This is a genomic window from Streptomyces sp. HSS9-12 (assembly GCF_054963655.1).
Genome location: NZ_JBUEGC010000051.1, coordinates 1 through 45085, shown reverse-complemented (window position 1 = coordinate 45085; position 45085 = coordinate 1). Strand labels below are relative to the sequence as shown.

The 45085-nt window shown below is 69.7% G+C and carries 40 protein-coding genes and 6 pseudogenes; 30 read left to right on the top strand and 16 right to left on the bottom strand.

The window, feature by feature from the left end; all coding sequences use genetic code 11:
* The first annotated feature begins 282 nt into the window (after nt 1-282).
* Nucleotides 283-1296: an RNA polymerase subunit sigma-70 gene (locus tag ACY34J_RS23635; RefSeq protein ID WP_462728616.1), complete on the top strand. Its 1014-nt coding sequence runs from the start codon at nt 283-285 to the stop codon at nt 1294-1296.
* Between the two features lie 53 nt (nt 1297-1349).
* Nucleotides 1350-1511, top strand: a complete 162-nt coding sequence (locus ACY34J_RS23630) for a hypothetical protein (RefSeq protein WP_462728615.1) — start codon at nt 1350-1352, stop codon at nt 1509-1511.
* 124 nt (nt 1512-1635) lie between these two features.
* On the opposite strand, the gene ACY34J_RS23625 is transcribed toward ACY34J_RS23630, so the two are convergent.
* On the bottom strand, nt 1636-1962 hold the full coding sequence (locus tag ACY34J_RS23625; RefSeq protein ID WP_462728614.1) for a hypothetical protein: 327 nt from the start codon (nt 1960-1962) through the stop codon (nt 1636-1638).
* 926 nt (nt 1963-2888) lie between these two features.
* On the opposite strand from ACY34J_RS23625, the gene ACY34J_RS23620 reads away from it, so the two are divergent.
* From ACY34J_RS23620 to ACY34J_RS23585, 8 genes and pseudogenes are all read left to right on the top strand, one after another.
* The gene (locus ACY34J_RS23620) at nt 2889-3704 is read left to right on the top strand and encodes a DUF1266 domain-containing protein (RefSeq protein WP_462728613.1); all 816 of its coding nucleotides are present in this window, start codon (nt 2889-2891) and stop codon (nt 3702-3704) included.
* A 70-nt stretch (nt 3705-3774) separates the two neighbouring features.
* A pseudogene (locus ACY34J_RS23615) lies at nt 3775-3967 on the top strand (pentapeptide repeat-containing protein); the annotation flags it as partial.
* A gap of 441 nt (nt 3968-4408) precedes the next feature.
* The gene (locus tag ACY34J_RS23610) at nt 4409-5161 is read left to right on the top strand and encodes a WXG100-like domain-containing protein (protein WP_462728612.1); all 753 of its coding nucleotides are present in this window, start codon (nt 4409-4411) and stop codon (nt 5159-5161) included.
* A 99-nt stretch (nt 5162-5260) separates the two neighbouring features.
* Nucleotides 5261-5902, top strand: coding sequence for a DUF6531 domain-containing protein (locus ACY34J_RS23605; RefSeq protein WP_462728611.1), 642 nt, complete (start codon nt 5261-5263; stop codon nt 5900-5902).
* A 136-nt stretch (nt 5903-6038) separates the two neighbouring features.
* Nucleotides 6039-9167 carry an RHS repeat-associated core domain-containing protein gene (locus ACY34J_RS23600; RefSeq protein WP_462728610.1) on the top strand — a complete coding sequence of 1043 codons (3129 nt, stop codon included), beginning with the start codon at nt 6039-6041 and terminating at the stop codon, nt 9165-9167.
* Between the two features lie 5 nt (nt 9168-9172).
* Entirely contained in the window at nt 9173-9667 is a 495-nt protein-coding gene (locus tag ACY34J_RS23595; protein WP_462728609.1) for a hypothetical protein, read from the top strand.
* A gap of 825 nt (nt 9668-10492) precedes the next feature.
* Nucleotides 10493-11722 carry an IS110 family RNA-guided transposase gene (locus tag ACY34J_RS23590; protein ID WP_462728620.1) on the top strand — a complete coding sequence of 410 codons (1230 nt, stop codon included), beginning with the start codon at nt 10493-10495 and terminating at the stop codon, nt 11720-11722.
* Nucleotides 11723-11731: 9 nt separating this feature from the next.
* Nucleotides 11732-12121, top strand: a pseudogene (locus tag ACY34J_RS23585) (amidase family protein); the annotation flags it as partial.
* A gap of 105 nt (nt 12122-12226) precedes the next feature.
* Here ACY34J_RS23585 and ACY34J_RS23580 read toward each other — a convergent pair.
* Together ACY34J_RS23580 and argS are read right to left on the bottom strand one after the other, a co-directional pair.
* A pseudogene (locus ACY34J_RS23580) lies at nt 12227-13457 on the bottom strand (UvrD-helicase domain-containing protein); the annotation flags it as partial.
* A 58-nt stretch (nt 13458-13515) separates the two neighbouring features.
* Entirely contained in the window at nt 13516-15030 is a 1515-nt protein-coding gene (argS, locus tag ACY34J_RS23575) for an arginine--tRNA ligase (RefSeq protein ID WP_462728608.1), read from the bottom strand.
* Nucleotides 15031-15660: 630 nt separating this feature from the next.
* On the opposite strand from argS, the gene ACY34J_RS23570 reads away from it, so the two are divergent.
* Complete coding sequence (locus ACY34J_RS23570) at nt 15661-16029, top strand: transposase (RefSeq protein ID WP_462728607.1); 369 nt, start codon at nt 15661-15663, stop codon at nt 16027-16029.
* 105 nt (nt 16030-16134) lie between these two features.
* Here the strand turns inward: ACY34J_RS23570 and ACY34J_RS23565 are convergent, their stop codons facing one another.
* Both ACY34J_RS23565 and ACY34J_RS23560 read right to left on the bottom strand, forming a co-directional pair.
* Complete coding sequence (locus ACY34J_RS23565; RefSeq protein WP_462728606.1) at nt 16135-16767, bottom strand: NUDIX hydrolase; 633 nt, start codon at nt 16765-16767, stop codon at nt 16135-16137.
* 107 nt (nt 16768-16874) lie between these two features.
* On the bottom strand, nt 16875-17744 hold the full coding sequence (locus tag ACY34J_RS23560; protein ID WP_462728605.1) for a TetR family transcriptional regulator C-terminal domain-containing protein: 870 nt from the start codon (nt 17742-17744) through the stop codon (nt 16875-16877).
* A gap of 292 nt (nt 17745-18036) precedes the next feature.
* Here ACY34J_RS23560 and ACY34J_RS23555 point away from each other — a divergent pair, with 292 nt between their 5' ends.
* The 8 genes from ACY34J_RS23555 (at nt 18037) to ACY34J_RS23520 (ending at nt 25861) form a co-directional block, all read left to right on the top strand.
* Nucleotides 18037-18882, top strand: coding sequence for an SDR family NAD(P)-dependent oxidoreductase (locus tag ACY34J_RS23555; RefSeq protein WP_462728604.1), 846 nt, complete (start codon nt 18037-18039; stop codon nt 18880-18882).
* On the top strand, nt 18879-20972 hold the full coding sequence (locus ACY34J_RS23550) for an acetate--CoA ligase family protein (protein WP_462728603.1): 2094 nt from the start codon (nt 18879-18881) through the stop codon (nt 20970-20972). Before ACY34J_RS23555 ends, ACY34J_RS23550 begins: the two co-directional genes overlap by 4 nt.
* A 91-nt stretch (nt 20973-21063) precedes the next feature.
* Nucleotides 21064-22245, top strand: coding sequence for an acyl-CoA dehydrogenase family protein (locus ACY34J_RS23545; protein WP_462728602.1), 1182 nt, complete (start codon nt 21064-21066; stop codon nt 22243-22245).
* Nucleotides 22242-22982, top strand: coding sequence for an enoyl-CoA hydratase/isomerase family protein (locus ACY34J_RS23540; protein ID WP_462728601.1), 741 nt, complete (start codon nt 22242-22244; stop codon nt 22980-22982). The genes ACY34J_RS23545 and ACY34J_RS23540 overlap by 4 nt, the downstream gene beginning before the upstream one ends.
* Nucleotides 22979-24460: a purine-cytosine permease family protein gene (locus ACY34J_RS23535; protein WP_462728600.1), complete on the top strand. Its 1482-nt coding sequence runs from the start codon at nt 22979-22981 to the stop codon at nt 24458-24460. The genes ACY34J_RS23540 and ACY34J_RS23535 overlap by 4 nt, the downstream gene beginning before the upstream one ends.
* Nucleotides 24457-24750, top strand: coding sequence for a CocE/NonD family hydrolase (locus tag ACY34J_RS23530; RefSeq protein ID WP_462728599.1), 294 nt, complete (start codon nt 24457-24459; stop codon nt 24748-24750). Before ACY34J_RS23535 ends, ACY34J_RS23530 begins: the two co-directional genes overlap by 4 nt.
* The gene (locus ACY34J_RS23525) at nt 24632-25357 is read left to right on the top strand and encodes a CocE/NonD family hydrolase (RefSeq protein WP_462728619.1); all 726 of its coding nucleotides are present in this window, start codon (nt 24632-24634) and stop codon (nt 25355-25357) included. The genes ACY34J_RS23530 and ACY34J_RS23525 overlap by 119 nt, the downstream gene beginning before the upstream one ends.
* A 30-nt stretch (nt 25358-25387) precedes the next feature.
* Complete coding sequence (locus ACY34J_RS23520; protein WP_462728598.1) at nt 25388-25861, top strand: hypothetical protein; 474 nt, start codon at nt 25388-25390, stop codon at nt 25859-25861.
* A 192-nt stretch (nt 25862-26053) separates the two neighbouring features.
* Here ACY34J_RS23520 and ACY34J_RS23515 read toward each other — a convergent pair whose 3' ends face one another.
* The 4 genes and pseudogenes from ACY34J_RS23515 to ACY34J_RS23500 all read right to left on the bottom strand — a co-directional run bounded on the left by ACY34J_RS23515 (nt 26054) and on the right by ACY34J_RS23500 (nt 32070).
* Nucleotides 26054-28189 (bottom strand): ATP-binding protein, encoded by a 2136-nt coding sequence (locus ACY34J_RS23515; protein ID WP_462728597.1) that lies wholly within the window; start codon nt 28187-28189, stop codon nt 26054-26056.
* Nucleotides 28190-28342: 153 nt separating this feature from the next.
* A complete protein-coding gene (locus ACY34J_RS23510; RefSeq protein ID WP_462761973.1) occupies nt 28343-28792 on the bottom strand; it encodes a hypothetical protein in 450 nt (149 codons plus the stop codon).
* 225 nt (nt 28793-29017) lie between these two features.
* Nucleotides 29018-29245, bottom strand: a pseudogene (locus tag ACY34J_RS23505) (transposase); the annotation flags it as partial.
* 479 nt (nt 29246-29724) lie between these two features.
* Nucleotides 29725-32070, bottom strand: a complete 2346-nt coding sequence (locus ACY34J_RS23500; RefSeq protein ID WP_462728618.1) for a transketolase-like TK C-terminal-containing protein — start codon at nt 32068-32070, stop codon at nt 29725-29727.
* A gap of 155 nt (nt 32071-32225) precedes the next feature.
* Between ACY34J_RS23500 and ACY34J_RS23495 the strand changes: the two genes are divergently transcribed.
* The 5 genes from ACY34J_RS23495 to ACY34J_RS23475 all read left to right on the top strand — a co-directional run bounded on the left by ACY34J_RS23495 (nt 32226) and on the right by ACY34J_RS23475 (nt 35374).
* The gene (locus ACY34J_RS23495; RefSeq protein ID WP_462728617.1) at nt 32226-32726 is read left to right on the top strand and encodes an Lrp/AsnC family transcriptional regulator; all 501 of its coding nucleotides are present in this window, start codon (nt 32226-32228) and stop codon (nt 32724-32726) included.
* A 91-nt stretch (nt 32727-32817) separates the two neighbouring features.
* Nucleotides 32818-33417 (top strand): ABC transporter permease, encoded by a 600-nt coding sequence (locus ACY34J_RS23490; protein ID WP_462728595.1) that lies wholly within the window; start codon nt 32818-32820, stop codon nt 33415-33417.
* Nucleotides 33405-33677 carry a hypothetical protein gene (locus ACY34J_RS23485; protein ID WP_462728594.1) on the top strand — a complete coding sequence of 91 codons (273 nt, stop codon included), beginning with the start codon at nt 33405-33407 and terminating at the stop codon, nt 33675-33677. Before ACY34J_RS23490 ends, ACY34J_RS23485 begins: the two co-directional genes overlap by 13 nt.
* 21 nt (nt 33678-33698) lie before the next feature.
* On the top strand, nt 33699-34235 hold the full coding sequence (locus tag ACY34J_RS23480) for an ABC transporter permease (protein WP_462728593.1): 537 nt from the start codon (nt 33699-33701) through the stop codon (nt 34233-34235).
* Nucleotides 34232-35374: an ABC transporter ATP-binding protein gene (locus ACY34J_RS23475; protein WP_462728592.1), complete on the top strand. Its 1143-nt coding sequence runs from the start codon at nt 34232-34234 to the stop codon at nt 35372-35374. The genes ACY34J_RS23480 and ACY34J_RS23475 overlap by 4 nt, the downstream gene beginning before the upstream one ends.
* Before the next feature lie 155 nt (nt 35375-35529).
* Here the strand turns inward: ACY34J_RS23475 and ACY34J_RS23470 are convergent, their stop codons facing one another.
* The 7 genes and pseudogenes from ACY34J_RS23470 to ACY34J_RS23440 form a co-directional block, all read right to left on the bottom strand.
* Nucleotides 35530-36591, bottom strand: coding sequence for a type III polyketide synthase (locus ACY34J_RS23470; RefSeq protein ID WP_462728591.1), 1062 nt, complete (start codon nt 36589-36591; stop codon nt 35530-35532).
* A 4-nt stretch (nt 36592-36595) separates the two neighbouring features.
* Nucleotides 36596-37465 carry an SDR family oxidoreductase gene (locus ACY34J_RS23465; protein ID WP_462728590.1) on the bottom strand — a complete coding sequence of 290 codons (870 nt, stop codon included), beginning with the start codon at nt 37463-37465 and terminating at the stop codon, nt 36596-36598.
* Between the two features lie 151 nt (nt 37466-37616).
* Nucleotides 37617-38081, bottom strand: coding sequence for an SRPBCC family protein (locus tag ACY34J_RS23460; protein ID WP_462728589.1), 465 nt, complete (start codon nt 38079-38081; stop codon nt 37617-37619).
* A gap of 143 nt (nt 38082-38224) precedes the next feature.
* Complete coding sequence (locus ACY34J_RS23455; RefSeq protein ID WP_462728588.1) at nt 38225-38398, bottom strand: hypothetical protein; 174 nt, start codon at nt 38396-38398, stop codon at nt 38225-38227.
* 63 nt (nt 38399-38461) lie between these two features.
* A pseudogene (locus ACY34J_RS23450) lies at nt 38462-38663 on the bottom strand (transposase); the annotation flags it as partial.
* The gene (locus ACY34J_RS23445; protein WP_462728587.1) at nt 38630-39022 is read right to left on the bottom strand and encodes a hypothetical protein; all 393 of its coding nucleotides are present in this window, start codon (nt 39020-39022) and stop codon (nt 38630-38632) included. The pseudogene ACY34J_RS23450 and the gene ACY34J_RS23445, both read right to left, overlap by 34 nt.
* A gap of 51 nt (nt 39023-39073) precedes the next feature.
* A complete protein-coding gene (locus tag ACY34J_RS23440) occupies nt 39074-39853 on the bottom strand; it encodes a FadR/GntR family transcriptional regulator (RefSeq protein WP_462728586.1) in 780 nt (259 codons plus the stop codon).
* A gap of 80 nt (nt 39854-39933) precedes the next feature.
* Between ACY34J_RS23440 and ACY34J_RS23435 the strand changes: the two genes are divergently transcribed.
* The 6 genes and pseudogenes from ACY34J_RS23435 to ACY34J_RS23410 all read left to right on the top strand — a co-directional run bounded on the left by ACY34J_RS23435 (nt 39934) and on the right by ACY34J_RS23410 (nt 44558).
* Complete coding sequence (locus tag ACY34J_RS23435; protein ID WP_462728585.1) at nt 39934-40803, top strand: carbon-nitrogen hydrolase family protein; 870 nt, start codon at nt 39934-39936, stop codon at nt 40801-40803.
* 37 nt (nt 40804-40840) lie between these two features.
* Nucleotides 40841-42205 (top strand): APC family permease, encoded by a 1365-nt coding sequence (locus ACY34J_RS23430; protein ID WP_462728584.1) that lies wholly within the window; start codon nt 40841-40843, stop codon nt 42203-42205.
* 143 nt (nt 42206-42348) lie between these two features.
* Nucleotides 42349-42814 (top strand): annotated as a pseudogene (locus tag ACY34J_RS23425) (IS256 family transposase); the annotation flags it as partial.
* Nucleotides 42815-42869: 55 nt separating this feature from the next.
* Nucleotides 42870-43187 (top strand): helix-turn-helix domain-containing protein, encoded by a 318-nt coding sequence (locus ACY34J_RS23420; RefSeq protein ID WP_462728583.1) that lies wholly within the window; start codon nt 42870-42872, stop codon nt 43185-43187.
* Between the two features lie 256 nt (nt 43188-43443).
* On the top strand, nt 43444-44166 hold the full coding sequence (locus tag ACY34J_RS23415; protein WP_462728582.1) for a hypothetical protein: 723 nt from the start codon (nt 43444-43446) through the stop codon (nt 44164-44166).
* A 170-nt stretch (nt 44167-44336) separates the two neighbouring features.
* Entirely contained in the window at nt 44337-44558 is a 222-nt protein-coding gene (locus ACY34J_RS23410) for a hypothetical protein (protein ID WP_462728581.1), read from the top strand.
* The last annotated feature ends 527 nt before the right edge of the window (nt 44559-45085 follow it).

Below are 45085 nucleotides of genomic sequence, written 5' to 3'. Positions count from 1 at the left end.
TGTCGCGAGATCAGTTCGTAGAGGGTCTGCTCCAAAAACTGCGGGGCACCCCAGTCGACCAGGGTGCGGTGCTCCACGACGAACCACGTCGCGAGAACCGACAGCACAGGAGCCTGCTTCGCGGGGTCGATCGTGGCCTCCGCTCGCCGCGCCTCCAGACCCAGGGTGAGTACAACCGGAGCGGCCCGGCGAGGCGTTGAGTGGCAGTTTTACGCAGCCTGGCAGTTTCCGCCAAAGCCTCCTCTTGGGCAGGCCGAGGCCGGTGTCCGGCATGATGGACCGGTGGATTTCGAGCCGTACCGGGGTGAGCTGCTGGCGTTCTGCTACAGGATGCTGGGCTCGTTCCACGACGCCGAGGACGTGGTTCAAGAGACGTTGCTGCGTGCTTGGAAGGCCAGGGAGCGGTACGACCCGGCGCGCGCGTCGGTGCGGACATGGCTGTACCGGATCGCAACCAACGCGTGCCTGGCCGCGCTGGAAGGTCGCGGTCGGCGCCCGCTGCCATCCGGGCTGGGCGCGCCGAGGGATGATCCTGAGGCCCCGCTGGCGCCGGCGCTCGACGTCCCCTGGTTGGAGCCGTTTCCCGACGCGTGGTTCGACGTGCAGGCGCGGGCCGACCTGCGCCTCGCGTGGGTGGCGGCGGTGCAGGCCCTTCCGCCGCGGCAGCGCGCCGTGCTGGTGCTGCGGGAAGTGCTGGAGTTCACCGCGGCCGAGGTCGCCGAGCAGTTGGGGACCACGGTCGCGGCGGTCAACAGCGCGCTGCAACGCGCCCGTGCCGCCCTCGCGGGTGTGGGTGATCTCGATGCGGTGTGCGAGCCGGGCGATCCCGGGGTGCGGGCTGTGGTTCAGCGGTACGTGCGGGCGTTCGAGGCAGCCGACGTGCCCGCGCTGGTGCGGCTGCTGGCCGACGACGCGGTCCTGGAGATGCCGCCGGTTCCGCTGTGGTACCGGGGCAGAAGCGACTACGGCAGACGAGTACCGGCTGCTGACCTTCCCCACCGTCCTCGGCACCGGCGACCGGCTCTTTCCCGCAGGCGGCCCTCACGCGGAGCTGGAGTGCCTGTCGGCACAACAGGTCGGCGCCGCCGTCCTCACCCGCCACCGGAGGGCCGCCGGATGACCGCCCGTGCGGCGGCCAGCAGCGGCAGCGCGGTCAGCCGCACGCCGTCGCCGACGTTGGACACCGCCGACGACCACCACAACCGCCGGAAGTCGGGGCCGAGTCCGCTCATGGGCCGGTCGGCCCGTCGGCCCGCTCCAGCCGACCCCGGACGCTCAGCGGCCGGGAGCCGTTGACGCCGGTCAGGGACCAGCCGAGCGGCAGGTCGCGCCCGTCGAGCCAGATCGAAATGCTGCTCCTCGTCGTTGAGGACGACGTGGTACCGGCGGTCGTCCTCTTCGTCGGTCACGGGGATGCCGGTCCTCCTTCCGTGGCGGACGTCTGCCCGGGCGGCCCCGGGTCGATGTCGGCGATGAGTTTCGACGGGCTGCTCGGCGTGGTGGTGCGGTGAGGCCGTCGATGGGCGTGACACCGGTGCCGGGGACAAAGCGCTGGAGCGGGCGGGGCTTGTCGATTACCTGCAAAGCGGAGGCGGCCCGCACGCCGGCAGGCATGCGGGCCGCCCTTCGTCTGCTTCAGTCGATGCGTTCACCGAGCTTGGCCGACTTCGGTTCGGAGCCCTTGGTGTGCCACCACTCGAACAGGCGGATCCGGAACATCATCGCCGTGTACCGGACCAGGTCGTAAGGCGGGCTGCCGTTGAAGATGTTCTTCTCCGAGCTGTCGCCTTCCAGGCGTACCCGCCACCGCTGGCCGTAGGCGACCAGTTCGACGACGACCGTGAACGTGCGGCCGTGCTCCACGACGTCCAGCCCGGTCAGCTCAAGAACAGCACCGGAATCTTCAAGCCGTCCCATGAGGTGGGGAACGAGCAGGTCACGGACGCCTTCCGCGGATGGCATAGGGTCCTCTCCTAGCAGGCGGACGAGCTGCTTGCCCGGGGCGTCTGCGCGGTTTCCGCACTCGGCCACCCCGATGACCGCACCTGCACTCCTCACGCAGCAGCCCCAGCCCGAAGGCTTCCTCAGCGCGTTCCACGCCGTGAACGCCGGCGATGAGGGCGCGGCGGGCGAGTAGGCGGTCAGCAGCGGGCGCTGGTGGCCGATCACGGAGGCGGCCAGCCAAGCCCGTCAGCAACAGTCACCATCGCCTCCTTCCGTCGTACACCGTATCGAGGAGGCCAGGCGAGCACGCGACGAGAACCCGCACAGTGAACGCCAGTTGCGGCGTGCCCAGAGATTCGCGGACCGTACAAGGCTGGCGGCATCTCCAGGCGGCGTGATGATGTCGGCCCGCCCACGTCGTGAAGCGGAAGGCCTCCCTTCTTGCCGGGGTGCCGGGGGATGCCATGGTCATCCTGTGCGGCAGCTTCGGGGTGGGCATCTACTGTTTGTGTCATGGGGATAGACAACGGGGTGATGTCCGGCTACGCGCCGGGCAGCGGGCACGGCGGATCACTGCCAGCAGTGGCGTGGCAGGCGCCCATGGACGTCGAGCGCCGGTTGTTCGATGCGAAGATGCGTGGTGACTGGCCGGCGTACTTCGACGTCTTGGCCGGTGTGCACCTGTTCCACGCCATGCCCCGCGCCGAGGCGGACGCGAACCTGAACCGGATCAACTTCACCCCGTACTGGAACTCCTTTACCCGCACGGACTGCCTGGCGTTCTTCACCGAAGGCGTCCTTCCCGCGCCCGCGCCCGACCCCATCTACTACTCCATCACTCTCGGCGGCTGGCGACGAAGTGGCCAGGGCTCACGTACGGGCTGGCCATCAACCCCGGCACTCCCTGTGAGGCCTTCTTCCCGGCCACACCCCCACACCGGTCCGTGTGGCGACAGCATGCCAACAACAGTGAGGGCCCGTGCGGCGGCGACGCACTGCGCACCCTGTGGGTCGGGGGCCCGTTGCAGGGCCCCGTGGCGCACGGTCTGGCCTGCGGAGCCCTGCTGAGCGTGCACAGCGGCGCGCTGTGGAACGCCATGGCCTGGCACGGCGTGGGCTACCAGGACGAGCGGGAGCCGCTGCGCGACTGGTGGGACATCACCACCCGCCAGGAGTGGCTCGGCGCCCTCGAGCGCCTGCTGCGGGGTCACCTGGTCAGTTCTGTGTGGGAGTTCGTGCTGGAGGTGCGACAGTCACTGGCCCGCCAGTACGGCGGCCAGGTCGACACCGAACACTGGCGCGAGACCACCGAGAAGGTCATGCGGCACCAAGCGGCCGAAGGGAACGGCCTTGCCGGCGGCACCAGCCGACTGGAGGCGGAGATCCACCGCGTACAGCAGCTGATCGGCCGCATCGCACGCTACGAGGCCCGGTTCCGCGCCGACGGGATCCTCGCCGAAGGCGCGACCGTACGGTCGGTTCTGGCCTGGGACCTCGGCCGGGCGTCCAAGATGGCCTGCTGGGGTCTGGGAGCGCGATTCGGTGACATCACCGAGGCAGAACAAGCCGTCGTCCGTGCCGGCCGGGTCAGCCAGGTCACCTACACCTCGTGGGAGGACTTCGCAGCCGGGTTCATCCTCGGCCGCTGTCTCCACTTCGACGAAGAGAAGTTCGGACCCTGGTACGAGGACATGCTCAACGCCCACCGCATCCTCACCACCACCCCGGACAGCCCCTGGCACACCATCCCCTGGTCGTGAACCCGGCCTTCCCCCGCTGCGGGCGGGGCCGAGAACGGCCAACCGTCGCGCCGGGCGGCGGCGACGGGCGATGGATGCGGATTACGACGAGCTGGAGTTCGCGGAGGTCGACCTGGCAGGCAGAACGGGCGCGGGGCTCGCTTCTTGGAGTGCGCCCTCGCCCGGTGCACGCTGTATGAGACTCGCTACGCAGGGCACGGTTCATCGACTGCGTCCTGACAGGTCTACCGGGGGCTGGCACCGACCTTGCCGAGGCCTCGCTGCTCCTGCCCAATTGCTCGACCCTGCCCCGGCCTTCGCCGCGCAGCTAGACGTACGGGCGGAGGCAGTGTAGTAGCCGGGCGCCGAATGGGGTGAGCAGCGGAAGTGCGGGCGGTGCTCGTGCGGTGGGCACGATGGTGACCTGTCCTATGGGGCCATGGAAGCTGTGGTCTGGCACTTCGTCCCAGCCGTCGGTTGCCGGAGGACCGAGCTGCTCCTGGTAGGTCTCGGCAGTCACTGACACCAGGCCGATACTGACGCCGGTGAGGCTGGCGGGCCGTGCCGGTGCTCGCCTGGCGCGCGCTCGCGATCAGGCCGTCGATGCTCGGCACAGCCCTGACCGAGGTTTCGCGTCGCCTGGTCCAGTCGTCGATGAATGCGTTGATACCCCTGGTACTGTCGTTCGGTTCCTGGACAACTGCACGCTGGTGATGGGGGATTGAGTGGGTGTTGTCCTGCCGGGCTGGGCTGATGAGGTTCTGGATCTCATCGGTGTGAGCTGGCCGAACGTCGACGAGGACGACTACCGCGAGATGGCCACGGCCATGCGGGAGTTCGCCGATGACATCGACGACGGCGCCGCTCAGGCCCACAACGCGGTGCAGAGGCTGGTGTCCGCGAGCGGCGGGAGCCTCGCCACAGAGGCGCTGAACCAGCACTGGAGCAAGGTCAAAGGCACCCACCTGGCCAACCTCGCCGAGGCGGGTCGGCTGGCGGGCACCGCCATGGACGGCGTCGCCGTCCTCATCGAGGGCGCGAAGCTGGCAGCGATCGTCCAGCTGGGCATCCTCGCGGCCGAGGTCGTCGCCGCGCAGGCCGCCGCCCCCTTCACTCTGGGGCTGTCCGAGCTGGGGGCTTTGGGGGCGACGCAGGCTACCCGGATGATCGTGAAGAGGATCTTCAAGGAGGTGTGCGAGCAGGTCGCCTCCCACGTCATTGACGTGGCCATGGGCCCGGTCTACGAGGCGCTGGGGTCGATGACCGGTGACCTGGTGGTCCAGCTTGGTTCCAATGCGCTGGGCGTGCAGGAGGGGGTTGACCTGGGCCATACGGCCAAGGCGGGCAAGGACGCCTTCGGTGGAGGCGTCGCGAAGATGGAGCTGCTCAGCGCCGGTGGCAGCGGCGGTTCCGGTGGTGGGGCCAGCGGGGGTTCCACTTCGACCCGGACGAGTACGACGAGATCGACACGAAGCTGAACAGCGTTGGTGGTGGCATCCTCCGCGATCGGGCCGGCGGGAAGATCTCTCGGGCCAAGGGTCACCACGGGCGCACCCGCGGCAAGGACGCTATTGCTGATGCCGCCAATGCGATGCTCGACAAGGTCATCGACGGTATCGAGAAGCGCCAAGACCTCCGCGAAGCACCTCGACGACAACATGCGGCGCGGCCTGAAGCAGATGGCCAAGAACCACCGCGATAACGACGATAACCTTGCCAAGCACATCAAGGGGATCGGCGAGAATGAGGGCGGAGGCCCCAAGGGCCCCAACACCGCCGGTCTGTCCCTGAACTCCTCTGGCAAGGGCTCCAAGGGTGGTCGGCCGGGTAAGAAGGAACCCTCCCTCGCCGGCGCCGGCAAGGGCGGACAGCCTTCGGGGGGTAACAGGGGCTGCCAGACCGCTGGCGACCCGGTCGATGTGGTGTCAGGTCAGATGATCACGTCGGCCACGGATGTCGAGCTGGCGGGCCTGCTGCCCCTGGTGCTGCGGCGAGCGTATGCCTCCGGATACGTCGGCGGGCGGCTGCACGGTCCCGGCTGGTCGTCGACCATCGACCAGCGTGTGGAGATCGACGCAACGGGAATCCACTATGCCGGGGACGACGCGCAGATCCTGCACTACCCGCGGCCCGCTCGGCCGGGTCAGTCCGTCTATCCCCTGGCAGGGGCGCGCTGGCCGCTGACCTGGGATCAGGAAACAAGACACCATACGAATTGAGGACCCGGACCGGGGTTGGACGCGCCACTTTGCACGCTCAAGGGTCGAGCAGGAGCCGACCCGCGAGATACGCGCCATCACCGCGCTGTCGGACCGCAACGATCACCGCATCACCTTCGTGCACGACGATGCGGGCGTGCCCAACGAGGTGCGGCACAGCGGCGGGTATCGTATCGCGGTCGACACGACCGACACCGCGGCAGGCCTGCTGCGGATCAAGGGTCTGCGGCTGCTGGACGGCGCAGGGGACGGACGGGGCACCGGGGTCGTCGGCTACGAGTACGACTCGGAGGGCCGACTGGCCGGGATCGTCAACTCCTCCGGCCTGCCGTACGAATACGAGTACGACGACGCAGACCGGATCACCGCGTGGACTGACCGCAACGGTCAGAACTACGAGTACGTCTACGACGAGACGGGCCGGGTGACGCGCGGCGTTGGTGAGCAGGGATACCTGTCTTCCGTTTTCCACTACGACATGGCCGGGCGGGTGACGACAGTCACCGACAGCCTGGGGCATGCGACGGAGTACCACTACGACGAGCAGCAGCGCGTCTTCAAAGTTGTCGACCCACTCGGATACACCACGCTCACCGAGTACGACGGTTTCGGACGGGTCGTCTCGCGCACCGACGAGATCAACAGGACCACGCGGTTCGACCTCGACGATCACGGCGGCCCCGTGCGGATCACCGAGCCCGACGGCAGCGTCGTGGAACTGGAATACACCGAGCTGCGTCAACTGGCGTCCGTCAGGCGGGGAGGCATCCTGCTCTCCACGTTCGCCTACGACGCCAACGGCAACCTGCTCACCACCACCGACGCGGCCGGGGCTCAGACGTCGCGGCAGTACGACGCGCAGGGGCGCCTGGTGTCGGTCACTGATCCTCTGGGTCAGGCCCGGCGCATCCAGACCAATCCGGCCGGCCTGATCACCGAGGTGACCGATGGGCTTGGCCACACCGCTCGTGTGACGTACGACGCCTTCGGTCGCGTCGTGGCCTTTACCGACCCGCTGGGCGCGACCACTGGTCTCATCCGGCGGCCGGAAGGGGAGATCACCGAGCGGGTCCACGCCGACGGCAGCCGCGAGACGTGGAGCTACGACCCCGAAGGCAACGTCATAGAGCAGCGTGACCAGGTGGGGGCGGTCACTCGGTTTGAGATCGGCCCCTTCGGTCATCTGACGGGACGCGTCCTTCCGGACGGGGAGGAGCAGCGGTTCGAGTACGACACGGAGCTGAGGCTGCTCTCGGTCACCACCAACGGTGCGACCTGGCGGTACCGCTATGACGAGGCCGGGCACCTGGTCGGTGAGACGGACTTCAACGGCCGCATCCTCACCTACCGGCTCGACGGCGCCGACCAGCTGCTTCAGACCATTGACTCTGCCGGCCGCACCTCCACCTTCACCTACGACGAGCTCGGACAGCTGGTCGAGCGGCGGAACCACGACGGATCGGCGACCACCCTCACATACAGCCAGCTCGGTCAGCTGACCCGGGTCACGGGTCGGGAGAAGGTTCTGGAGTACACCCACGATGCCGTCGGCCGTGTCCTGAGCGAGTCCGTCGACGGGTGGACCACCTCCTACACCTACGACCTGCTCGGCCGCCGCACCAGCCGCACGACCCCGACCGGCATCGTCTCGAGCTGGACCTACGACGCCAACAACCAGCCCACCGGCCTCAGCGGAACCCTCGGCGCCCTGAGCTTCGCCTACGATGCGAGCGGCCGGGAGACCAGCCGCTACCTGGGCAGCGGCGCCGCGCTGACCCAGACCTGGGACGCCTGCAACCGGCTCACTGGTCAAGCGATCTGGCGCTTCGCCGCGACATCCGGCACCAAGGATGCCTACACCAGCGTGCAGGAGCGTACCTACGGCTACCGTGCCGACGGCATGCCGACCGCGGTGACGGACCGGCTGCGGGGTGACCGTGCGTTCGAGCTAACACCGGCCGGCCGGGTCACCCGCGTGACGGCCGAGTCCTGGAGCGAAAGCTACGCCTACGATCCGCTCGGCAACATCACCCATGCCCAGGACACCCGCCTGCCCGACAGCGCAACCGCAGGCGAACGCGCTTATGCCGGATCGCTGCTGCGCGCCGCGGGCCGCACCTCCTACGAGTACGACGACCAGGGCCGCTTGGTCCGCATGCTGGTGCGCACCCTGTCCGGGCAGCGCCGTGAGTGGCGGTACTCCTGGGACGCCGAGGACCAGCTGGTCAGGGTCGATACGCCACAGGCCGGTTCGTGGGTGTACGACTACGACCCGCTCGGCCGCCGCATCGCCAAACACCGCATCGAGCAGCGAGACGGCCAGGCCGCTGCCGTCGAGCAGGTTGTCTTCGCCTGGGACGGCGTGCAGCTGGTGGAGCAGTACAGCATGCTCCCCGACGGCACCCGTCGCGCTGTGGTCTGGGACTGGGAACCGGGCACCTGGAAGCCCCTCGCACAGACCGAGCGCATATGGCAGCCAGACGGCAACCAGGACCAGGTAGCCATTGACCAGCGGTTCTTCACTATCGTCTCCGATCTGGCCGACACACCAAGTGAACTGGTCGCCATGGATGGCCAGGTGGTCTGGTCCGCCGAGGCCGACCTGTGGGGGCGCCGCCTGCGGACCCACCACGGTGATGGGCGGGCCTGCCCGCTGGGGCGACCGGGCCAGTACCACGATGAGGAATCAGGGCTCGCATACAACTTTTTCCGCTACTACGACCCGGCCACCGGCCGCTACCTGAGCAGCGACCCCCTCGGCCTGAGCGCCGGCCCGAACCCGCACGCCTACGTTCCCAACCCGCTGTTCTGGATCGACCCGCTCGGACTGGCCAAGCAGCCCTCGGGAATGGGCGGTTGGTACAGCAAGCTCCAGCCGGCGAACTGGACCGACGGCAGTGACAACACCCGCTACGAGATCAACCACGTCCCGGCAAAAGCCACGTACCTGAAGCTCGGCCTGCCGACCGACCTAAAGGAATCCACCGGCCCTGCGATCCGGATGGAGTACGACGACCATCGCAACTTCGTCAGTACCGGCTCGGGACCTGGGCCTGACGCGTGGCGGGCGAAGCAGCAGAGCCTCATCAAGCAAGGCATGTTCGATGAGGCGATGAAAATGGACATCGACGAGATTCGCCGCGTTCACGGTACGAAGTACGACGCCGCCATCAAGGATATGGTCGACTCCCTACCGCACAACAGGAAGTTCCAGAAGTACCTCGCGGACAACGGCTGGAAGATCCGTACCTGCCTCCTACAATGACCGCCATGGACATCGAACTGGACCCGCCGAACGGCATCACCGGCTTCCCGCTGGGCATGCCAGCCGAAGCCGTAAAAACGGCGGCTGCGGAGCTGGGGCGGATCAAGGTTCAGGATGAGGGATCCGCCGACCAGTTTCACTATATGAAGGTGACCGCGCTGCACCCGCAGTTCGAGATCGTCTTCCACCTCGAGGATGGCAAGACCCTCACCTCCGCAGAGGTGTGGATCCCCCGCCCCGGCCCCGAGGAGATCAACGTCCGCTTCCGCGGCATCGATGTCTTCGGCACCCCCGCGCGGCAGCTGTTGCAGCGGCTGGAGGCAATGGACCTGACCGTCTTGGACGAGAACTACTATGCATACGTGCCCGGGCTCTCCCTCGGCTTCACCCGCGTCGCTGGACACGAGGTCCCGCTCGATACCGACGGCGAGCCGCTGCACTTCCAGGCTGTCCTGACAGGCCCGACGCACTACTACGACTACAAACTCGCAGAGGACTGAGGGTCGCCGACGAGCGTCCGCTGACGCCCCGCAGCGCACGGTTCCCATCAGGAGCAGCGACCGCGAAGCACAGTATCGAGCCCTGCGGTCCATTGGGGCAGTGCCCGCCGGTTAACAACCCGATCGGCACTGAATCCAAGGTTCGCACTCACAGTGGTGACGACCGTGCCGCAGCCCCCGCAGCGCGGTCCGTCAATCAGCGGAAGGCACCGAGGAACCCAAGGGCCTGGGTTCCTGGCCCTTCGTGTCGAAACCGCAGAGGCCGCTGCTGCCCGATCACTGCACATGCTGGATGGGCCAAGTACGGCTACTGTGCGTCGCATTCCCGGTACTTCTGGGGGCTGCGGCTGCACCTAATCCGTTGCTAACAGCCGTACCGGACGCACGACCGCCCGGGCGGGCTGTTCGAGCAGCGGGGCCGTGGCACCTGTCACGATCCGGGTGTGCAAGGCCTTCCCTTAGATCGGTGCGCGGCCCTGGTGCTCGTGGTAGTGGCGGTCGCGTGGGCGCCGGGCGGATGCCTTGGCTTGCACCGGGCTTCGAAGCCTCACACCAGAGCGGCGGTGCCCAGCGCCTTCGTGACCCGCCACTACCGACTGCTGTGCTCGCTCGTTGTGTTCGTGGTGCGAGCCCGCTACGCGGTGACCTCTCGTAGCGCCCGAGCCGTCTGAGCTCCCGTATAGACCGAGGCCCGTGGGGTGAGCTGGTGCCACGAACAGCTACTGAGGTGGCGGACCGGCCCTCGCGCTGAGTCCTGGGATTAGGTCGCTGCGTGGCCCGCATGAGCTCGTGACCAGCGCAAACTGTACCAAGGGGAGGAAGATTTTGATCTACTGCGGTATCGACTGGGCGGAACGCACGCACGACGTCGCCCTGGTCGACGACAACGGCCAGTTACTGGCCAAACGGCACATCACCGACGACGCTGTCGGCTACAAAATCCTGTTGGACCTGCTCGCCGAGTACGGCGACACCGAGGAGAACCCGATCCCGGTGGCGATCGAGACCTCGCGAGGACTGCTGGTGGCGGTGCTGCGGACCGGCAAGCGGCAGGTGTTCGCGATCAATCCGATGGCCGCCGCCCGCTATCGCGACCGGCACAGCGTCTCGCGCAAGAAGTCCGACCCGGGCGACGCCCTGGTCTTGGCGAACATCCTTCGCACCGACATGCACGCCCACCGGCCGCTACCAGCCGACAGCGACCTGGGCCGCGCTATCGCCGTTCTCGCTCGCGCTCAGCAGGACGCGACGTGGAACCGGCAGCAGATTTCCAACCAGCTCCGCTCGCTGCTGCGGGAGTACTACCCGGCCGCCCTGGCAGCGTCCGAGTCCTGGAGGAACGGCCTGTGCCGCCCGGAGGCCCACCAGCTCCTCAAGGCGGCACCGACGCCTGCGCGCGCCGCGCGGCTGACACGCACGCAGCTGCAGGCCGCGCTCAAGCGGGCCGGCCGCAAGCGTGGCATCGAGTCCGAGGCCGAGCGGCTCCGTGAGGTCTTCCGTGCCGACTGGGCCCATCAGCCGCCGCTGGTCGAGGAGGCGCTCGGCAAGCAGATGCTCGCGCTCTTGGTCCAGCTGGAGGCCGCCTGCACCGCCGCTGACGACCTCGCGAAGGCGGTCGAAGAGGCTTTCCCTCAGCACCCGGACGCTGAGATCATCCTCAGCTTCCCCGGCCTCGGCGTCCAGATCGGCGCCCGGGTGCTCGCCGAGGTCGGAGACGACCGCAATCGCTTCGCAGATGCCCGCGGTCTGAAGGCATACGCTGGCGCATCTCCCATCACCAGAGCCTCCGGCAAGAAGTCGAGCATCACCCGCCGGTGGGTGAAGAACGACCGGCTCAACCACGCCGGTTACCTCTGGGCGTTCTCCGCGATCACCGCCTCCCCCGGCGCCAAGGCGCACTACCGGCGGCGCCGTGACGACCACGGGGACTGGCACGCGGCCGCCCAGCGGAACCTCTTCAACCGCATGCTCGGCCAGCTCTATTACTGCCTCCAGCGACGCGAGTTGTTCGACGAACACACGGCCTTCCCAGGGGCACTCGCCGCCGTAGCTTGACGAGTTAGCGGCCTGAGGTGTCTGGTGTGCACGCTCGGCGGCCTGCCGATCCTGTTCGCGCTGACCGGCGCGAAGGCCGACGAGCGCGAGACACTGCGGGACATCTTCGGCCACATTGACGTCCTCATCACGCCTGCGGCGCCGACGGCCGCCGTACCCGACCAGACCAGCCTGCCTCTCCGGGAGCGGTACATCACCGTGGACGGTGAGCGGCGGCCCTACTGGGACCAGACCACCTGGCTCAACCTCGCCAGCCTCGTACACCTGCCAGCGGCCACCATTCCGGCCGGCCGCACCGCCGACGGCCTGCCACTGGGCCTCCAGCTCATCGGGCCCTACCTGTCCGACCTTACCGTCACCCACCTGGCCGACCTGCTGATGCACCATCTGGCCGGGTAAGGGCTGTGATGCAAGGGGAGACGGAGCTCATCGCCTCCCGCCTGTCTGCAGGGGCGGGTCTGCTTCGGCAGGGCGTTTCGCCAGAGAGAGTCGCGAGCTAGCGACTCACAGGGAGTTACCGTCGGGGTGGTGGTGGATCCAGGACAGGCCTCCGAGGTCGAGGCGGGTGCGGTACGGGTGACTGCGACGTAGGCCAGGCGGGCCTCGGCGTCATCGATGGGGCCGGGCAGGGGGTGGCCGTTCTCGTCTTCGTCGTCGCGATCTTTCGGCGGGGTGAAGTCGTCGGCGATTTTCACGTTCGGCCATTCGCGGCCTTGGCCTTGTGGGCGGTTGAGACCGTTACCTCGGCTTGGTCTTCGTGGTGGAGCTGGTCGACTGCGGTGAGGATGACGTCGGCTCCGTGGCGGTCGACCAGGTCGACCAGTGGTATGAGGTCGTGTCCTGCCGGGTCGTGTTCGCCATAGTCCTGCAGGTCGCCCCAGGACTGGAAGAGCACCAGCTCGGTGTGGAAGGTGCGGCGGCCGCCTTTGAGTTCATCGGCCGCGAGAGCGAGCGCGCGCAGGCTCTCCCCTCCCCCGACCAGGGCGACGCGGTGGCCGGTTTCGAGGAGTTTCATGACCTCTGCCATGGCGCCGACGTTGGTGCGGCACAGCACGGCGTCGGGGTGGTCGACCGTGCCGAGTTCGGTGGGAATCGACTCGGTCCCCTCCAGGCGGATCGGGGCGTCGGCGATCGCCAGCCACCGGTTGGCCTCCGCGGCGAGGCGGGGGCCGAAGCGGAAGGATTTCGACAGGGTCAGGGGTTTTCCGTCGAAGCCGGTCATCACGTCGCGAGCACCGCGCCAGTGGTAGATGGCCTGTGCGGAGTCGCCGACCATCACCAGTTGGGCGTGGGCGCGTTGGGCGTTGAAGATCTGTTCGACGACGGGGTTGGTGTCTTGGGCTTCGTCGAGGAGGAGGAAGTCGGCTTCGATCTTCGGTTCGGACAGGGCCCACATCTTCAGGTAGTGGTCGTGGTCGAAGCGGACGACGCCGTGGTCGGTGTGCTGTAGGTCGGCCCACGCTTTGCGGGCGAACGGCAAGATGATTTTGGCGAGTTGGGTGTGCAGGTGCTGGTCTTCGATGCCACGTAGCCGTGGGATGTGGTGGCGGCTGATGACGGGGTCGGCGCAGTGGCAGAAGCGGGTAACGGTGCGCAGGATGGTGTAGGACAGGGCTTTGGGCGAGACGTCGCGGTCGCCGATACGGACGGGTTTGGTGATGCCCAGGGCCTGGCCGGTCTTCCAGCCGGGCTGGCGGGGGCCGTTCAGACGCGTGAGGTAGCGGTGGCCGAGGGCTGTCCCGTAACTGCTGGCAACGGGTGAGATGATCTCGCCGTGCGGTCTGGGGTCGTGCTCACATCCGTTCGGGTGCCGAGACCCCGAGCAGCCGCAGCCCGTTGCGCAGCACCAGCCTGCTGGCCTCCGTCAGCCACAGCCGGGCCCGGGCGCGGGCGTCCGGCTCCTCACCCGCCCGCGGCAGGACGCGGCAGGCGTCGTAGAAACGGTGGTACGTGCCGGCGAGCGCCTCCAGGTAGTGCGCCACCCGGTGCGGCTCGCGCAGCGTGGCGGCAGTGGCCACAACCTGCGGGAACTCGGCCAGCATGATTAGCAGGTCGGCCTCCCGCTCGTGGGTGAGCAGGGAGGGGTCGAAGTCCTCCGGCGCGCCCTTCCCGATCCCGGCTTCCTCCGCCCTGCGCTGCACGGAACACGGCCGCGTGTGCGCGTACTGGACGTAGTACACGGGGTTGTCGTTCGACTGCCGGGTCAGCAGGTCGATGTCGAGGTCGATCACCGCGTCCACGCTGGCCCGAGCGAGTGCGTACCGCGCGGCGTCTACGCCGACCGCCTCGACCAGGTCGTCCAGGGTGAGGACCGTGCCCGCCCGCTTGCTCATCCGGACCGGCTGCCCGTCCTTGACCAGGTTGACCAGCTGGCCGATCAGGATCTCCAGGTGCGTGTCCGGGTCGTCACCGAAGCAGGCCGCCATGGCCCGCATCCGGCCCACATATCCCGCGTGGTCGGCGCCGAGCATGATGACGACCCGTTCGAAGCCCCGGGACCGCTTGTTGAGGTAGTACGCGCAGTCCGCGGTGAAGTACGTCCAGGAACCGTCGCTCTTCACCAGGACCCGGTCCTTGTCGTCGCCGAATTCCGTGGTGCGCAGCCAGACCGCGCCCTCGTCCTCGAAGACGTGACCGCCCTCCCGCAGGCGGCCGACAGCGGCGTCCAGGCCTCCCTGGTCGTGCAGGTCCTTCTCGTTGAAGTAGACATCGAAGCGGGTACCGAACGCGGCGAGCGACGTCTTGATCTCGTCGAACATCAGCGCCGTGCCCTCCGTCCGGAAGGCGGCGAGGGCCTCGGACTGCGGCAGCTCCAGGGCCCCGGGCTGCCCACGCAGCACCGCGGCGGCGATCTCCTCGATGTACGCGCCGCTGTAGCCGTCCTCGGGCACCGGCGAGCCCTGCGCCGCGGCGAGCAGCGAGCGGGCGAACCGGTCGATCTGCACGCTGGCATCATTGAAGTAGTACTCCCGCGACACCTCTGCACCCGCGGCCTCGAGCAGCCGGGCAAGCACGTCGCCCACGACCGCCCACCGGGCCCCGCCGATGTGTACCGGCCCGGTGGGGTTCGCCGAGACGAACTCCACATTGAGCCGAAGGCCGCCGAGCCGGTCCGTGCGGCCATAGGCGTCACCGGCCAGGACGATGTCGCGCGCCAGGGCGCCGATCGCCGCGCTCTCCAGCGTAATGTTCAGGAATCCGGGGCCCGCGACCTCGGCCTTCGCGACTCCGTCGGCAGCGCCCACCAGCGGGGCCAGCACCTCGGCGACGGTGCGGGCGGGCAGGCCCGCGGACCTGGCGAGCTGCATGGCGACTTGGTCGAGTAGTCGCCATGGCTGCGGTGGCGGGGGCGCTCGACGCGGATCTCCTGCGGCGCCTCTCCCGAGATACGTCCGGACTGGATGGCCTGGTGTACGCCGCCGGAAATGACGACCGCGAGATCTGTGGAGTCACGGCGGCGACGGTACCGGGACGGACGCCGCCGGAGACACCGAATATTCGGGCGGTCCGCTATCCCTGCCGGACGAAGCCTGGTGTGTGGAGCTGAGCGAGGTCGTCCCGGTGCCCGGCCGCGTGGGCTGCGATTCCCAGCGCAGCAACGCAGCTGCCTGGAACTGCCTTCCTGGTGGCGGTGATACCCGACGAGGTCCGGACCTGAAGTCGACCGTCCACATCCACAGCCACGACGAGCACGTCATCCCTACGAGACCATGCGCGGGTTCATGGAGGGCGCGCGTGGACGTACGCCCGGCAAGCCGGACCTGGGACTCCTGAGGACACGGGCCTGGGCGCGGATCTTGGTATCGCCCCACGACCCGCTGCACGGGTCAGTGCGCTTCGTTGTATTTCTCGATGACACCCCTGGGGACACGCCCGTAGGGGCTGACCTGTGCCTCCCCTCGTAGCGTGGAGACCCGATCTGGAGAGATGGTTGGGTCGTGGGAGTCAAGAGGCGCAGCTTTGACCCGGAGTTCCGGGCGGGGGCTGTGCGCATCGTGAGGGAGACCGGTAAGCCGGTCGCTGAGGTGGCGCGGGATCTGAGGATCAACGCGTACACGCTGCACAACTGGGCGAAGGTCGACCGGGAGTCCGGCGGCCAGGAGCCGGGTGGTGGGCTTAGCGAGCCGAAGTACGAGGAGAATGGGCCCGAATCCCACGGGCCCATGTGCCGGACGAGGGCACAGGGAATGGATCACACGATGGTGGCCACTAATGAAGCGTTCATGTCAGGGGCAAGCTCAAGTACCCAGAAATATTGCCACTTTGGGATGGCATTGCGCCGATATCTCCCCGATTTCTGCCGTTGAGTGGTACTCAACCTCACCGTCGCAGGATCGGTGTGTGGACTATGAGCCTGTCGAGGCAAGGGCGCCCTGGCTGACGCCGCCCCGGCAGGCACGGCCCTGAGGCGCTCATGTGCGGGTGAAGTCCGGCTGGGCGAGGCCGCCGACCCGGGTGGGACGGCCGAGCAGGGCCACCTCGCGGAACTGCCACAGCAGCGCGCCCGTCGGTGCGTGGATCACCATCCCCCGGCGCAGCGGCATCTGCAGCAGTGACCGGCCGTCGGAGCCGGTGTGCCAGCGGGGCAGGTCCTGCTCCGTGAGCCGGCGCAGCGGGATGGGGTGTAGCGAGTGCACCTCGTGCGGGTCGCGGGCAGGGCGTACGGGCGCCCGGGGGATGACGACCACCGGCGTGATGACAAAGCCGGAGTCGGTGACGAAGTCGTCGAGTTGGCCCGCCACATCCGCCGGACCGGCCGAGATCCCCGTCTCTTCGGCCAGTTCGCGCAGTGCCGCCTGCACCGGAGTCTCCGCGCCGTCCAATCGTCCGCCGGGCAGGGCCCACTGTCCGGCGTTCCGGCCCCGGGCGACCCGTTTGATCAACATGACATGGGGCTCGCCGCGGTGGCTGAACAGGGTGAGGCAGACACCGGCGCGCCGGGCGTCCGGTGGGACCGTGGCCTCGCGTCGTTCGAACGCCGCGAGGTTGGTCCGCACGCGCGTCTTGACCTCGGCGAACTCGCCGTCACCGGCGGCGGGATCCATGATCCCCTGCCCCCGCGGCGCTCTGTCCCCGTCCCCCCGCCCTCCAAAGGGAGCGGGTGGACGGAGGAAAGCGGCCGACTGGGCCGCTGCGTCAGGCGTCGTCAGTGTCATGGGATCCGGCTTTCCGCGAGGAGTTCGCGTTCGATGAAGTCCAGCAGGACGCTGCGCATCCGTTCGGCCGTCACTCCCGGCGCCCCCGTCAGCACCTGGATGGCCAAGCCGTCGGTGAGCGCGGTGAGGCCCAGGGCGAGCTGCTCGGCGTCCGCGTCCGCCCGGAACTGTCCCTGCCGCTGCCCCCGGCGGACGATCCGAACCACGGTCTCCCGCCAGCGGGTGTAGAAGTCATTGTGGATCGGGCGCAGTTCGGGGCGCAACGCCGTCTCGGCCCAGAACTGCAGCCAGACCAGCCACTCGTCCCGGACCCGGCCCGGCGTTGGCAGCTGCATGTCGATGAGCTTCAGCAGTCGCTCGTAGGCGCTGTCCACGGTCCTGAGCTCGACGCTCTGCCGCTCGAAGGCGCAGGTGACGCAGTGCAGCAGCGCCGCGCTCAACACGTCCTGCTTGGTGGGGAAGTAGTAGTGCACGGCACCGCTGCTGGTGCCGCAGGCGCGGGCGATGTCGGCGATCCGTACGGCGTGGTAGCCCTGCTCGGAGATCAGTTTCCAGGCCGCCTCGAGGAACTCGGTACGGCGCCGGTCGTCGCCTGTCCGTTCGGAGTCGGCGGCTGCTCGTGCCGGTTCGGCCTGCTGCTGCTCGGCCGCGGGGACCGGTCCCGTGCCCCGGCCGTGCACCAGCCAGTCGACGCTCACTCCGCCCGCCGCGGCCACGGCTGACAGCTCGTCCGCGGTGAAGCGGCGGTTCCCCTGGAGCGACTTGGAGAGCTTGGTCGGCTCGAGGCCGATCCGTGCGGCGAACTCACGTTGGGTGTCCGCGACTGTGTCGATCACGCGGCGCACGCGCTGCGCTGTCTCGTCCATGCTGCCGCACCGTAGCGCCTGCGTTGCTTAAATCGCAATACCCCAGGTGTGCGCGGTGTCCCTCCAACACCCCTGCATCTCGCTGAACTTCCCAGGTTGCGCATCTATTGACAGCACCTTCGAGGTCGCCCCACAGTGATGGCAATTCCCAACCGACGCATCAGTCAGCCGATGCGGCGCCCGGGATCAACAGGGCCATGTCGTGCCTGAATTTCCGCATTTCCGCAGCCCCGGAATGCCCCAATGCCCGCATGGCCTGATTCCGGGACGCCCGGCACAGAAAGAGAGCACCGTGGGGACGACACCACTGCGCCCTGACGTGCACGACGGCAAGGTCGTGCTGGTCACGGGTGGAGGCACCGGCATCGGCCGGGCCGTTGCCAGGGACTTCGCCGCCTGCGGGGCGCGCGTCGTCGTCTGCGGCCGCCGCCCTGGCCCCCTGGAAGACGTACGCGCCGAGATCCAGGCTCCAGGCGGCACCTGCCTGGCCGTACCGGCGAACATCCGCGAGGAGGGCGCGGTCACGCACATCGTGGACGCCGCCCTCGAGGCGTTCGGCCGCATCGATGTGCTCGTCAACAACGCCGGCGGCCAGTTCACCGCCCCCGCCGAGGAGATCACTTCCAAGGGCTGGCGTGCGGTGCACGACCTCGCCGTCGACGCCGGCTGGGCCATGACCCGCGAGGTCGCCGTCCGCTCGATGATTCCCAACCGCTCCGGATCCATATTCTTCATCGCCTTTTCCCCGCGGCGCGGCATCCCGGGCATGGTGCACGCCACCTCCGCCCGCGCCGCCCTGGAGAACCTCGCCGCCGGACTGTCCCTGGAGTGGAGCCGTTACGGCATCCGCACCGTCTGCGTCGCCCCCGGCACCATCGCCACCGAGGGGATGGAGGCGGCGTACTGCGAGGACGACCGCCGCCGCTGGGAGCAGGCCGTACCGCTCGGCCGGCTCGGCCGCCCCGAGGAGGTCTCCGGGCTGCTGTCCTTCCTCGCCTCGCCCGGCGGCTCGTACATCACCGGCACGACGATCGTCGTCGACGGCGGCGCCGACGCCTGGGGCTCCGGACACCCGGTCCCGGCCCTGGAGAACCCGAAGGACCTGACAGACGTGGACGGCCTGGAGGTGGCCCCGTGACCCTCACGCTCCCCGCCGGCGAGGCTGCGCCCGCTGCCACCGTTCGCGATCTCTCCGCACTCTTCGACCCCGCCTCCGTCGCCGTCATCGGCGCCAGCAACGACCAGACCAAGTACGGCAACTGGATCGCCGTCCAGGCCCTGCGCAGCGATCACCAGCGCCCCGTCCACCTGGTCAACCGGCGCGGCGAGCCGGTACTCGGCCGCGCCGTCCACCGCCGCGCCGCCGACGCGCCGGGCGGCGTCGACCTCGCCGTCATCGCCGTCCCCGCCGCCGGATTCGCGGACGCCGTGGACGACGCACTGACCGCCGGCGCCCGCGCCATCGTCGGCATCACCGCCGGCTTCGCCGAACTCGGCGAGGAGGGCCGGCAGCGCGAGGCCGCGCTCGCCGAGCGCATCCGGCAGGCCGGCGCCGTCCTGCTCGGCCCCAACTGCCTCGGTGTCCTCGACACCACCAGCGGGCTGCGGCTGGCGTCCAACGACATGCCCGCGGGCACCGTCGGATTCATCTCCCAGAGCGGCAACATGGCCCTCGAGCTCAGCCGCCGACTGGAGCGGGACGGCCTCGGCTTCTCCCGGTTCGCCTCCCTCGGCAACCAGGCCGACCTCACCGCCGCGGACCTCATCCGCAGTTACACCGCGCACGACGGCACCGAGCTGATAGCCCTGTACTGCGAGGACTTCGGCGACGGCCGCGCCTTCGCCGACGCCGCGGCCGACGCCGTACGGGCCGGTAAGCCGGTCCTGCTGCTCACGGTCGGCGCCGGGCAGGCGTCGATGCGCGGCGCCCGCTCCCACACCGGGGCGCTGACCAGCGACTCCGCGGTCATCGACGCCGCCTGCCGGGCCGCCGGCGTGGACCGCGTCACGACCGTCGCCGAACTCGCCCATCTGGTGGGCGCACTGCACCGCAACCGCCGCGGCGGCGGCCGGCGCGTCGCCGTCATCGCCGACGGCGGCGGCCACGCCTCGCTCGCGAGCGACGTCGCAGAGGCGCACGGGCTGCTGGTCCCGGAGTTCGGCGCCGACCTCACCGCCGCTCTGGCCGCCGAACTCCCGCCCTCCGCGGGCACCGCCAACCCGGTCGACCTCGCCGGGGCGGGGGAGCAGGACATCACCTCCTTCGGCCGGGTGCTCGACCTGGCACTGGGCGCCGACGAGGTCGACGCCGTCCTCGTCAGCGGCTACTTCGGCGGCTACGGCGGCTACGGCGAAGCGCTCGCGGACGCGGAGGCCGTCACCGCCCGGGTCATGGCCGAGCACATCCGCGCCCACGGCAAACCGGTCGCCGTACACACCATGTACGCCGACCGGCCCGCCGCCAGGGAACTGCACGACCAGGGCGTCAGCGTCTTCGGCTCCGTGGAGCACGCCGCCCAGGTCCTCGGCCGGATCGCCGACCGCGCCGAGCGGCCCGCCCCGCACGTCCCGGCGCTGCCGCAGCCCGCCCCGCCCGCCGTCGCCGACGACTACTGGACCGCCCGCGAACTCCTGCGCAACGGCGGCCTCGCCTTCCCCGCCGCCCACCTGGTCCGTACGGAGGACGAGGCCGCCGAGGCGGCCGCCGAGATCGGCGGGCCCGTCGTCCTCAAGGCCATGGGACTGCTGCACAAGTCCGACGCCGGCGGCGTCGCCCTCGGCCTCGCCGACGAGACCGCGGTACGGGCCGCGCACGCCGACATGGCGCGCCGCCTCGCCCCGCCCGGCTACTGCGTCGAGGCCATGGCCGACACGGCCGACGGCGTCGAACTCATCGTCGGCGTACGGCGCGACCCCCGCTTCGGCCCGGTGGCGCTCGTCGGCCTCGGCGGCATCTTCACCGAGGTACTGCGCGACATCCGGCTCGCGCTGGCCCCGGTGACCGCCGCCGAGGCGGAGGCATTGCTGGCCCGTCTGACCGCCGCGCCCCTGCTGCGCGGTGTACGCGGCCGGCCCGCCGTCGATCTGGCCGCCGCGGCACGGGCCGTCGAGGCCGTCACCGCGGTCGCCGCAGCACACCCCGAGATCGCCGAGCTGGAGGTCAACCCCCTGCTCGCCACCCCGAACGGCTGCCTGGGCCTGGACGCCCGCATCGTCCTCGGCTCCTGACCCGAGGCCCTGGACGGCCAGCCGGATCGGACCCCGGCTCCAACACCCCTGAGAGCCATACCGCTTACCCGCCTCACGAGGAGACACCCGGATGGACTTCGCCTACACCCCGCGTCTGGCCGAGCTCAAGGAGCGCGCCGCCGGACTCGCGACCAAGATCATGATTCACGAGGACACCTGCGAGGCCGACAACGGCCTGTCCCCGGAGGTGCTCCGCACCATCCGCGACGAGGTGCTGGCCAGCGGACTGCAGGCCGTCAACATGCCGGCCGAGTGGGGCGGCGCCGGTCTGAGCATCCTGGAGCAGGTCGTCGTCCAAGAGGAGCTGGGCAAGCTCACCAACGCCCTCTGGGACACCGTGTGGCGGCCCGCCAACGCCCTGTCCGCCTGCACCCCCGAGCAGCGCGAGCGCTACCTGGTGCCCGACATCCTCGGGCAGCGCCGCGACGCCGTCGCCATCACCGAGGCCGACGCCGGCTCCGACCCGCAGGGCATCGCGACCACCGCCACCCCGACCGCCGACGGCTACCGCATCGACGGCGAGAAGTGGTTCGTCACAGTCGGCGACGCCGCCGACTTCTTCCTCGTCCTGGCCCTGGTCGGCGAGGACAAGGCGCCCACCCTCTTCCTCGTCGACAAGGACCTGCCGGGCGTGCGCCTCAAGCGCGTCCCCCGCTACATGCACACCTTCGTCTACGAGCACCCGGAGTACGTCTTCGAGGGCGTCGAGGTCGGCGAGGACGCGGTCCTCGGCGAGGTCGGCGGCGGCTACGACCTGACCCGCGGCTGGTTCACCGAAGAGCGCCTGATGATCGGCGCCCGCACGGTCGGCGCCGCCGAGCGCGCCCTCGCCCTGGCCACCGAGTGGGCCCGCGAGCGCGTGCAGGGCGGACAGGCACTGATTGAGCGTCAGATGATCCAGGCCATGCTCGCCGACTCGGCCGTCGAGATCGCCGTCAACCGGGCGTTCGTGCACCAGGTGGCCTGGGAGTTCGATCAGGATGGCGACCGCAAGACCCTGCACGCCAAGGCGGCCATGGCCAAGCTGTCCGCCTCCGAGGCCGCCGGGCGGGTCGTCGACCGGGCCGTGCAGATCTTCGGCGGCCGCGGCTACATGCGCGACTACCCGGTCGAGCGGCTCTACCGCGAACTGCGCGTCGACCGCATCTGGGAGGGCACCTCCGAGATCCAGCGCCTGGTCATCGCCAACGAGATCACCAAGCGCGGCCTCGGCATGCTGGACTTCCCGACGACCGGAAGCCCCGAGGCGTGACGGCCGGCACGGTCGAGATCCGGCGCAGCGGCGGCACCGCCGTACTGACGCTGCGCCGGGAGGCCAAACTCAACGCCCTCTCCACCCACTTGGAGCGCGAGCTGCTGAGCGCGCTGGACGACAAGGCCGTCACCACCAGCCGAGCCGTCGTCGTCACCGGCGGCAGCCGGGTCTTCTCCGCCGGCGCCGACACCGGCGAGCTGCGCGAGATGATCCCCGAGGCCATCGCCGCGTACTATCGCGACTCCGGCGCCGTGTACGAGAAGCTGGCCGCCCTGCCGCAGCCCACCGTCGCCGCCATCGCCGGCTACTGCCTCGGCGGTGGCCTGGAGCTCGCCCTCGCCGCCGACTTCCGAGTGGCGGACCCGACCGCGAAGTTCGGCCTTCCGGAGGTGGGCATCGGCATCCTGCCCAGCTCCGGGGGGACCTACCGTACGGTCCGCGCCGTCGGGCCGGCCCGCGCCCGTGAACTCGTCCTGCGCGGCCGCCGCCTGACGGCCGCCGAAGCCCTCCTCTGGGGCCTGATCACCGAGGTCAGCGAAGAGGGCGCGCATGTGGATCACGCACTGCGGCTCGCCGACGAACTGGCCGCTCTTCCACCGCTCGCGGTCGCCGTCACCAAACGGGTCATCGACGCCGTCGCGGACTCCTCTCGCGAATCCTCCCTGCTGCTGGAGCAGCTGGCGTACGCGTCCCTCAACCAGGCAACCCACTCACCGAACGAGGACCCGACATGACCGTCACCTCGAACGCGACATCCCCCACGCCGCCCCCGCCCGCCGCCGGCCGCCCGCTCATCGAAACCCACTCCATCGACTACGTCCCCCTGGCCGAACGCCATGGCAAGGTGTGGCATCTGTTCCCGGTGTGGTTCGCCGGTGACGCCCACCTGGCCACCGTCGCCACCGGCGCCATCGGGGTGGCGCTCGGCGGCAATCTCATCTGGACGGCGATCGCCGTCGTCCTCGGCTCCGCCTTCGGCACGTTCTTCATGGCCTTCCACTCCACCCAGGGCCCGCAGCTGGGGCTGCCGCAGATGGTGCAGTCCCGCCCGCAGTTCGGGTTCGTCGGCGCCCTGCTGGTGTGGATCACCGCGCTGGTGACGTACATCGGCTACACCGCGTTCAACCAGATCCTCGTCGGCCGCACGCTGGAGCATCTGGCCGGGGTGCCCAACCCGGCCAGCTACATCGGCTACGCGGTGGTCGGCATCGTGCTGGCGGTGGTCGGCTACGACCTCATCCACCGCGCGTCGCGCTGGCTGACGTACCTCATGTTCGTGGCGCTGATCGTGTTCACCGTGGGCATCGTCACGGTGAACCCGTTCAGCCCCGAGCAGCTCGACCTGGGCACGTTCGCCCTCGCGCCCTTCCTCGTCCAGTTCTTCACGGCGGCCGTCTACCAGCTCTCCTGGTCGATCTACGTCTCCGACTACTCCCGCTATCTGCCGCCGACGGTGGGCGTGCGCTCCTCGTTCTGGTGGACGTACCTCGGCGCGACCATCGGCGGCGCGTGGATGATGCTGGTGGGCACCGTGGCGGCCGGGCTGTTCCCGAAGGCGGCCCTCGTGGAGTCGGTCATCTCCGCCGGTGACGAGGTCTTCCACGGGTTCGGCATCACGCTGCTGCTGGCCTCCGTCCTGCCGCTGATCACCATCGGTACGCTCAACTTCTACGGCGGCAGCCTGACCCTGCTGTCCAGCGTGGACTCCATCCGGCAGATCCGGCCGACCGTGGCCAAGCGAGTGGTCACACTGCTCGTCGTCGGTCTGCTGTCCACCGCGATCGCCTTCGGCTCGGACGAGACGTTCCTCGAGCAGTTCGAGCACTTCCTCGTCGTGCTCGGCTATCTGTTCACCCCGTGGACCGCGATCAACCTGGTCGACTTCTACGTGGTGCGTCGCGGCCACTATTCCATCCGGGAGATCTTCAACCCGCGGGGCATCTACGGGCGGTGGAGCTGGCGCGGGCTGGTCAGTTACGTTGTCGGCTTCGCGTCGATGATGCCGTTCGCCGTGGTGGGCGACAGCATGGGCCCGGTGGCGCGGTGGCTCGACGGCCTGGACATCACCATGCTCGTCGGTCTGGCCGTCTCGGCGGGCCTGTACCTGGTGGTCTGCCGGTCCCTGGATCTGACGGCCGAACGGGCCGTGGTGGACACCGCTGACGAGGGCCTGGACCCGGACCGCCCGGCTCCTTCGGCGCACGTCGGGTGAACACAGCCGTCCCCGTGCCGTCCGGTACGCCCGTCCCGCAGGCGGAGCCCTTCCGGGTGCCCCTGCGGGACGGCATCCGGCTGCACACCGAGGTGTATCTGCCGCCGTCGCCCACGAGGATGCCGGCGGTGCTGATCCGGACGCCGTACGACAAGACCCATCCGGACACCCCTGCTGCCGGACATCGCGGCCGGGCTGACCGAGGCCGGACTGGCGGTGGTGACCCAGGACGTCCGCGGCAAGATCCGCTCCGAGGGCATGCCGGTGCCCTTCGCCGCGGAGGTCGGTGACGCCTGGGACGTACTGGAGTGGATAACGGCCCAGCGCTGGTCGGACGGCACGGTGGGCTGCTGGGGCAACTCGTACTGCGGCTTCACCGCCTGGGCCGCGGTCGCCTGCGGGCATCCTGCCGTCAGAGCGCTCGTATCCCGCCTGACCAGCACGGACATCGGCGGCGAACTCGTCTACCGGATCGGGGTGTTGAGGCTCGGTCCCATCGTCGAGTGGCTGACCTCCACCTGGGCAGACCGCGCCAATCCGGTGCCCAGCCTCGACTGGTCGCGGCGGCCGTTCGCGGAGTTGCTCGACGGACTGCAGACTTCGCCGACGGCCGTATCCGCTACGTTCATCGTGGAGGTCGTCGGCGTCTTCGTTCTCGGCGGTGTCGGGCCAGCGGCCGAACGCTCCTGTGCCGCCGGGGCTGGCGGCGGCCGAGTACGCCCGGTCCCTTCGGCCTACTACCGCAAGGCCAAGGATCCTCATCAGGGCCGCGGACGGCGACGCGCCCGCCACGTAAACCGCCCGCCGCTGCCCCCCCACGCGGGCCCGCTCGCCGCTGGCGGACATGAGCCGGGCCCGGGGAACTGCAGCGTCACAACAGACGTCTACTCTCAGTGAAGGATGGATTGCCGAAAGTATGGGGTGGCGGTGGATCCGATTTCTGTGGGGCTGCTGGGGGCAGTGGCAGGCGGCGTCGGTGGCGAAGCCGGACGGCAGCTGTGGGGAGAGCTCACGGCTCTGGTGCGGCGCCCGTTCCGGCGCGGTGACGACACGGCGGGCGATGCGCCGCAGGTGAGTTCGGCTGTGGCCGAGCTGGTCCGCCTGGAGGAGAGTCCAGCCGATCCCGCACGTGCGCAGGTATTGAGCACGGCGCTGGCGGTGCGGGCCGTGCTCGATGCCGACTTCCGCCACGGTCTTGAGGCCTGGCACGAGCACGCGAAGCTCCTACGCGCCGGCGATGGGACGGTCCACAACGAGATCAGCGGCGGCACGCAGTACGGGCCGGTGCTGCAGGGCCGGGATTTCTCCGGCTTGTCCTTCACCTCCCCGTCCGCGACGCCCGCTCAGCCACCGACGGCCGGTCAGGGCCCTGACCATGGCGTGCCGCCGGAGCCGGGCTGACCGCCATGAACCCACACGACGGCCCCGGCGAGGTCTTCAACACGATCAGTGGTGGGGTCGTCATCGGTCGCGGGCAAGCAACGGTCATGTGGTCCACCGCACGCGCGCAACCAGCCAGATGCGTAGCTACGGAGCTCGGATCGTCGAAGCTGACGTGGGTGGCGATCCGTTCAGCCAGCACGGGCGCCCGCCTCAGAACTCGCCGAGGGCACTCAATTGCTGGCGGATCCGCTCGGCGTCGGCTACGCGGTGCTGGTTCACATACAGGTCCAGGGCTTGCTGCCAGGCATGGTGAGCGCCGGCCCGGCCGTCGGCGGCGGCATGGGCTTGGCCGAGTCGGTCCAGGACGTTCGGTTCCTCATAGCTGTAGCCGAGATCACGGTACAGCTCGAGGGCCCGGCTGTAGTAGTCGATCGCCGGGACGTACTGCTCCGCCTGCTGGGCGACATAGCCGAGGGTGTCCAGCACGCTGGCCTCACCTTCGTGGTATTCGTGCTCGCGGCACAGCGCGAGGGCGTTTTTGCAGTGTTCACGGGCCTGGTCGAGACGGCCGAGCCGCGCACAGTAGCGGCCCATTTCGTTGAGGGTCTCGGCCTCCCATTCGGGCTGGGCGAGCTCGTGGAATAGCCGCAGCGCGTGCTCAGCGTGCTCCAGGGCCTGGCGGTCCTCGCGCTGGTTGTCCCACGTCCAGGCGAAGCACCAGTGGATGTGGGCAAGCTCGTTGGCGTCTCCGATCTCCTCGGCGAGGCTCAGCGCTTTCCCCAGGTGGTCCAGGGCCGGCCTGTGCTCCCCGATCCTGGCCTGGGCGAGACCCAGCCGCCGGTGGGCCTTGATTCGCGGGATCGGCTCGTGCTGTCGGCTGGCAGCGGACAGCGCGACCTGCCAGACCGTAACGTCATCGCGCAGGTGACCGCGCCGCCAGTGGAACGTGTCGAGAGTCCACGCCAGCTGCCATGCCGCCTGATACCACCCCTGCCCGAGCGCCAGCTGCTGCGCCAGTATCAGGGATGAATGCTCGGCGTCGAACCAGGCCAGCGTCGCCGGCTCGGCCGTGAGGGAGTCCGGGCGGCAGCCTGGACCCGGTGGCTCTGGCCCCACCAGATCGCGGTGCGGGTGCAGCACGCGGTCACCGACGTGGGCGGTGTGGACGTAGTAGTCGACCAGACGCCGCCGGGCCAATTCCCGGGTCTGCGGATCGAGATCGGCGTCGGCGCATTCGGCGGCGTATAGGCGGACCAGGTCGTGGGCCTGGTAGCGGCCGGGCACAGGCTGCTGGATCAGGGACGCGTCCTCGAGCTCGCCCAGCAACGCTCGTGTCCGCGCATTCCCGAGGCCAGCGAGGTTCGCGGCGGCGGACAGGCCGATGTCCGGCCCCGGTGACAGGCCCAGCAGGCCAAACATCTTCGCCTGCTCGGGGTTGAGTGCGTGGTAGGACCAAGAGAACACCGCGCGCAAATTAACCGTGAGCTCATGGCCGTCCATCGCATCGAGCCGCGCCGAGGCCTCCCGCAGCTCCTCGGCGAGCACTGCCAGCGGGAAGCGGTCGTGCCGGGCCGCGCGGGCGGCCACGATGCTGATCGCCAGCGGCAGCCCGGCGCACCAGCCCAGCAGCTTCGCCACTGCCTCGGGCTCGGCGGCCGCCCGCGCTGCGCCGACGTGGCGGACGAATAGTTCCCATGCCTCCGTATCCATGAGGGCATTCAAGCCCACCAGACGCGCCCCGTGCCGGGCCACGAGACTCGCCAGCTGACGGCGGCTCGTGACGAGCACCGTACAGTTCGACGCCCCGGGCAGCAGGGGCACGATCTGGGTACTGTCGCGGGCGTTGTCGAGCACTATCAGCATGCGCCGCCCCGCCACCAGGCTGCGGTACAGAGCCGCCTGCGCATCCAGCTCCACCGGAATCGCGGTCGGCTCCACGCCAAGAGCGTCGAGGAAACCCCGCACCACCGTCGCTGGCGACAGCGGTTGCAGCGACGGCGAAAACCCGCAGAGGTCGACGAACAACTGCCCGTCGGGGAAGAGGTCAGCGTGCTGGTGCGCCCAGTGCAGGGCCAACCAAGTCTTGCCGACGCCGCCGACGCCGCTGATCGCCGAGATCACCATCGTCGCTCCCAGCAGCGCACCGGCTTCCAGTGCCTCAGTGAGCGCGGCCAGTTCTCGCTCCCGGCCGGTGAAGAATGCGGGTGCTGCCGGCAACTGGCGCGGCGTCACCACAGCAGGCTGTGTAGCGTGAAAGTGAATACCGCCCCTGACGGTGTGCGCCTGGACGACCGAACCGGCTACCGTCCCGCTGACCTCGTTGTGAAGCTGCGATTCCTCCGCCACGCCCACCAGTGTCGCGGAAACCTGCGGTGCAGGGCGCGCTGGACAGGGGTCAACCGGTAGCGGATGTGCTCCGGCAGCAAGGTGTCGCCCTGCGGTCGCTTCACCGGTCCCCACCCCCGCCAACCGCTGCACATGATCCCACGTCGGTTCCTCTCAGTCCGCCAGTGCGCCCCAGAGGTTGGTCATGGACGGCACGCCCAGCGCCTCCGGCGTGAGCATCACAGAACCCGACCCCGTGGGTCCCGAAGAGGTGCCGGGGAGCAGGTACAGGCGGTTCGCCTCGGGGGCGGTGGCGATCAGCTCCGCGTGGCCGTCACGCGTGAAGTCCCGCAGCTGGACCGAGTCGCCGAGTCGGCCGTCCTCCGTGGGCTCGCCTTCGATGCCGGAGGTCGCGTAGTCGTACCAGCGGGCGTTCGTGCCCGTGACGCCGGACGCGCCGCCCCGCAGGACGGTGACGCCTCCGGCGTAGAACGGGCCGTCGCCGAGCATCTCGCCCTTGACGCCGACCGCCAGGTCCGGGTAGCCGTCGCCGCCCGCGTCGGCGGCCGTCGCCATGGACGCTGCCGCCAGCAGCCGTACGCCCGGGAGCTGGAGCACACGCACGACCTGTACCGGTTCGCGCTGGACTGCAGCAGCTGGCACACGACCGGCAGGTGGACGAAGGACGTCACGGCGGCCGAGACCGCTCATCTGGTTCGGGCCTTCGTCGACCAGACCCTCGCCGGAGCCGTCGTCACGCCAGACTGAGCAGCACGGCTGGCCCCGCAGCTGGCGAGACGGGGGTGACGACCGCGTTTAGCGTCTGCTGCAGGCGCAGCGGGGCCAGCTCCAGGAGGAACCGGTCGGGGTGAAGTGCATGTGAAAGCGGGGGTGCTTGGCCAGCCACGTCCTGATCGCGGGCGTCTTGTGGGTGCCGTAGTTGTCGCAGATGAGGTGGACCTGGAGATGCGCCGGCACCTCCTTGTCGATCCGGATCAGGAACTTCTTGAACTCCGTGGCCCGGTGCCGGCGGTGCAGGGCACTGATGACCTCGCCGGTGGCGATGTCGAAGGCGGCCCGGGAGCGGCTGAGCGTTGCTGCAGCGCCGCTCCAGCTCGGCGAACCATCGTTCGACCTGGTTGGTCAAGGATGAGTGCGCCGGGGTGAAGCGCGGATGCGCCTGCTCGGCGAGGTCCTCACCGCGTTGCGCCGCCGTACCCGTGCGGGCGGTGGCCGACCGTTGACCGTGCCTGCAAGCACCGTCTTCGTCGACCTCGTCGTCAGCAGTCTCGGTCATGAGCGGAAGCCCCAGCTCCGGTGCGCTCTGGCCGATTCGGCCTCCGCAGATCCGATTACGCGGGAACCGTCGGGGCGGGAGCCTTGCGCCGCACGGCCGGAGCGCCTCCCCAGGACGTTCTCGTACCCCCAGGGGCCTTCATGTCAGCTCTCTCCTTCTCACATGGACGCAGTCACAGCCCGAGGCCGGCCTCGAAACGCGTCCCCTCCCCAAACGGGCTTTGAACGGTGGCCCCCTTCACTTGCGCGTCAGTGACCGGTCATCGGTCGACCAGGTCGAGGGCGGCGGCGATGATGCTGTCGGTGTCCAGGCCGTGGTAGCGGTGGACGTCCTCCAGCGAGCCGGACTGGCCGAAACGGGTCACGCCCAGCGTCGTCACCGGCACGTTTCGCACGGTGCCGAGGAAGGCAAGGGTGTGCGGGTGGCCGTCCAGGACAGTGACCAGCGGGGCGGCCCGGTCGGCGGGGAAGACCTGGTCGAGGATCCAGGTCGGCCCCTCGTCCCGGCCGCGCCGCGCCTGGCAGGCGCGGAAGAGCAGGTCCGGGCTGGTCACGCAGACCACGTCCGCACCGCGCCCGAGGGCGGCCAGCCGGTCGGCGGCGGCCAGCGCCTCCGGGACCATCGCCCCCATGGCGGCGATGGTCACCGCGGGCCGCTCCGCGCGCCGCAGCGCGTAGGCGCCCGCGACCACCTGGCGGCGGCGCCGCTCCCGGGCGGCGGGGTCGGCGGGGACAGCGGCCGGCGACTGGTCCACCGGCCGGGTCGACAGCCGCAGGTACGCCGAACTGCCGTCCGGCTTGCCGAGGTCGGCGAGCGCGGCGAGCAGGCACCACTCGGTGTCCATCGCGAACGCGGGCTCGTAGGTGACGCAGCCGGGCTGCTCGATGCCGAGCGAGGGTGTGGTGATCGACTGGTGCGCTCCGCCCTCGGGGGCGAGGGTGACGCCGGAGGGGGTGCCGACCAGGATCGACTGCCCACCTGCGTAGATGCCGAACGACCACGGTTCCAGTGCCCTGTTGACGAACGGGTCGTAGACCACACCTATAGGCAGGAGTGGTTGGTCCCAGCGGCTCCAGGTGGCGCCGAGCTCACCGAGCAGGCCGACCAGGTTGGTCTCGGCGATGCCTAGTTCCAGGTGTTGGCCGGTCGGCTTCTCCCGCCAGTGCAAGATTGTCTCGGCGTCGTCGGCGAACCAGTCGGTGCGCTCGCTGGGCGACCACACGCCGACCTTGTTGAGCCAGCCGCCGAGGTTGGTGGTGGAGCTGACGTCCGGGCTGACGGTGACGATCCGCGCCGCCGCCTCCGGCGCCCGACGGGTCAGGTCCAGCAGGACGCGCCCAAGGGCCTGTTGGGTGGTGCCGGTGCCGCTCGGCGCCTGGCGGCCCAGGTCGGCCGGGACGGCAGGCGGGCGCTGCGCGCTCCGCGCCGACCGGCGCAGCCGCTCCGCCGCCGCGGCGCACAGCCGGGCCTCCGACGAGCCGGGCGCGAAGGCGGCCCACGGATCGTCGATGTCCGTGCCCAGCCGCGCCGCGAGGGCGCGCATCTGTTCCTCGGTCAGCAGCGAGGAGTGGTTCTGCGGGTGGCCCTCGGTGTGCAGGCCGTGGCCCTTGACGGTGTAGGCGAAGATCACCGTCGGCCGGGTGTCGTCGATCGCCTCGTACGCGGCCAGCAGCGCCCCAAGGTCGTGCCCGCCGAGGTTGCGCAGGGCCGCCAGCAGCGTCGCGTCGTCCAGGGACGCTATCAGCTCGGCGAGCGGCGCCGCCGTGGACCCGGTGCCGGGCAGCCGCTCGCGCAGCTGCCCGGCGGTGCAGCGCAGCAGCCGCTGGTACTCCGGGTTGCCCATCGCGTCGATCCGGGTGCGCAGCGCCTCGCCGCCCGGCCGGGCGAACAGCTCCTCCAGCAGCCGCCCGTACTTCAGGGTGAGCACCTGCCAGCCCGCGGCGGCGAACATGCCCTGCAGCTTCTCCGCAGCGATGCCGGGCACCACCCGGTCCAGGGACTGCCGGTTGAGGTCGACGATCCAGACCACCTCGCCCAGGCCCGGCACGATCGGGTCCTGGATGGCCTCCCAGATCGCGCCCTCGTCCAGCTCCGCGTCGCCCAGCAGCGAGTACTGCCGGCCCGTCCCCGCCCCGCCGAAGTGCCCCTCCACGTAGCGCCGGGCGACCGCGCCCCAGATCGGCGCGGTGGCGCCGATGCCCACCGAGCCAGTCGAGTAGTCCACCGTGTCCGGGTCCTTGGACCGGCTCGGGTAGGACTGCAGCCCGCCGAACTCGCGCAGCCGGGTCAGATAAGAGGCGTCCAGCCCGCCCAGCAGGTAGTTGATCGCGTGCAGCACCGGCGAGGCGTGCGGCTTGACCGAGACCCGGTCCTCCGCGGTCAGCGTGTGGAACCACAGCGCGGTCATGATCGAGGTCATCGAGGCACTGGACGCCTGGTGCCCGCCCACCTTCAGACCCGACGGGTTCGGGCGGACCCGGTTGGCGTGGTCGACCACCGCCGTCGACAGCCACAGCACTCGGCGCTCCACCGCCTCCAAGGCATCCAAGCCGTCCCTTTCGGCAGGGCCACGGCCTGAGGCTCCGGCCAACGCCTCGTTCACCATCATCGCCGACCACCTCCGCCCCCGACCCCGGCCGGGGAAATTGACTTTGTGCTTCGTGAAGTAGACAGAACAGGCTCAACAAGCGCAATATGTCCCGATCAGATTGAGCATTATGCTCAGCGGCACGCTGTGAGGGAGGCACTCGATTGACCAGCGTGACCAACGGCCCGACCCTCGATGCCACCGACGCCAGACTCCTGCTCGCCCTCAACGAGGACCCGCGCGCCACCGTGGTGTCCCTGGCCGAGCGGCTGCACCTGTCCCGCAACACGGTCCAGGCCCGGCTGACCAGAATGGAACGCGACGGCGCGCTGAGCTCCTTCGAACGCCGTATCGCCTCCCGCGCACTCGGCTATCCGCTCACCGCGTTCGTCACCACCCGGGTGAACCAGCACCGGCTGTCCGAAGTCTCCCGGGCACTGGCCGGCATCGCCGAGGTCGTGGAGGTCTTCGGACTCAGCGGCGACACCGACCTTCTGGTGCGCGTCGTAGCCGCGGACGCAGAGGACCTGTACCGGATCGCCGGACAGATCCTCGCCATTCCCGACATCGAACGCACCACCACCGCCTTGGCCATGCGCGAACTGGTACCGCACCGCCTCAGCCCCCTCCTGCGGCGCGCCACCGAGGACCACCGTCGATCACCGGGCCGGTGACCGGCCGTCCTTGCACCCCGCGTGGGGGGAACAAGCCCCGGTCAGGCTCTGCCGGCGGCGGGCTCCTCGAGTAGGACATGATCGTGACTCTGTGTCAGGTGACGGGGGTGTGCTGCGCCGCGCGGTGGTGGCCGGCTCCGGCGTGCTCGCGCAGTTCGGCGGCGTCATGCTCGCCTTCGCATTCCTGGCCACCATGGGTTTCAACGGCGTGCCCACACTCTTCCTGCACAAGGAGCTGGGCATCGACGTCCTCTCCGGCGGCGCCTGGCTGTACGGCTTCGCGGGCCTGGCCGTCGTCTACACCTACTTCCAGATCCCGTTGATGCTCATCGTGTTCCTGCCGGCGGTCGACAGCCTCAAGCCTCAGTGGCGAGAGGCGTCGGACAGCTTGGGGGGAGCCTCGTGGGCGTACTGGCGACATGTCGGCGGCCCCATCCTCGCGCCCGCCTTCATGGGCGCGACCCTGTTGCTCTTCGCCAACGCCTTTTCCTCCTTCTCGACGGCTGCCGCCTTGGTCAGCCAGGGCAATCCCATCGTGCCGCTGCAGATCCGCACGTTCCTCACCAGCGAGGTCGCCCTGGGCCAGGCCAACCTGGGCAAGGCGCTGGCACTCGGCATGGTGGTCGTCGTCGCGGTCGTCATGTCCCTGTATGCGCTGCTGCAACGAAGGACCACCAAATGGCTACGATGACCAAGCAGACCCCCGGCAGGCCCGGGCAGCGGTCGCTGGTGCGATGGACGGTGCTCGTCACGGTCGGCCTCTACTTGCTGCTGCCACTCCTGGCGATGCTCGAGTTCTCCACGCGGGGACCGGGCTCGGGCCGTACGTTCGACGCGTGGAAGGCGATGGGCACCAACTCCGAGCTGCTCGGGGCCATCACGGTGTCCCTGGAACTCGCCGTGCTCAGCGTGGCGGCTGTGCTGGTCCTGCTCGTGCCGACGATGACCTAGGTGCACTTGAAGGTGCCACGAATGCGGCGCGTGGTGGAGTCGGTCTGCCTGCTGCCGCTCACGATCCCCGCCACCGTGCTCGTCGTGGGCCTCGCACCGATCTACGCCTGGGTCAACTACCTGTTCGGAGACTCGCCGCTGACCCTGACGTTCGTCTACGTCGTCCTCGTCCTGCCCTATGCCCATCGCGCGATCGACGCGGGACTGGGTTCGCTCGACATCGTCACGCTCGCCGAAGCCGCGCGGAGTTTGGGCTCCTCGTGGACACGGGTGCTGCTGCGCATCGTCGTGCCCAACATCCGCGGGGCTCTTACCTCGGCGTCCGTCATCTGCGTCGCACTCGTCCTGGGAGAATTCACGATCTCCTCACTGCTCAACTTCGACACGCTGCAGGTGGTCATCAATCTCCTGGGCAAGCGTGACGCCGCTGTGTCGGTCGCGGTCTCGTTCGCAGCGCTGGTGTTCGCCTTCGTCCTGCTGCTCGTACTCGCGGGTGCCGCTCACCGGCGCACCCCTCTCGCCGCCCAAGACGCCTGTGTGAAGGGATCGACGTCGTGACTGTCCAGAGCAGTGCCATCCGGCAGGCCAGCCGGTCCGACCGGTCCGGAGTGCAGGTACGACTCGTCGACCTGCGCCGGTCCTACGGATCCGTGCGCGCACTCAACGGGCTCTCGCTCGACATCGCGCCCGGCGAGTTCGTCGCCCTGCTCGGCCCCTCCGGCTGCGGCAAGACAACGGCGCTCAGGGCGCTCGCCGAACTCAAAACACTCGACTCCGGGCAGATCCTCCTCGACGGTCAGGACATCACCCACCTCAGTGCCAACCGCCGGGACATGGGTATGGTGTTCCAGGCCTACAGCCTCTTCCCCAACATGACTGCGCGGGACAACGTCGGCTACGGACTCCAGCTCCGCCGCGTCGGTTCGCAGGAGCGCCGACGCCGCGCAGACGACCTGCTCGAGCTCGTCGGTCTCGGCAGCCACGCCGGTCACTACCCGCATCAGCTCTCCGACGGACAGCAGCAGCGCGTCGCTCTGGCCCGTGCCCTGGCCATCGAGCCGAAGGTACTGCTCCTCGACGAGCCGCTGTCGGCGCTCGACGCCAAGGTTCGCAGTCAGCTGCGCGACGAGATCCGGCGTATCCAGACGGAGGTCGGCACGACGACCCTGTTCGTGACCCACGACCAGGAAGAAGCGCTCGGGGTGGCCGACAGAGTCGGCGTCATCCGCGGCGGCAGTCTCGAGCAGATCGGGCCACCCGCAGAGCTGTACGACCAGCCGCGCACACCGTTCGTCGCCGAGTTCGTCGGGCTCACCAACCGGTTTCCAGGAGTAGCGAAGGACGGTTTTGCAACCGTGCTCGGAACCCGCGTCCCACTGCTCGAGGGCTCCGCCGGGGCAGGGCCGGTAACGGTGTTCGTACGGCCCGAGTCGGTGCAGATCGCGCCTGAAGACGGCGGGAACGGCAGGGTCCTGGCCACGAGCTTCCTCGGATCGCTGTCCAGGGTCCACGTGCAGCTCACCGACAACAGCACTGTGCTTGCCCAGGTCTCCAGCCCCCAGGCCGCACACCTCCCACCGGGCACGCCAGTACGAGTGACGGTCGCTCCCACCCCGGTTCTGGCGGCACCGGCTGACCACACGGCGAAAGCCGATGGAACCACAGTCCAAAACCTCCCCCCTACCGAACGGAGTTGACGCCAGTAAGCCCACATTGGTGCCGGTCGTAGGAGCCCCAGCTACGCCCATGAAGACCGCCAACAGCAACAGCCGGGGGGCGGCTCCCTCGCACACGGCACATGGCGACGCGACGAGCACTAGGCGGCGGGCCGCGGCCGCGTACCTGCGCGGGGTCACCAGCGCAGCAGCAGCAGTTCGCTGAACAGGCCGGGGCCGAAAGACATCAGCACCCCGGGGCCGCCCCCGGCAGGCCGCGCCGTGAGGGTGTCGGCGAGGACGCACAGCACCGAGGCGGAGGAGCAGTTCCCGCAGGCGGCCAGATGGGCGCGGCTGAGGTCCAGCGCGTCATCGGCGAGCCCCACCGCCTTGACGACGCCGTCGAGGACTTTCGGGCCTCCCGGATGGCACGTCCAGGCCACAACGTCCTCCACCGCGACCTGGTGGTCGGCCAGGAAGGCATGCACATCCGGTCCGATGTGCTTGGCGAACTGAGCCGGCAGGTCCGGGTGCAGGACGACCTCGAACCCCCGCGCCGTGATGCGCCACCCTGCCATGTGCGTGCTGCCCTGGTACAGATGGCAGCGGGTCGCCTGGACCTGCGGGCCGCCGGCCTGCCGGTCGGTGGCCGCCTGGGTGCCGCAGGCGACCACCGCCGCGACCGCGTCTCCGCACAGGGCCGCACCCAGGATGTTCTCGGCCGTGGCCAGTCGGGGCTGCATGGTGAACGAGCACAGCTCGGCCGAGACCAGCACCGCCGTATGGGAAGGCCAGCCGCGCAGGTAGTCGTGCATACGGGCCAGCGCCGCACCGCCCCCGCCACAGCCGAAGCCGAAGAGCGGCAGGCGTTTGACATCACGCCGCAGCCCCAGCCGCTCGATGACGCCCACGTCGAAGGGTGGAACGGAGATTCCGGTCACCGACTGGGTGATGAGCAGATCCACCTGGTGCGCAGCCACCCCGGCCGCCTCCAGCGCGCTGTGCACCGCCTGGGCCGCGTAGTCGGTCGCCGCTTGGACGTGGCGGCGGTTCGCCTCGTGGAAGCCTTGCAGTCCCCAGTACTCCTCAAGGGGCAGTGCCAGGTGACGCCACCGGACGGTGGTGCCCGCGAAGAGCCGGTCGAGCAACTCCCGCATAGGCCCTCGTACCTGGAGCCGTGCGGCGAAGACGGCAGCCAGTTCGTCCTGCGCGTAGCGGTGGGGCGGCAGCAGCTTGTGCGCTGCCAGGATCGTGGACATCGTGTCAGCCGAAGGGCCCGGGCGGTCGGGCCGCCGGCCCGGTGCCGCCTGTCCGGCTCAGGCCGAACAGCGCCCGCTTGGCCACGTCGGCCACCGCCCGGGGGGAGGCGGCGTCCATGGCGATGCCCAGCCGCGCGTCGGGCCCCACCGCGTAGTGGGCCCGCGGGCGCGGTGCCGTCAGGGCCCGCTCCACCACGCGGGCGACCGGCTCGGGCCCGGGCAGGCGGGACACCCAGGGCCTCACCGCCTCCGCACGGCGGTAGCAGTCGGCGTAGGGCGAGGGCCCGCCTGGGTCCATGCGGGCGAACACGCCCTGCCACAGGTCGGTGGAGTAGCTTCCGGGCCGCACGGTGATGACGTGGACGCCGTCGCGCGCCGCTTCCATGCGCAGGGCGTCGGTCACCGCCTCCAGGCCCTGCTTGCTCGCGCAGTACCAGCCCATGAAGGGCATGGACACCCGCCCGGCCAGCGAGGAGACATTGACGATGCGGCCGGCGCGCTCGGCGCGCATCAGGGGAAGGGCGAGGCGTGCCAGCCGCGCGGGGGCGAGCAGGTTCAGCTCCAGCACATCGCGTGCGTCGCCGTCGGGCACATCCTCGACCGCGCCGCCCAGGGCCATGCCGGCGTTGTTCACCACGGCCGCCAGACGGCCACCGCCGATCTCGGCTGCCTCGGACAGGGCTCGCTTGCAGGCGGCCTCGTCGGTCACATCCAGCAGCAGGGTGTGCAGCCGGACGCCGCGTCGCTGCGCCTCAGCCCGCAGCAGCCCCGCCTTGTGATCGTCCCGCACCGTCCCCACGACCCGCAGACCGCGGCCGGCGAGCCGCAGCACCGTCGCGCGGCCGATTCCGCCGGATGCGCCCGTGACTAGCACGGCCCCTCGGGGGCGTGTCGCCGCATGCCTGCTCGAACTAACTCCTGGTCTCACTCGGCCAGCTTGTCCAGCGCTGAAAGGCGGGGCAACCGATCACTGTCCGAACGGGTGAGGCAGCAGCAAACGGCGTCAGCGACGCGGCCCGGAACGGTCAGCCGGTCGGGCCGTGCGCGCGGTCTACGGCAGTGTCGGCCGGCCGTTCGGCCTGGCGGGCAAGGTCGCGCAGGAACCGCTGGAGGAATCGCCGCATCACCAGGCACAGACACCAGCCGGTGCCGGGAACCCGGGGCACGAAGGAGACCTGCCAGCGGATGCGGCCGGGCTCGAACGTGGCGGTGCCGTGGTAGTCCCCAACGGGAAGTCCGGACAGCAGCCGGTAACGGAAGCGGACACCGGGGATGCTCTCGATCACCTCCGCCCGGGTTCTGATCCGGGCCACCCGGAAGACCCTGACCGCTCCGGGGCCTTCGGCCGTACCGTGCCCGGCCCGCTCCAGCGCGAAGGAATCCACCGCAGTGGACCACACGGGCCAGGTGGCACCCTGCGCGATCAGGGCGTGTACGGCTTCGGGCGCAGCCGAAGTGGCGATGGACGCCTCCACGAACCGGCGCGGCACGGCAGCTCCCTTCCGCATCGCTCATGGCGGTGATGCCCGCCGTATCCCGCGGGCTCCTTCACAGTGGATCAGCGAATCCGTCTCACGGGCCGGAAATACACGCGCCGTGATCGAAAAGGACGGCCCCCGGTCGGTGGCGGGCATCACCGCGAGCGTTTGGCCGACGCGAGAGTACTGGTGAGAGCCCCGGGCCGCAGTCCCGCGCACCGGTCGATGAGCGTCATCTTCGGTGGGCCCTGGAGCTGTTCACGCAGCTCGTCGGGGACGGTGACGATCACGGCCTTGAGGGTGACCATGGCCTGGGTGCGGGCCTTCACGGCCGTATCCCGGGCGAGTGGTCGGCGGCGCCCAGGGCAGCCTCAGCGTCGCCAATTCCCGGTTGGGCCTTCGCGGATGATGCTGGTCTGCGCTGACAGGTAGAACACCCGGCGCAGGCAGGCGGCTGTAGCGCTTGGGTCGGTGCAGATTTCCGGTGCGGCGTCCGGAATCGCGGGGAACGGGGACCAGCCCGGCCGCCGAGGCCAGGTGGCCGGCGTCCGTGTGGGAAGTCAGGTCGCCCGCAGCGACGGCGGTAGCCAGGCCGGGGTCGACGGTTTGTCGGTGGGCGTCTCCAGGGTGAGGTCGAGGACGGGCAGGTCGTCCATCAGGACGACCGTGACGTCGATGTCCGTCTCGGCTAGGTCGAAGGGGATGCGTACCTTGGTCCCCGGGACTACGGTGCCGGTCGGGTCGACGACAATGTCCGTGTTGGCCACACCCGCAAGGACCTGCAGGAAGAACTTGCTGAGCCGGAAGTAGTCGTCGGTGCTCGGGGTGAGGTGGCCGGAGAGCAGTAGGTAGCCGCCCGTGCCGTTGGCAAGCGCGGTGAGCGCGGCCGTGCTCACCTGGGTCTCCGTTCCCAGGCCGATGGCGAAGGTGCGTTGGTCGATGCTGGGGGCCACCTCCGCGATGGTCTTCAGCCCAGCAAGCTGGGCCTGCAGGGTTGATGCCGGTCAGCGGTTCTTTGCGTCAGCCGCCTCCAGCAGACCCGCGAACGTGGTTTGGTGGAGCACTTCCACATGCCGCCGTGCGATGTCGGCCGCCACTGAGCTGTCGCCCTCACGCAGGGCGTCGACCAGGGCATGGTGTTCGCGGTTGGACTGTCGTAGGGCGTCCATCGGGTAGGGCAGGTAGTAGCGGTACAGCTGGTGGAGCACGGCGCGGTATGGCTCGGCTGCTGCGGTGACGCCGGTGGCGGCGGCGACGGCGAGGTGGAACCGCTCGTCGCAGCTGTGAAACTCCGCCCAGGTCCGGGTCTGGTCCATCTCGTCGGCCAGTTGTTGGAGTTGCGTCAGGGCGGCCTCGTCGGCGTTGCGGGCCGCCAGGTGGGCGAGTCCGCACTCCATGACGAGCCGCTGGTCGATCAACACGTGGACCTCGGTGTTCTGGGCGCGGTAGGCGTCCATCGCGCCGACCACTCCCCGGGCCGGCCGCGCGGCGACGAGGGAGCCCCCGTTGCGGCCCCGGCGGCGCTCCAGCACGCCGTCCCGGCACAGCGAGGCCAGCGCGCGGCGGACGGTGATCTCCCCGACATCGAGCGCCGCGGCGATCTGATCGGTCGGTGGAAGCTTTTCGCCCGGGGCGAGCAGTCCCAGGTCGACGGCGAGTGCGATGCGGGCGCGCACGGTGTCCAGCGCGGTGAGCCGGCGGATGCCGTTGAGTGCGGGGGCGTTGAACGCCAGGGCCGGCGCGTCGGCCGGCTGCGTGTCGGGGCCGTCCTGGGGGTGAGGCATGCCGTCAATGTAGCGAGCCCAGATAACAGATCAAAATGAGCCTATTGCTTAACAGCTCACTTTGAGTTAATTTCCTCGCCATGTCCCGCCCTCTCCCCATCGCCCTCGTCCAGGCACCTCCCCGCCCTGCGACTGAGCCCTTGTCCGGATTCGCCGAGGATGTTGAGCAGCTGCTGGCCCGCTTTCCGCACACCCGCCTCGCGGTCTACCCGGAACTACACCTGTGTGGCGTCGACGGCCCGCCGGCGTCGACCAAGCAGCTCCAGGAAGCCGCCGAACCGCTGGACGGCCCGCGGTCCCGGCGGCTCGCCGAGCTCGCCGGCGACCTGGGCGTCTGGCTAGTGCCGGGTACCGTGTGCGAGCGCGGGGCGGGCGGCGAGTTGTTCAACACGGCGCCGGTCTACTCCCCCGACGGCCGGCTCGTCGCCTCGTACCGGAAGATCTTTCCCTGGCGGCCGCACGAGCCGTACGACCCCGGCGACCGCTTCGTCGTCGCGGACCTGCCCGGTGTGGGCCGTATCGGCATCTCCATCTGCTACGACGCCTGGTTCCCCGAGGTGGCGCGCCACCTGGCCTGGATGGGTGCCGAGGTGATCGTCAACCCGGTCATGACGACCACGGCGGACCGCGCCCAGGAGCTGGTTCTCGCCCGGGCCAACGCCATCGTCAACCAGGTCTTCGTCCTCAGCGTCAACGCCGCCGGCCCTGTCGGCACTGGCCGCAGCCTGGTCGTCGACCCCGAGGGGCGGGTGCGTACCGAGGCGCCCGACTCCGTCGCCACCGTTCTCACCGATGTACTCGACCTGGACGACGTCACCCGCGTCCGCACGTACGGCACCGCGGGACTCAACCGCATGTGGAACCAGTTCACCCACGCCGACACCCCGCTCGACCTGCCGCTGTACGGCGGCCGTATCGACCCCGCCCGCTGGCGCCCCGCCACCGGCTGACTCCCCACCCGCTCGTCCGTCCCCCTCGGAGCACGCTATGGAGAACTCCCCCGCTCAGGGCCTGACCCGTGCGCTCACCCTCAGATCGGTCGTCCTGTTCGGCCTCGCCTACATGACCCCGCTGATCGTGCTCGGCACCTTCGGCATCGTGGCCGAGAGCACCGGCGGTGCCGTCCCCACCGCATACCTACTGGCCCTGCTCGCCATGCTGTTCACCGCGCACAGCTACGGGAAGATGGCCGCCGCCCACCCCGTGGCCGGGTCCGCGTACACCTACGTCCGCCGGGCCATCGACTCCCGGGTCGGCTTCCTGATCGGCTGGGCCACCCTGCTCGACTACTTCTTCCTGCCCATGGTCATCTGGCTGATCGGCGGGGCATACCTCCAGGCACAGTTCCCCAGCATCCCGTTCTGGGTGTGGATCATCGGCTTCATCGCCCTGACCACAGCCCTGAACGTGCGGGGCATCAAGACCGCCGAGCGGGCCAACGACCTGCTCATGGCCTTCCAGGTCCTGGTGATCGGCATCTTCGTCATGCTGTCCCTGCGGCACGTGCTCGGCCTCGGCGGCGCCGGCGCGCTGGCGAGCACCGCACCGTTCGCCAATCACGCCACCACCCTGGCGGGCATCTCCGCCGGAGCGGCGATCGCGGCCTACTCCTTCCTCGGCTTCGACGCGGTCACCACCCTCACCGAAGAGACCATCGAGCCGAAGCGCACCATGCCCCGGGCGATCCTGCTGATCGCCCTGATCGGCGGCGGCATCTTCGTGGCCGTCGCCTGGGCCACCCAGCTGGCCCACCCCGGCGGCAGCTTCGACGACCCCAGCTCGGCCGCATTCGAAATCGCCAAGACCATCGGCGGCGACCTCTTCTCCTCCGTCTTCCTGGCCGGCCTCGTCGTCGCCCAGTTCGCGTCCGGCATCGCCGCCCAGGCGAGCACCTCCCGCCTGCTGTACGCCATGGGCCGAGACTCCGTCCTCCCGCGCCGGATCTTCGGCCACGTCCACCCCCGCTACCGCACCCCCGCTCTCAACATCCTCCTCACAGGCGCCGTCGGACTGATCGCGCTGCGGCTCAACGTCGCGACGTCCACCTCCTTCATCAACTTCGGCGCCTTCATCGCCTTCACCTTCGTCAACCTCGCCGTCATCGCCACCTACCTGCGCGAGCGCCGCGCGGGCCGCCGCCCCGGACTGCCGGGCCATGTGATCGCCCCCGCGATCGGCGCCGCAGTGGACGTCTGGCTCCTGACCAACCTCGACAGCGAAGCTCTCATCCTCGGGACCATCTGGCTCGCCCTCGGAATCGGCTACCTGGCCTACCTGACCCGGGGCTTCCGCACCCCGCCACCGGCACTGACCTTCGACGAGGAGCACCGCGCCATCACCGAACCCGTCTGAGCCCGCCGCGCCGCTGGTCAGCGGATCCCCCCTCGCGATACGAGATCTCCTGCGTTCGCTGACCCACGACGCACCTCCGGATGCCCGCGTACAACAGTGCGCGGGCATCTTGCTGCACCAATCCGCCCCCCATGGCGGGCGAGGGGTCCTTCGAGCCGCAGCTGGTGCCCAAGCACGCCCGGCGGCTGACGGGCTTCAACGAGCGGATCCTGTCGCTCTACGCCCGCGGCATGAGCGTGCACGACATCCGCTCGCACCTGGCCGGCATCTATGGCGTGGAGGTCTCACCGGACCTGATCAGCAAGGTCACCGATGCCGTCGCCGACGAGCTCGCCACCTGGCAGAACCGGCCGTTGGACGCGATCTGGCCGATCATCTACATCGACGCCCTATGGATCAAGATCCGCTCTGGATCAGTGGTTTTCCAAGCCGGTCTACCTCGCCGTCGGCGTCGACATGGACGGCCGCACGGACGTCCTCGGCCTGTGGGTCGGCGACGGAGGCGAAGGCGCCACGACCTGGATGACGGTGCTCACCGAACTGCGCAACCGCGGGGTGGAGGACGTCTGCCTCGTTAGTGGAGGATGCGCAGGTTCCCACGGGGCTCCCAGGAGGGGCAAAGCTGCTCGTCAGCAGGTCAGGACCACGGCGAGCCCCCGATTCTGTGGCCGCCCAGCGGGACCTGTGGCGTCCCACGGAGCTGCTGGAGGCGTTCAAGACGGTCGGGTTCACGCCGTCGCTGAGCAAGGTCGCCGCGATGTGGAGCGGCACTCCAGTCACGGTGCGCCTCGACGACCTGGACAAGATCTGCGCGGTGCTGAACTGCACCGTCGGCGATCTGCTGCAGGCCGAGCCATTGGAGTCGGCTGCCGGACAGAGCGAGGAGCTGCCCAAGGCCGTGGGCGCCGTGGAGGGCGGAGGCAGCCCGGTTGCTCCGCAGCCGCGTCGGCAGAGCGGGCCGCGCTCCCTGCCGCCCAACTGAACGGATGGGAACACGATCAACCCCTGCACAGTGCCCAGAGTGCAGGGGCTGGGGCATGCTCGGCTCGACAGTGTGCTCGGGGTGCGCGGAGTGGCGGAAGAAGCACCCTGAGCAGGGGAAGTGCCTACGGTGTCGCCACGCAGGTCACCTCAATTCTGATGTGCTGTGCCGGGGGTGTCTGCATGCGGTCAGGCTCGATTCCGATGTCGAGTGGGCCACCGATACCGGCGGGAGTGCTCCGCGCAGTCGCCAGTTGATGCTGCTCTACTACGGCCTCGCGCCTACCCACGCCCAGCCGCTGAAGAAGTACGGCAGGCGCACGGTCGGCGGCCGGGAACGGCTTCACTGGGTGGAGCACATCCGCGCGGCAGCGGCAGCTCCGATGCGGGACGATACGGCGGTCCTCCCGCCGATGGTCCGGGGGCAGATGCCGCTGTTTCCCGTCCGCCGGATGCTGTCCATCGACATCTGCCGGCGCATCCTGCAAAGGCCGCTTGCCGGATACGCCGACGTCGTCGAGCACACGGCTGCGTTCGCGGCCGAGAACGGCTTCAGCAAGCCCATGCAGCGCAAGCTGCACGAGATGCTGCGCTTGGCGCTCGCAGTGCGCGACGCCGACGGCGACGACCTTGTCGACGAGATGGTGCTCAACGACATCCCCAACTATGTCCGGTCCGTCCATGCCATCCTCCTGCGCGCGGGGATGCTGAGGATGTGGCAGGAGCCGCCGGAGCCTCCGGGTCGGATACAGCCGCTGCTCGCGCGGTCGCCGCGCCGCCCGCCGTGTCCGCGACGCAGGGCGACTCCGAGGTCCTGCGAACACTGCGGTTGCTGGTTCTCGGCAGAGTCCCTCGTCGTCTGCACGCCCTGCGCCGCGTTCGCCCACCTGGAGAGGGCGACGCTCAAGACGACCACGGGCCGGTGTGAGCGCTGTCACCGTGCTGGCCTGTCACCACCGACATCCGGTGCCTGCTGCTGACCGACCTGGATCTGTCCCGCGAGCGTCTCGTCGTACGGCGCCAAGGAAAGCGGCACATCATCTACCTGGACGAACTCACCTACCGCTGCGCTTCCGCGTGGATCCGCGAACGCCACCGCCGCTGGCCGGCCACCACCAACCCGCATCTGCTGATCAACCGGTGGACCGCGGTGGACACCGCGCACCCGGCCATCGGCACGAACACGTTCAGCACGGTCTTCCAGCCCACCGGGCTCACCATGCCGACGCTCCGGCAGGACCGGATCCGCGACGAGGCGTTCGAGGTCGAGGACCCGCTGCACCTGATCCGTCTGTTCGGCATCTCCGCCCACACCGCGATGCGGTACATCAACGCGGCCCACCCGGAGCGCACCTCGAAACTCCCGCGATGACCCCGATCACGGCTGGTCTCGCCTACGCACTCGGAGTGTCCTCGCCGAGGGCGCCTTCGGCGGCTTCCCGCATCGCTGCCAGGGGCACCGGGGTGCGGCCGGTTTGGAGTTCGACCTGCCGGGCGGCCTGGTGACCACGAGCGTTCGTGTTGCATGGTGTCTCTTCGTGCTACGTGATGACGTTTTGCCTGATCGAAGCACGTGCGACAGATTGACCTGTGCCACCCCGTGATGCACCGTCCAAGGGCGTCTGTCCACTGGCGTCCACCGACAGGGTTGTCGCCGGGGCACCAGTAGGGCCAGGGCTGGGCTCCCGACAACGCGTTCGCCCGATCGGAGAGGCGAACGGCAGCCACTGCAGGACCTCCACAAGCGACCCTTCCGGCGTGTTCGGGAGCGGGCGCCGGCCGCTCGGGGAGCAGCAGTCGGCCGGGCGGTGCCCGGCTCCCCCGCGGCCCCCGTTGCAGTTCCACTCGAGGGAGACCCGAGCAGTGGTCCGTAGAGAGACGGCAGCAGGCTGGCAGGAG

Bases quoted from the DNA above. Each gene is read 5' to 3' on its own strand.
- ACY34J_RS23470 (WP_462728591.1), bottom strand. From the start codon at position 36,591: ATGTCCACGATCCTGGCAGCGCACAAGCTGCTGCCGCCCCACCGCTAC.
- ACY34J_RS23485 (WP_462728594.1), top strand. From the start codon at position 33,405: ATGGCTACGATGACCAAGCAGACCCCCGGCAGGCCCGGGCAGCGGTCG.
- ACY34J_RS23430 (WP_462728584.1), top strand. From the start codon at position 40,841: ATGGAGAACTCCCCCGCTCAGGGCCTGACCCGTGCGCTCACCCTCAGA.
- ACY34J_RS23435 (WP_462728585.1), top strand. From the start codon at position 39,934: ATGTCCCGCCCTCTCCCCATCGCCCTCGTCCAGGCACCTCCCCGCCCT.
- ACY34J_RS23535 (WP_462728600.1), top strand. From the start codon at position 22,979: ATGACCGTCACCTCGAACGCGACATCCCCCACGCCGCCCCCGCCCGCC.
- ACY34J_RS23480 (WP_462728593.1), top strand. From the start codon at position 33,699: ATGCGGCGCGTGGTGGAGTCGGTCTGCCTGCTGCCGCTCACGATCCCC.
- ACY34J_RS23605 (WP_462728611.1), top strand. From the start codon at position 5,261: ATGCCGCCAATGCGATGCTCGACAAGGTCATCGACGGTATCGAGAAGC.
- ACY34J_RS23595 (WP_462728609.1), top strand. From the start codon at position 9,173: ATGGACATCGAACTGGACCCGCCGAACGGCATCACCGGCTTCCCGCTG.
- ACY34J_RS23415 (WP_462728582.1), top strand. From the start codon at position 43,444: ATGCTGCTCTACTACGGCCTCGCGCCTACCCACGCCCAGCCGCTGAAG.
- ACY34J_RS23500 (WP_462728618.1), bottom strand. From the start codon at position 32,070: ATGGTGAACGAGGCGTTGGCCGGAGCCTCAGGCCGTGGCCCTGCCGAA.
- ACY34J_RS23630 (WP_462728615.1), top strand. From the start codon at position 1,350: ATGCTGCTCCTCGTCGTTGAGGACGACGTGGTACCGGCGGTCGTCCTC.
- argS (WP_462728608.1), bottom strand. From the start codon at position 15,030: ATGCAGCTCGCCAGGTCCGCGGGCCTGCCCGCCCGCACCGTCGCCGAG.
- ACY34J_RS23565 (WP_462728606.1), bottom strand. From the start codon at position 16,767: ATGGATCCCGCCGCCGGTGACGGCGAGTTCGCCGAGGTCAAGACGCGC.
- ACY34J_RS23625 (WP_462728614.1), bottom strand. From the start codon at position 1,962: ATGCCATCCGCGGAAGGCGTCCGTGACCTGCTCGTTCCCCACCTCATG.
- ACY34J_RS23560 (WP_462728605.1), bottom strand. From the start codon at position 17,744: ATGGACGAGACAGCGCAGCGCGTGCGCCGCGTGATCGACACAGTCGCG.
- ACY34J_RS23440 (WP_462728586.1), bottom strand. From the start codon at position 39,853: ATGCCTCACCCCCAGGACGGCCCCGACACGCAGCCGGCCGACGCGCCG.
- ACY34J_RS23545 (WP_462728602.1), top strand. From the start codon at position 21,064: ATGGACTTCGCCTACACCCCGCGTCTGGCCGAGCTCAAGGAGCGCGCC.